The 57671-nt window shown below is 42.7% G+C and carries 62 protein-coding genes, 3 tRNA genes and 5 rRNA genes (2 of these 70 cut by a window edge); 10 read left to right on the forward strand and 60 right to left on the reverse strand.

Annotated features, from left to right (window positions below; all coding sequences use genetic code 11):
• Positions 1-325: the 3' portion of a YceB family lipoprotein gene (locus SJ2017_RS20030; RefSeq protein ID WP_244899739.1), read on the forward strand. The gene continues 179 nt to the left of window position 1, outside the view; only the last 325 of its 504 coding nucleotides appear in the window; the start codon falls outside the window, past its left edge; it ends in the stop codon at positions 323-325.
• Between the two features lie 48 nt (positions 326-373).
• Here SJ2017_RS20030 and SJ2017_RS20035 read toward each other — a convergent pair whose 3' ends face one another.
• Together SJ2017_RS20035 and SJ2017_RS20040 are read right to left on the reverse strand one after the other, a co-directional pair.
• On the reverse strand, positions 374-829 hold the full coding sequence (locus tag SJ2017_RS20035; RefSeq protein WP_080917149.1) for an LPP20 family lipoprotein: 456 nt from the start codon (positions 827-829) through the stop codon (positions 374-376).
• A 60-nt stretch (positions 830-889) separates the two neighbouring features.
• A complete protein-coding gene (locus SJ2017_RS20040) occupies positions 890-1657 on the reverse strand; it encodes a hypothetical protein (protein WP_080917151.1) in 768 nt (255 codons plus the stop codon).
• A gap of 432 nt (positions 1658-2089) precedes the next feature.
• On the opposite strand from SJ2017_RS20040, the gene SJ2017_RS20045 reads away from it, so the two are divergent.
• Both SJ2017_RS20045 and SJ2017_RS20050 read left to right on the forward strand, forming a co-directional pair.
• Positions 2090-2815, forward strand: a complete 726-nt coding sequence (locus tag SJ2017_RS20045) for a flagellar basal body L-ring protein FlgH (RefSeq protein WP_065110450.1) — start codon at positions 2090-2092, stop codon at positions 2813-2815.
• Positions 2816-2818: 3 nt separating this feature from the next.
• Complete coding sequence (locus SJ2017_RS20050) at positions 2819-4000, forward strand: flagella assembly protein FlgT middle domain-containing protein (RefSeq protein WP_065110451.1); 1182 nt, start codon at positions 2819-2821, stop codon at positions 3998-4000.
• Positions 4001-4061: 61 nt separating this feature from the next.
• Here SJ2017_RS20050 and SJ2017_RS20055 read toward each other — a convergent pair whose 3' ends face one another.
• The 8 genes from SJ2017_RS20055 to SJ2017_RS20090 all read right to left on the reverse strand — a co-directional run bounded on the left by SJ2017_RS20055 (position 4062) and on the right by SJ2017_RS20090 (position 15185).
• A complete protein-coding gene (locus tag SJ2017_RS20055) occupies positions 4062-5336 on the reverse strand; it encodes a CinA family nicotinamide mononucleotide deamidase-related protein (RefSeq protein WP_055026246.1) in 1275 nt (424 codons plus the stop codon).
• Between the two features lie 658 nt (positions 5337-5994).
• A 5S ribosomal RNA gene (rrf, locus tag SJ2017_RS20060) occupies positions 5995-6110 on the reverse strand.
• Between the two features lie 161 nt (positions 6111-6271).
• Positions 6272-9163: ribosomal RNA gene (locus SJ2017_RS20065) — 23S ribosomal RNA — on the reverse strand.
• 349 nt (positions 9164-9512) lie between these two features.
• Positions 9513-11055: ribosomal RNA gene (locus SJ2017_RS20070) — 16S ribosomal RNA — on the reverse strand.
• Together the 16S, 23S and 5S rRNA genes form the textbook arrangement of a ribosomal RNA operon.
• Before the next feature lie 541 nt (positions 11056-11596).
• Positions 11597-12151 (reverse strand): TlpA disulfide reductase family protein, encoded by a 555-nt coding sequence (locus tag SJ2017_RS20075; RefSeq protein ID WP_055026526.1) that lies wholly within the window; start codon positions 12149-12151, stop codon positions 11597-11599.
• Positions 12148-12639: a heme lyase NrfEFG subunit NrfF gene (gene nrfF, locus SJ2017_RS20080; protein ID WP_055026525.1), complete on the reverse strand. Its 492-nt coding sequence runs from the start codon at positions 12637-12639 to the stop codon at positions 12148-12150. Before nrfF ends, SJ2017_RS20075 begins: the two co-directional genes overlap by 4 nt.
• A gap of 2 nt (positions 12640-12641) precedes the next feature.
• Complete coding sequence (locus tag SJ2017_RS20085; RefSeq protein WP_055026524.1) at positions 12642-13193, reverse strand: DsbE family thiol:disulfide interchange protein; 552 nt, start codon at positions 13191-13193, stop codon at positions 12642-12644.
• Between the two features lie 15 nt (positions 13194-13208).
• Positions 13209-15185, reverse strand: coding sequence for a heme lyase CcmF/NrfE family subunit (locus SJ2017_RS20090; protein WP_080917152.1), 1977 nt, complete (start codon positions 15183-15185; stop codon positions 13209-13211).
• A gap of 429 nt (positions 15186-15614) precedes the next feature.
• Here SJ2017_RS20090 and ccmI point away from each other — a divergent pair, with 429 nt between their 5' ends.
• On the forward strand, positions 15615-16874 hold the full coding sequence (gene ccmI, locus SJ2017_RS20095; protein ID WP_080917540.1) for a c-type cytochrome biogenesis protein CcmI: 1260 nt from the start codon (positions 15615-15617) through the stop codon (positions 16872-16874).
• A gap of 81 nt (positions 16875-16955) precedes the next feature.
• Here the strand turns inward: ccmI and SJ2017_RS20100 are convergent, their stop codons facing one another.
• Positions 16956-17249, reverse strand: a complete 294-nt coding sequence (locus tag SJ2017_RS20100; RefSeq protein WP_055026522.1) for a c-type cytochrome — start codon at positions 17247-17249, stop codon at positions 16956-16958.
• A 322-nt stretch (positions 17250-17571) separates the two neighbouring features.
• Here SJ2017_RS20100 and ccmA point away from each other — a divergent pair, with 322 nt between their 5' ends.
• Genes ccmA through ccmE form a run of 5 tightly spaced genes read left to right on the forward strand, consistent with a single transcriptional unit; the run spans position 17572 to position 20360 of the window.
• A complete protein-coding gene (gene ccmA, locus SJ2017_RS20105) occupies positions 17572-18222 on the forward strand; it encodes a cytochrome c biogenesis heme-transporting ATPase CcmA (RefSeq protein WP_055026521.1) in 651 nt (216 codons plus the stop codon).
• A gap of 9 nt (positions 18223-18231) precedes the next feature.
• Complete coding sequence (gene ccmB / locus SJ2017_RS20110; RefSeq protein ID WP_055026520.1) at positions 18232-18918, forward strand: heme exporter protein CcmB; 687 nt, start codon at positions 18232-18234, stop codon at positions 18916-18918.
• 1 nt (position 18919) lies between these two features.
• Entirely contained in the window at positions 18920-19666 is a 747-nt protein-coding gene (locus tag SJ2017_RS20115) for a heme ABC transporter permease (protein ID WP_055026519.1), read from the forward strand.
• Positions 19666-19863: a heme exporter protein CcmD gene (gene ccmD / locus SJ2017_RS20120; RefSeq protein WP_055026527.1), complete on the forward strand. Its 198-nt coding sequence runs from the start codon at positions 19666-19668 to the stop codon at positions 19861-19863. Before SJ2017_RS20115 ends, ccmD begins: the two co-directional genes overlap by 1 nt.
• Entirely contained in the window at positions 19863-20360 is a 498-nt protein-coding gene (gene ccmE / locus SJ2017_RS20125) for a cytochrome c maturation protein CcmE (RefSeq protein ID WP_055026518.1), read from the forward strand. Before ccmD ends, ccmE begins: the two co-directional genes overlap by 1 nt.
• A gap of 127 nt (positions 20361-20487) precedes the next feature.
• On the opposite strand, the gene SJ2017_RS21560 is transcribed toward ccmE, so the two are convergent.
• From SJ2017_RS21560 to SJ2017_RS20355, 45 genes are all read right to left on the reverse strand, one after another.
• Complete coding sequence (locus tag SJ2017_RS21560; protein WP_156003394.1) at positions 20488-20988, reverse strand: hypothetical protein; 501 nt, start codon at positions 20986-20988, stop codon at positions 20488-20490.
• A gap of 101 nt (positions 20989-21089) precedes the next feature.
• Positions 21090-21485: a 50S ribosomal protein L17 gene (rplQ, locus tag SJ2017_RS20140; RefSeq protein WP_055026486.1), complete on the reverse strand. Its 396-nt coding sequence runs from the start codon at positions 21483-21485 to the stop codon at positions 21090-21092.
• 42 nt (positions 21486-21527) lie between these two features.
• Positions 21528-22517 carry a DNA-directed RNA polymerase subunit alpha gene (locus SJ2017_RS20145; RefSeq protein WP_055026487.1) on the reverse strand — a complete coding sequence of 330 codons (990 nt, stop codon included), beginning with the start codon at positions 22515-22517 and terminating at the stop codon, positions 21528-21530.
• A 24-nt stretch (positions 22518-22541) separates the two neighbouring features.
• Positions 22542-23162 carry a 30S ribosomal protein S4 gene (rpsD, locus tag SJ2017_RS20150; RefSeq protein ID WP_055026488.1) on the reverse strand — a complete coding sequence of 207 codons (621 nt, stop codon included), beginning with the start codon at positions 23160-23162 and terminating at the stop codon, positions 22542-22544.
• A gap of 32 nt (positions 23163-23194) precedes the next feature.
• The gene (gene rpsK / locus SJ2017_RS20155; RefSeq protein WP_011635661.1) at positions 23195-23587 is read right to left on the reverse strand and encodes a 30S ribosomal protein S11; all 393 of its coding nucleotides are present in this window, start codon (positions 23585-23587) and stop codon (positions 23195-23197) included.
• A gap of 17 nt (positions 23588-23604) precedes the next feature.
• Complete coding sequence (gene rpsM, locus SJ2017_RS20160; protein WP_055026489.1) at positions 23605-23961, reverse strand: 30S ribosomal protein S13; 357 nt, start codon at positions 23959-23961, stop codon at positions 23605-23607.
• A gap of 119 nt (positions 23962-24080) precedes the next feature.
• Complete coding sequence (gene rpmJ / locus SJ2017_RS20165) at positions 24081-24194, reverse strand: 50S ribosomal protein L36 (RefSeq protein WP_006083579.1); 114 nt, start codon at positions 24192-24194, stop codon at positions 24081-24083.
• Between the two features lie 21 nt (positions 24195-24215).
• Complete coding sequence (secY, locus tag SJ2017_RS20170; RefSeq protein WP_055026490.1) at positions 24216-25556, reverse strand: preprotein translocase subunit SecY; 1341 nt, start codon at positions 25554-25556, stop codon at positions 24216-24218.
• Positions 25557-25563: 7 nt separating this feature from the next.
• Entirely contained in the window at positions 25564-25998 is a 435-nt protein-coding gene (gene rplO, locus SJ2017_RS20175; RefSeq protein WP_055026491.1) for a 50S ribosomal protein L15, read from the reverse strand.
• Positions 25999-26000: 2 nt separating this feature from the next.
• Positions 26001-26183, reverse strand: a complete 183-nt coding sequence (gene rpmD, locus SJ2017_RS20180) for a 50S ribosomal protein L30 (protein WP_055026492.1) — start codon at positions 26181-26183, stop codon at positions 26001-26003.
• 6 nt (positions 26184-26189) lie between these two features.
• Positions 26190-26693, reverse strand: a complete 504-nt coding sequence (gene rpsE, locus SJ2017_RS20185; RefSeq protein ID WP_055026493.1) for a 30S ribosomal protein S5 — start codon at positions 26691-26693, stop codon at positions 26190-26192.
• A gap of 12 nt (positions 26694-26705) precedes the next feature.
• Positions 26706-27056, reverse strand: a complete 351-nt coding sequence (gene rplR / locus SJ2017_RS20190; protein ID WP_055026494.1) for a 50S ribosomal protein L18 — start codon at positions 27054-27056, stop codon at positions 26706-26708.
• Between the two features lie 10 nt (positions 27057-27066).
• Positions 27067-27600 carry a 50S ribosomal protein L6 gene (rplF, locus tag SJ2017_RS20195; RefSeq protein ID WP_055026495.1) on the reverse strand — a complete coding sequence of 178 codons (534 nt, stop codon included), beginning with the start codon at positions 27598-27600 and terminating at the stop codon, positions 27067-27069.
• 10 nt (positions 27601-27610) lie between these two features.
• Positions 27611-28003 (reverse strand): 30S ribosomal protein S8, encoded by a 393-nt coding sequence (gene rpsH, locus SJ2017_RS20200; RefSeq protein WP_055026496.1) that lies wholly within the window; start codon positions 28001-28003, stop codon positions 27611-27613.
• Positions 28004-28027: 24 nt separating this feature from the next.
• Positions 28028-28333, reverse strand: a complete 306-nt coding sequence (gene rpsN / locus SJ2017_RS20205) for a 30S ribosomal protein S14 (RefSeq protein WP_080917154.1) — start codon at positions 28331-28333, stop codon at positions 28028-28030.
• Positions 28334-28343: 10 nt separating this feature from the next.
• Positions 28344-28883 (reverse strand): 50S ribosomal protein L5, encoded by a 540-nt coding sequence (rplE, locus tag SJ2017_RS20210; RefSeq protein ID WP_055026498.1) that lies wholly within the window; start codon positions 28881-28883, stop codon positions 28344-28346.
• Between the two features lie 12 nt (positions 28884-28895).
• A complete protein-coding gene (rplX, locus tag SJ2017_RS20215; protein WP_055026499.1) occupies positions 28896-29210 on the reverse strand; it encodes a 50S ribosomal protein L24 in 315 nt (104 codons plus the stop codon).
• An 11-nt stretch (positions 29211-29221) separates the two neighbouring features.
• On the reverse strand, positions 29222-29590 hold the full coding sequence (gene rplN, locus SJ2017_RS20220) for a 50S ribosomal protein L14 (RefSeq protein ID WP_055026500.1): 369 nt from the start codon (positions 29588-29590) through the stop codon (positions 29222-29224).
• A gap of 217 nt (positions 29591-29807) precedes the next feature.
• Positions 29808-30056, reverse strand: coding sequence for a 30S ribosomal protein S17 (gene rpsQ / locus SJ2017_RS20225; protein ID WP_055026501.1), 249 nt, complete (start codon positions 30054-30056; stop codon positions 29808-29810).
• Positions 30056-30247 (reverse strand): 50S ribosomal protein L29, encoded by a 192-nt coding sequence (gene rpmC, locus SJ2017_RS20230; protein ID WP_006083592.1) that lies wholly within the window; start codon positions 30245-30247, stop codon positions 30056-30058. Before rpmC ends, rpsQ begins: the two co-directional genes overlap by 1 nt.
• The gene (gene rplP, locus SJ2017_RS20235) at positions 30247-30657 is read right to left on the reverse strand and encodes a 50S ribosomal protein L16 (protein ID WP_055026502.1); all 411 of its coding nucleotides are present in this window, start codon (positions 30655-30657) and stop codon (positions 30247-30249) included. Before rplP ends, rpmC begins: the two co-directional genes overlap by 1 nt.
• An 11-nt stretch (positions 30658-30668) precedes the next feature.
• Positions 30669-31358, reverse strand: a complete 690-nt coding sequence (gene rpsC / locus SJ2017_RS20240; RefSeq protein ID WP_055026503.1) for a 30S ribosomal protein S3 — start codon at positions 31356-31358, stop codon at positions 30669-30671.
• Positions 31359-31370: 12 nt separating this feature from the next.
• Positions 31371-31703 carry a 50S ribosomal protein L22 gene (gene rplV, locus SJ2017_RS20245; protein ID WP_055026504.1) on the reverse strand — a complete coding sequence of 111 codons (333 nt, stop codon included), beginning with the start codon at positions 31701-31703 and terminating at the stop codon, positions 31371-31373.
• Positions 31704-31718: 15 nt separating this feature from the next.
• On the reverse strand, positions 31719-31997 hold the full coding sequence (gene rpsS / locus SJ2017_RS20250) for a 30S ribosomal protein S19 (RefSeq protein ID WP_006083596.1): 279 nt from the start codon (positions 31995-31997) through the stop codon (positions 31719-31721).
• Between the two features lie 15 nt (positions 31998-32012).
• Complete coding sequence (rplB, locus tag SJ2017_RS20255) at positions 32013-32837, reverse strand: 50S ribosomal protein L2 (protein WP_080917155.1); 825 nt, start codon at positions 32835-32837, stop codon at positions 32013-32015.
• A gap of 16 nt (positions 32838-32853) precedes the next feature.
• Positions 32854-33156 (reverse strand): 50S ribosomal protein L23, encoded by a 303-nt coding sequence (gene rplW / locus SJ2017_RS20260; protein ID WP_055026506.1) that lies wholly within the window; start codon positions 33154-33156, stop codon positions 32854-32856.
• Complete coding sequence (gene rplD / locus SJ2017_RS20265; RefSeq protein ID WP_055026507.1) at positions 33153-33758, reverse strand: 50S ribosomal protein L4; 606 nt, start codon at positions 33756-33758, stop codon at positions 33153-33155. Before rplD ends, rplW begins: the two co-directional genes overlap by 4 nt.
• Positions 33759-33774: 16 nt before the next feature.
• A complete protein-coding gene (gene rplC, locus SJ2017_RS20270; protein WP_055026508.1) occupies positions 33775-34413 on the reverse strand; it encodes a 50S ribosomal protein L3 in 639 nt (212 codons plus the stop codon).
• Positions 34414-34440: 27 nt separating this feature from the next.
• Positions 34441-34752, reverse strand: coding sequence for a 30S ribosomal protein S10 (gene rpsJ / locus SJ2017_RS20275; RefSeq protein WP_055026509.1), 312 nt, complete (start codon positions 34750-34752; stop codon positions 34441-34443).
• Between the two features lie 331 nt (positions 34753-35083).
• Entirely contained in the window at positions 35084-36268 is a 1185-nt protein-coding gene (gene tuf, locus SJ2017_RS20280; protein WP_080917157.1) for an elongation factor Tu, read from the reverse strand.
• Between the two features lie 66 nt (positions 36269-36334).
• Positions 36335-38431: an elongation factor G gene (gene fusA, locus SJ2017_RS20285; protein WP_065108933.1), complete on the reverse strand. Its 2097-nt coding sequence runs from the start codon at positions 38429-38431 to the stop codon at positions 36335-36337.
• 79 nt (positions 38432-38510) lie between these two features.
• Positions 38511-38981: a 30S ribosomal protein S7 gene (gene rpsG / locus SJ2017_RS20290; protein ID WP_055026548.1), complete on the reverse strand. Its 471-nt coding sequence runs from the start codon at positions 38979-38981 to the stop codon at positions 38511-38513.
• Positions 38982-39058: 77 nt separating this feature from the next.
• A complete protein-coding gene (gene rpsL / locus SJ2017_RS20295) occupies positions 39059-39433 on the reverse strand; it encodes a 30S ribosomal protein S12 (RefSeq protein WP_055026549.1) in 375 nt (124 codons plus the stop codon).
• A 178-nt stretch (positions 39434-39611) separates the two neighbouring features.
• Positions 39612-43832: a DNA-directed RNA polymerase subunit beta' gene (rpoC, locus tag SJ2017_RS20300; RefSeq protein ID WP_080917158.1), complete on the reverse strand. Its 4221-nt coding sequence runs from the start codon at positions 43830-43832 to the stop codon at positions 39612-39614.
• Positions 43833-43913: 81 nt separating this feature from the next.
• Complete coding sequence (rpoB, locus tag SJ2017_RS20305) at positions 43914-47945, reverse strand: DNA-directed RNA polymerase subunit beta (protein ID WP_055026511.1); 4032 nt, start codon at positions 47943-47945, stop codon at positions 43914-43916.
• Positions 47946-48184: 239 nt separating this feature from the next.
• Positions 48185-48553 carry a 50S ribosomal protein L7/L12 gene (gene rplL / locus SJ2017_RS20310; protein WP_055026512.1) on the reverse strand — a complete coding sequence of 123 codons (369 nt, stop codon included), beginning with the start codon at positions 48551-48553 and terminating at the stop codon, positions 48185-48187.
• A gap of 54 nt (positions 48554-48607) precedes the next feature.
• Positions 48608-49105, reverse strand: coding sequence for a 50S ribosomal protein L10 (gene rplJ, locus SJ2017_RS20315; RefSeq protein WP_055026513.1), 498 nt, complete (start codon positions 49103-49105; stop codon positions 48608-48610).
• 258 nt (positions 49106-49363) lie between these two features.
• A complete protein-coding gene (rplA, locus tag SJ2017_RS20320; RefSeq protein WP_055026514.1) occupies positions 49364-50065 on the reverse strand; it encodes a 50S ribosomal protein L1 in 702 nt (233 codons plus the stop codon).
• Between the two features lie 4 nt (positions 50066-50069).
• Complete coding sequence (gene rplK, locus SJ2017_RS20325) at positions 50070-50498, reverse strand: 50S ribosomal protein L11 (protein ID WP_055026515.1); 429 nt, start codon at positions 50496-50498, stop codon at positions 50070-50072.
• Positions 50499-50626: 128 nt separating this feature from the next.
• Entirely contained in the window at positions 50627-51178 is a 552-nt protein-coding gene (gene nusG, locus SJ2017_RS20330) for a transcription termination/antitermination protein NusG (protein WP_055026516.1), read from the reverse strand.
• Between the two features lie 8 nt (positions 51179-51186).
• Positions 51187-51558, reverse strand: coding sequence for a preprotein translocase subunit SecE (gene secE, locus SJ2017_RS20335; protein WP_080917160.1), 372 nt, complete (start codon positions 51556-51558; stop codon positions 51187-51189).
• A gap of 248 nt (positions 51559-51806) precedes the next feature.
• Complete coding sequence (gene tuf / locus SJ2017_RS20340; RefSeq protein WP_080917157.1) at positions 51807-52991, reverse strand: elongation factor Tu; 1185 nt, start codon at positions 52989-52991, stop codon at positions 51807-51809.
• Positions 52992-53180: 189 nt separating this feature from the next.
• Positions 53181-53254 (reverse strand) — tRNA-Gly (locus SJ2017_RS20345).
• A 35-nt stretch (positions 53255-53289) separates the two neighbouring features.
• Positions 53290-53374 (reverse strand) — tRNA-Tyr (locus tag SJ2017_RS20350).
• Between the two features lie 7 nt (positions 53375-53381).
• Positions 53382-53457 (reverse strand) — tRNA-Thr (locus SJ2017_RS20355).
• A 220-nt stretch (positions 53458-53677) separates the two neighbouring features.
• On the opposite strand from SJ2017_RS20355, the gene coaA reads away from it, so the two are divergent.
• Positions 53678-54628: a type I pantothenate kinase gene (gene coaA / locus SJ2017_RS20360; RefSeq protein ID WP_080917161.1), complete on the forward strand. Its 951-nt coding sequence runs from the start codon at positions 53678-53680 to the stop codon at positions 54626-54628.
• A 9-nt stretch (positions 54629-54637) separates the two neighbouring features.
• Here coaA and birA read toward each other — a convergent pair whose 3' ends face one another.
• From birA to SJ2017_RS20380, 4 genes are all read right to left on the reverse strand, one after another.
• Entirely contained in the window at positions 54638-55600 is a 963-nt protein-coding gene (gene birA / locus SJ2017_RS20365) for a bifunctional biotin--[acetyl-CoA-carboxylase] ligase/biotin operon repressor BirA (RefSeq protein ID WP_080917163.1), read from the reverse strand.
• Positions 55600-56613, reverse strand: a complete 1014-nt coding sequence (gene murB / locus SJ2017_RS20370; RefSeq protein WP_156003396.1) for a UDP-N-acetylmuramate dehydrogenase — start codon at positions 56611-56613, stop codon at positions 55600-55602. The genes birA and murB overlap by 1 nt, the downstream gene beginning before the upstream one ends.
• Positions 56614-57192: 579 nt before the next feature.
• Positions 57193-57308, reverse strand: a 5S ribosomal RNA gene (rrf, locus tag SJ2017_RS20375).
• A gap of 159 nt (positions 57309-57467) precedes the next feature.
• Positions 57468-57671: ribosomal RNA gene (locus SJ2017_RS20380) — 23S ribosomal RNA — on the reverse strand (it continues 2688 nt past the right edge of the window).

Below are 57671 nucleotides of genomic sequence, written 5' to 3' on the forward strand. Positions count from 1 at the left end.
TGCAATTACCAAAATGGCGGTTAAAAACCCCTTTAAATCAATTGCTGCTGATATGGAAACCACATTTGAGGCTGAGCCTTGGTACGATGTAGAGACCAAAAGTATCTTTTTAAAGAAGCTTGACTTGGTCAGTGTGAAATCCGAACCCGCAAATATTGAGCAAATGCTAAAACCCATTACGCCACAATTGATGATGTTTCTAAGAACTTTTTTAGAGTCCCAACCTGTTTATGTGCTGGACACCAAGGATAGTAATCAAGCATTGATGGCATCGATGACTAAAGCAATTGAAGTTGAAAGAGGCAAGATAGTCATAAAATTTTAAACAAAAAAGCGCCGCAAGGCGCTTTTTTATTAGCGTTACCGATTGCCATTAAAAGTTCTTAACGGGCTCTACAATCAAGGTGTTACTATGCACTGGGTTTTCAGACTGCATATACAAATCACGCACTAACTTAAAATCTAACTCTAATTCAGTAACGTAAAATCCATCCACAGGATAGGTCTTAATGACTTTCGCACCTTTTATTACTCCAGAGACTTTGATTTTAGTCGCAATACTATTAAGGCTTGCTCCTTGCACTGACGTGTTGGAATTCAACTGTAGCCCATAGACTTGTTCAGCTAACTCTCGATAAGCCAAAATTTTTGAAGCTTCCATCGCCATTAAAATTTGTTCTGACTTTAACTCTGCTGGTTGTTGATCAATTGGGGCATAACCAACAGCGTTTAATACTGGAAATTCTGTGGGCTGATAAGGTTCATAATTACTTTGCAAGACCTCACAGCCTGCTAATAACCAGCACAACAAAACAATTAATAATTTCATTCAATACTCATTGGGTAAGATTTAAAATGGATTTGATTTTTTAACAGCCTATAAATAACGCTAAAGGGAATGACCAACCTCACTTTCAGTCAACTCGTCATTATTATTAGAAAGTAAATCTCCAACATCAGTAATATTCATTTCAGGATTACTTTCAGTAAAATATTCCATTGCTAATTTTATTGCTGTCGAACCTGCGCCAACATAATCTGAATATAATAAACTGCCTGCCAAGGTTGAAGCTGGGCTTATTTTATCGCCCGTTGTTTCTTGGTATATATAAGATAAAATTGGTGTATGATGTAGAATATTAATAGAATCTATTACATCTTTACTATCAAAACCATCCTCACCAAATGAATAGTAATACACATCATCCACAAGGCTTTCACTTTCTGATGATTGAGCACCAACAATATTATCAGTGGAAGTATTAATTGCTACTCCATCTTCAATATTAACCGAATTTGCACTGATAGCTTGTGTTAGAGCGCTTTCAACAATACTTGTTTGCAGTGATGATAATAAACCCTGTTGCATTTCGCTTACCATATCATCAGACATACTCAACGAAAGTATCGTCTCATTATCTAAACCTGTACTAGCAAGCATCTGTTGCTGAAGGGTGTCTAGTGAAAACGCTTCAGAAGCCTTTGTTAGCGAAGTTGCTGCAGCAGAGGTATCACTAATTTGGTTCGCCTCATTTAAGATACGACTAAACTGATTCTGCTCACTATTACCATTAAGCTGAAAAATGCTCGTATCGACTTTATTACCAAGCTTGTCGATAGCCTCATTAACAGTAAGAGCAGATTGACTTTCAGTCATATGTTATAATCCGAATGAATTGAGAGTAAATAATATATTTATCTGTTGAGCTTATTATAGTCCCATGGCTTATTGTAAAGTACAAATAAAAACAACCTTGAAAATATAATTAAGCATTTATTAAAACAAAGATAATGCCATTTAAAATTAACAGCATTTATTCTTCACCCTTTAATACGTAAATGAAATAAATATACCGTCCTAAAAAAAATTGACACCACCAATTAAAACAACAACAAGTTCCAAATAAAGTAATAATAAAAACAAGCTAAAAACTTTACCAATACAATATATAACAATTATTAAAAACAAATAATACGTAATTAGGTAAAATTGCGTAAAGAGAGTGAAGAAACTGTGCAGGCCATAGATCTATATAGGATATTAAAGATACAATTTAAATAACCACTAAATAAATTTAGATATTTAAAAATGAAACTTCCCCTGCTTATTGTTTTATTTTTATTCACTATTTCAGGCTGCACAACAACTGAAGTAGCTGAAATAAAAATCCCTAACAAAGAAAACACGACTGTAAATGTTGTTGAACCTTCTGATGAAGTGATGAAAGGCGATCCAAATTACCGCCCTGTTAGGAACAACAACATTCAACAAGCTCAGCAGATAACAGGTTCAATTTTTAATCCTGATAATGTCTACAATATTTATCAAAACAACAATCGTTACGAAATTGGCGACATGATTTTGATAAGGCTCAATGAAGAGCTAACGTCCAAAAAATCCATCAGCTACAAGCGTGATAGCTCTAATGAGTTTGATCTGTCACCCAATATCACTGCTGGTAATATCAATATCAATGAAGACAACCTCAGCGCGGATTATTCGCAAGATAAAAGCTTTGATAGTTCATCTGCAAGTAACCACAATAACTCACTCACTGGAACGATTACCGTTGCAGTAAGGGAGAAACTTGCCAATGGGAACTTAATCGTTGCCGGAGAAAAGTGGATTAAATTGAATAAAGGCGATGAATATGTGCGTTTTTCAGGTGAAATTAGGGTGACAGATATTGCGTCAGATCATTCAATTAACTCCAGTATGGTTGGAAACACTGTTATTGAAGTTAGCGGTAAAGGTGAGCAACAAGATAACCAAGATCCTTCTTTGATTAGCAAGCTACTTAACGTATTCGGATAGTCAATGAAACGGTTTTTATGGCTATGTTTATTGGCAGTATTCCCTTCTGTCAGTATGGCACAGTGGTACGTTGGACAAGCATCGTACCCTATAGGTAACGATGATTATAATGATGTGCGCAAATTGGTTGTTGAAAAAGCAATTGAGAATGCGTCATTACAAGCAAGTAGTTTCATCAGCATTGAAAATACCGTTAGGGATGGCATTTTAACGAGCAGTCAAAGCAACGTTCTGTCACAACACCACATTAGTGAAATTGTCATTCTTAATGAATCTATAGAAGGTGGTAAGCTCACCATCAATCTAAAAGTCAGTTTAGAGTCAAAATCTAACTGCATTGAAGATCGTTACCTCAAACAGCTCATTGTTGCTCAATTTCCATTACTCACACCTTCGCAGGCCTCAGCTGGCGATATCTCAAATCTCCCCTTTCATATTGGTTCGAGGTTTAAAAATGAATTAACCCATCAACCAAACGTATTCGTCGAAGAAATGATCCCACAAATGGTATATAAGCCAATTACAACGATGGATACAATCAATTTAGAAACCATACAAGGTATCTCTGAAGCCTTAAATAGCCAATATCAAAGCCAATATTTAGTATTTGGTTATATTCGAGATATCAGTTTATACAACGAAAAAAAATCCAGCTTACTTGTCGATACTGTTTACCCCAAGCGTAACTTCACGATAAAAGTATTTATGTATGACAGGATCAGTAACAGTATATTACTTGAAGAAGAATATCACGGTGAAGGTGGTTGGAGCTTTGACTCATACAGTCGCGTAGATTTGGCGAACAGCTTATTTTGGCGCAGTGAATATGGGAAAACAATCGTCAATACCTTGTTCAAAGTCTCACAAGAGATTAATCAAACTCTAAAATGCGAGGCGACTAAAGCCATTGTCATAAATCGAGATGATGCCTATATCACCATCAATATTGGAAAATTACATGGTGTTGCTAAAGGAGATATCTTTCAGCATATTAAGCTCAAAAATATCACCTTGGCCAACTCTGTTTTATCGACATTGATGCCACCAGATGAACCTATTCATCTGGAAGTGGTACAAGTTAGTAACAAAATTAGCTTACTAAAAGTACCTAAACATTTAGACAAAAACGGTATGAATCAACATCAAATAGATTTATATGACGTAGTGACAACAGTAGAGTTTTAGTAATTTAAATGCTACCAAAGTGAGCCAGTCGCAGTAAAACTAGCTCACTTGACTATTTTAATTACTTAGCAAATCTGGTTATCGAAGGATAATCAACGATTACAGCTTCACCTAGCAATGCTCTACGTAGCATATCATAGGCTATAGCGGCACTAAGACTTCGTACTAACTGTCTTGATCGGTTAGGGATTTTAACCATTTGACTATACACAACATGTTTAGTCGCTAATGCAATCGCTACGGTACCAACAGGCTTATCTTCAGTACCACCATCTGGACCTGCAATACCACTTGTTGAAAGTGCAAAATCACTATCTAATATTTCACGTGCGCCTCTGGCCATAGCTTCAACAGTAGCAATAGAAACCGCGCCATGATCATCGAGGATCTGTGGATTAACCCCTAATACTTTTACCTTAGATTCGTTACTATAAGTCACTAAACCATGATGTAGATACGACGAGCTACCAGGAAAATCGATTAGCTGACTTGTTAACATTCCTCCAGTGCACGACTCTGCCAAGCTTAAGCTAAAACCAGATTGGAAAAGTCGATGATGTATCTCAGCAGCAAGTGTTGGACGATCTTCAGCTACAATCGCAATCCCTAAAATTGATTTGATTGCTTTAGTCACTTCAGCTAATTGATTAATTGCCTTGTCACCGCGAGCGAATATCTTAATTTCTATGTGTGGCATTGACGAACGGTAGCCTAGGGTAATCCCTGCCGGTAATGTTAATTCTGCTAAATTATCAGCTAAAGAAGACTCCCCATGACCAATGGTCAGTAACTTCTTCAATGCTGTATTTTCACTAATTCCGAACTCAGATTTAATGAAAGGAATAAACTGCTCTTTAATCATGTGCTTTAGTTCAAAGGGCACACCAGGCGTAAAAAACAACCAAGCTTTATTAAGCTTTACACGAAAACCGCACGCTGTACCTACTGGGTTATCAACCATAACAGCCGATTCAGGTAATAAAGCTTGTTTTAAATTACTCTTAGCCATCTGACGGTTATTTTTACTAAACCAGCTAATCAATCGATCTCGCCACTCCTCGTTCTCAATCAACGACTCGCCCTTAGCTAGCGCCATCGCTTCAGCAGACATATCGTCACTTGTTGGGCCTAGCCCACCATTAACGATAATCACATCGGCATGGTGACTTCTTTCAATAAAGGCATCCCTAAGATCTTCTAAACGATCGCCCACTGTAATCCGATGATGTGTTTCAATACCTAACTCCATTAGCGTGTTGGCTACCCACGCTGCATTGGTATCAATAATCTGGCCAGATAACACTTCTTCACCAGTACATATCATTTCTAATTTCATTTGTGCCCCTAGAAGCTTTTAGTAATGTGTTGTTAAACTTTCCATTATCAATTGCCTATCAAGATAACTGACTAGCGATAAACATCAATCACTAAATGGTATTAGTCTTATCAAAGCAATCATCAATGAGCTAAATAACAAATCTCAAGCTCGAAAAACCAACAAGGTTAATCCCGATTGTGTAAACAACTCTAACTCATCTATAAAATGTAGGTCTATTTATCGCTAATGCCTTCACCGATGAATTTTTTATGGAAAAACAAACCAATTCTAATCAATTTATAAGCCTTATAGGACCAACCGCTTTATACCTGTAGATCAGTTTCGACAATCTTTTGTTATTAAATAATCATGTGGATTTCCTGTTGCACATGAACATATCGTCCACACTGTGCGCAGTTGATGTGTCTAAACATGTTTTAGCTTCGTCTCTGAACATATTTATCTTAAATTACAGACACAAAAAAACCCGTTACTTGAGTAACGGGCTATCTGCTCTCTTAAAGAGAAACTAGGCGCTTGGCGATGACCTACTTTCACATGGGCATATCGTCCACACTGTCTTTCGCTGTACTAAATTTTGATTAGCTCTATGTACGAAAAAAGCCCTGACTATTAAGTCAGGGCTTTCTCGACTCTCTTAAAAGAGAAATTAGGCGCTTGGCAATGACCTACTTTCACATGGGGAGACCCCACACTATCATCGGCGCGATTGCGTTTCACTACTGAGTTCGGGATGGGATCAGGTGGTACCACAATGCTATTGTCACCAAGCAAATTCGGGTGTTAATCGCTTATCGCAATTAACTAAATTCGGAAAGCTGTTTGAGTTTTCTACTTTACTAAGCGCTTTATATTCTTCACTAAGTCTTACCTTCAACAGTAAGTAATAAATCTAGTTACCATCAACTCAGATAAAAACTCATCTGGGTTGTATGGTTAAGCCTCACGAGTCATTAGTACAGGTTAGCTCAACGCCTCACAACGCTTACACACCCTGCCTATCAACGTCCTAGTCTCGAACGGCTCTTTAGAGGAATTAAATTCCTAGGGATGACTCATCTTAGGACTCGCTTCCCGCTTAGATGCTTTCAGCGGTTATCGATTCCGAACGTAGCTACCGGGCAATGCTATTGGCATAACAACCCGAACACCAGCGGTTCGTCCACTCCGGTCCTCTCGTACTAGGAGCAGCTTCCTTCAATCATCCAACGCCCACGGCAGATAGGGACCGAACTGTCTCACGACGTTCTGAACCCAGCTCGCGTACCACTTTAAATGGCGAACAGCCATACCCTTGGGACCGACTTCAGCCCCAGGATGTGATGAGCCGACATCGAGGTGCCAAACACCGCCGTCGATATGAACTCTTGGGCGGTATCAGCCTGTTATCCCCGGAGTACCTTTTATCCGTTGAGCGATGGCCCTTCCATACAGAACCACCGGATCACTATGACCTACTTTCGTACCTGCTCGACGTGTATGTCTCGCAGTTAAGCTGGCTTATGCCATTGCACTAACCGTACGATGTCCGACCGTACTTAGCCAACCTTCGTGCTCCTCCGTTACTCTTTGGGAGGAGACCGCCCCAGTCAAACTACCCACCAGGCACTGTCCCGAACCCCGATTAGGGGCCGCGGTTAGAACATCAAAACTACAAGGGTGGTATTTCAAGATTGACTCCACTCCATCTAGCGATTGAGCTTCAAAGTCTCCCACCTATCCTACACATGTAGGTTCAATGTTCAGTGCCAAGCTATAGTAAAGGTTCACGGGGTCTTTCCGTCTAGCCGCGGGTATACGGCATCTTCACCGCAATTTCAACTTCACTGAGTCTCGGCTGGAGACAGCGTGGCCATCATTACGCCATTCGTGCAGGTCGGAACTTACCCGACAAGGAATTTCGCTACCTTAGGACCGTTATAGTTACGGCCGCCGTTTACTTGGGCTTCGATCATGAGCTTCTCCGAAGATAACCCAATCAATTAACCTTCAAGCACCGGGCAGGCGTCATACCGTATACGTCATCTTGCGATTTTGCACAGTACTGTGTTTTTGATAAACAGTTGCAGCCACCTGGTATCTGCGACTCCCAACAGCTTAGAGAGCAAGTCTCATCACCGTCAGGAGCGTACCTTCTCCCGAAGTTACGGTACCATTTTGCCTAGTTCCTTCAGCCGAGTTCTCTCAAGCGCCTTGGTATTCTCTACCCGACCACCTGTGTCGGTTTGGGGTACGATTCCTACTAACCTGAAGCTTAGAAGATTTTCCTGGAAGCATGGCATCAACTACTTCATCACCTTAGTGACTCGTCATCAGCTCTCAGCCTAATGTTCACCCGGATTTGCCTAAGTGAACAGCCTACAACCTTAAACGCGGACAACCAACGCCGCGCTAGCCTAGCCTTCTCCGTCTCTCCATCGCAGTTAGCAAAAGTACAGGAATATTGACCTGTTTCCCATCGACTACGCCTTTCAGCCTCGCCTTAGGGGTCGACTCACCCTGCCCCGATTAACGTTGGACAGGAACCCTTGGTCTTTCGGCGTGGGGGTTTTTCACCCCCATTATCGTTACTCATGTCAGCATTCGCACTTCTGATACGTCCAGTGTGGGTTACCCCTTCACCTTCAACCGCTTACAGAACGCTCCTCTACCGCTTGCTCCTAAGAGCAAACCCATAGCTTCGGTGTATTGCTTAGCCCCGTTAAATCTTCCGCGCAGGCCGACTCGACTAGTGAGCTATTACGCTTTCTTTAAATGATGGCTGCTTCTAAGCCAACATCCTAGCTGTCTAAGCCTTCCCACATCGTTTCCCACTTAGCAATAACTTTGGGACCTTAGCTGATGGTCTGGGTTGTTTCCCTTTTGACGACGGACGTTAGCACCCGCCGTCTGTCTCCCGAGTAGTACTCACTGGTATTCGGAGTTTGCAAAGGGTTGGTAAGTCGGGATGACCCCCTAGCCTTAACAGTGCTCTACCCCCAGTGGTATTCGCTCGAGGCGCTACCTAAATAGCTTTCGAGGAGAACCAGATATCTCCGAGTTTGATTGGCCTTTCACCCCCAGCCACAAGTCATCCGCTAATTTTTCAACATTAGTCGGTTCGGTCCTCCAGTTGATGTTACTCAACCTTCAACCTGCCCATGGCTAGATCACTCGGTTTCGGGTCTACGCCTTGCAACTAAACGCGCAGTTAACACTCGGTTTCCCTACGGCTCCGCTATTCGCTTAACCTCGCTACAAAACGTAAGTCGCTGACCCATTATACAAAAGGTACGCAGTCACGGTCTCAAGAACCGCTCCCACTGCTTGTACGTATACGGTTTCAGGTTCTATTTCACTCCCCTCACAGGGGTTCTTTTCGCCTTTCCCTCACGGTACTGGTTCACTATCGGTCAGTCAGGAGTATTTAGCCTTGGAGGATGGTCCCCCCATATTCAAACAGGATGTCACGTGTCCCGCCTTACTCGATTTCATCTATGGTTAGTTTTCGTGTACGGGGCTATCACCCTGTGCCGCTGTGCTTTCCAACACATTCCACTAACACCCCATAGACTTAAGGGCTAATCCCCGTTCGCTCGCCGCTACTAGGGGAATCTCGGTTGATTTCTTTTCCTTCGGGTACTTAGATGTTTCAGTTCCCCGAGTTCGCCTCATACAGCTATGTATTCACTGTATGATGACCACTTATGTGGCCGGGTTTCCCCATTCGGACATCGTTAGCTCAAATGCTTGTTACTAGCTCGCCAACGCTTTTCGCAAGTTACTACGTCCTTCATCGCCTCTGACTGCCAAGGCATCCACCGTATACGCTTAGTCACTTAACCATACAACCCAAATAAGTTTCAAAGAAACTTAAGTTGTACCGTAACTAGCTGGTTTATTACATAATTTGCATGTGAATTAACACTACACAAATTCGCCTTAGTTTTAGAATATTCAAGACACTTAATAAAGTGTTTTGAGAACTCAATGTATTACTAAAAAGGGATTAACTTCTCAGTAATACGATTTGTAATTAATACAACGACAGACATCATCGTATTAAATACTATCAGCTTTCCAAATTGTTAAAGAACAATGCTAACCGGCTGGCGGCGCATTTCGCTCAACTCCATAAAGGAGTAACAAGCAATCTGTGTGAACACTCAACAAACATCAAGTTAGTCGTATAGGTAAGGAGGTGATCCAGCCCCAGGTTCCCCTAGGGCTACCTTGTTACGACTTCACCCCAGTCATGAACCACACCGTGGTAAACGTCCTCCCGAAGGTTAGACTATCTACTTCTGGTGCAGCCCACTCCCATGGTGTGACGGGCGGTGTGTACAAGGCCCGGGAACGTATTCACCGTAGCATTCTGATCTACGATTACTAGCGATTCCGACTTCATGGAGTCGAGTTGCAGACTCCAATCCGGACTACGACGAGCTTTATGAGATTAGCTAGACCTTGCGGCTTTGCAACCCTCTGTACTCGCCATTGTAGCACGTGTGTAGCCCTACTCGTAAGGGCCATGATGACTTGACGTCGTCCCCACCTTCCTCCGGTTTATCACCGGCAGTCTCCCTAGAGTTCCCGCCATTACGCGCTGGCAAATAAGGATAGGGGTTGCGCTCGTTGCGGGACTTAACCCAACATTTCACAACACGAGCTGACGACAGCCATGCAGCACCTGTCTCAGAGTTCCCGAAGGCACCAATCCATCTCTGGAAAGTTCTCTGGATGTCAAGAGTAGGTAAGGTTCTTCGCGTTGCATCGAATTAAACCACATGCTCCACCGCTTGTGCGGGCCCCCGTCAATTCATTTGAGTTTTAACCTTGCGGCCGTACTCCCCAGGCGGTCTACTTAATGCGTTAGCTTGGGAGCCCAGTGCTCAAGGCACCAAACTCCGAGTAGACATCGTTTACGGCGTGGACTACCAGGGTATCTAATCCTGTTTGCTCCCCACGCTTTCGTACATGAGCGTCAGTCTTTGTCCAGGGGGCCGCCTTCGCCACCGGTATTCCTTCAGATCTCTACGCATTTCACCGCTACACCTGAAATTCTACCCCCCTCTACAAGACTCTAGTTCACCAGTTCCAAATGCAATTCCCAGGTTGAGCCCGGGGATTTCACATCTGGCTTAATGAACCGCCTGCGTACGCTTTACGCCCAGTAATTCCGATTAACGCTTGGACCCCTCGTATTACCGCGGCTGCTGGCACGAAGTTAGCCGGTCCTTCTTCTGTAGGTAACGTCACAGCAACAACGTATTAAGCTGCTACCTTTCCTCCCTACTGAAAGTGCTTTACAACCCGAAGGCCTTCTTCACACACGCGGCATGGCTGCATCAGGGTTTCCCCCATTGTGCAATATTCCCCACTGCTGCCTCCCGTAGGAGTCTGGGCCGTGTCTCAGTCCCAGTGTGGCTGATCATCCTCTCAGAACAGCTAGGGATCGTCGCCTTGGTAAGCCATTACCTTACCAACTAGCTAATCCCACCTAGGTTCATCCAATCGCGAAAGGCCCGAAGGTCCCCTCCTTTCCCCCGTAGGGCGTATGCGGTATTAGCAGTCGTTTCCAACTGTTATCCCCCTCGACTGGGCAGATCCCTAGGCATTACTCACCCGTCCGCCGCTCGTCAGCAAAGTAGCAAGCTACTTTCTGTTACCGCTCGACTTGCATGTGTTAGGCCTGCCGCCAGCGTTCAATCTGAGCCATGATCAAACTCTTCAATTAAAGTTTTTTGAAACATTCGAAAATGCTTCGGCTCAATGAATTCTGATTACATTATGCAGACTCGGAAGAATCTACATCCTGTTTGTTACATATTGCTATGAACACTCATCGTTACATTGATAATAATTTTGATTGCCACCTAAGTGACAATTTCGATTAACTCAACACCTGTGAGTGTCCACACAGATTTACTTGTTTGATTGTTAAAGAGCGTTGACCGTGTTGGTCAGGGATGCGTATTCTACACTTCCCGTTGTCAGCGTCAAGTGTTTTTTCAAACTTCTTTTCGCCGTTGATTTAAGGTGGTTAAAACCGCTTCAAATCAAGCAGACTCAGTGTTGGCTAGTGCCTGTTGCCGTGTCAGTGGATGCGCATTATAGGGAGATTATGAAACCGTGCAAGGGCTTTTTGTAATAAAAACGCAAAAAAAAGATCGCTTGATGAGTTTTTCATCAAAAGCGATCTTTTTTAATCAATCCTGCGTAATTTTGCTTAATTTAAACGCAATACTTAGCTTTGTAGTTTGTCTTCTCTATATGTATTACTGAAACTGCTCTAAAAAAGCGATAGCGTTTTTATCATCCCAATCAACATAAGTTCTAACGTAAGCGACAAGCTCTCCTTCTTTATTCAAGATAAAGGTCGCTGGTATTGTGTCTAGTGGAAACACTTCACGTAGGTTTTGTCTTGGATCGTAATAAGAGTTAAACGACGCTAGACCAATTGACTCTAAGAATGGACTAACTTGTTTTGTACCTTCAGCATCGATCGAGATTGGCATAAGGACAAATTCATCTTTACTTAGGCTTTGCTCTAATCGGTCTAGAGCTGGTAGCTCTCTTACACAAGGTGGGCACCACGTCGCCCACATGTTGACGATAACGACTTTACCTTTATGCGCTTCAAAATCGACTTCTTTACCTTCTGCATCACTAAAACCTATGTGTGCAATTGGAAAAGGATTCTCAAGTACATTGATTTTATCTAAAGTTGAATTACTAACATGCTGTTGTTGCTTTTCCATTCCAGGATAAGCATTAACAATACCCGTTACGACTAATGCACTTAACACGAGTGCTTTAATCACGGCTTTCATGATTTTTCACCTTCACTTGGTTTGCTTTTTAGCAGCGCCTCGAGTTCTTCTCTTTCTGCTTCAGACATTTCCGGAGCAGCTGTTGATTTACCACGCTGTTTACGAACCACAACCAATGCAACATAAAGTGCGATCAGCATTAATACAAATGGCCCAAGCCATAAAATATAGGTCTTTGGATCTAATCTTGGCTTATATAGTACAAAGTCACCATAACGGCTTGTCATGAAATCAACGATTTCAGCATCACTTTTACCTTCATCTACCATTGTGTAGACTTCAAGTCTTAAGTCCTGAGCAACAGGAGAGTTAGAATCAATTAAGTTTTGATTCTGACACTGTGGACAACGCAATTCATGCGCTAAGCTTAATGCTCGCTTTTGATTATCCGTAGACTTAAATTCATAAGTATCTACTGGAGTTGCCATAACATTGAAAGCCAAAACTAAACTTGCCACAAACCCAGCAAGTATTTTTAATGTTTTCATTCCTATACTCCGTCTTGCTTAGCTTCAGCTTGTAATTGTTGAATCATTGGGTAAAGCGTTTCACTCCAAACATTGCGATCAATCGGACCTGCATAGCGAAAACGGATAATACCGTTATGATCAACAATAAAACTTTCTGGTGCGCCATATACGCCAAGGTCTAAACCTAAACGGCCATCTTTATCAAAAATGTTAATCGCATAAGGATCACCTTCACGGCTTAATTCTCTGATAGCTGGTCCACGCTCGTCACGATAGTTAATACCATAAATCGGTAAAATATCCTGACGGGCTAGCATCATTAAATATGGGTGTTCATATTTACAAGCTGGGCACCACGTTGCCCATACATTGATTAATGACACTTCACCTTTTAAATCCGCTTCCGTTAGTATTTCACCTGGCGTCTCGAGACGTTCAAGTTGGAAAGCCGGTACCGGCTTTCCTTCTAGTGCTGAATCCAGCTTTTGCGGATTTAAGAATAACCCTTGATATAGAAAAACTCCCATCCCCAAAAACAATACCAATGGTATAAACAGCACCAACTTTTTCATATTTTCTCCGATATATTAAGCAGTCGCTAATTTTGCTTGTTCTGCATCATCTTTAGCAGTTTTGGTTTCTTTTACACGGTAGCGTTTATCTGACGCTGCGAGGAAACCACCTACCATCATAAAGATTGAACCAAACCAAATCCAACGCACAAATGGTTTATAGTTAAGACGTACAGCAAATTGAGTCATACTTAAAGGGTCGCCCATCGTGACATATAAATCACGGAATAAGCCCCAATCAATACCCGCTTCAGTCATATCCATTGTACGTACATTATATTGACGGCGATCTGGTCGCAATAATGTGACAAACTTGTCATCTTGATAAACTTCTATCTGACCTTGTTGCGCAGTGTAGTTTGGACCAACCACATTTTTAGTTTCAATGTAGTTAAAGGTGTAACCGGCTAACTCTTCACTGATACCAGGGCCCATACGAACACTTTTCTCAATTGAGTAGTTAGATACCATAGTGGCACCCACAATTGAAACAGCAATACCTAAATGAGCAATGATCATACCCATTTCGCTACGGCCCATCTTGTTAATGGTAAATTTGCCGTTTTTATCAGTCAGTAAGTTATAAGCAGCTCTGAAGGTTGCCAATGCTACCCATGTCGCAGCACCAATACCAAATACAACCCAAAGGTTTAATTCGTTACCTGCGATAAACGGTGTTGCAAGGCCTACCACTGCAGCAACGATTGCTGGGATAAGTAACTGACGCTTAATTTCACCCGCTTTAGATTTCTTCCAGCGGATGATCGGGCCAATACCCATAAAGCCAAATAGCACTAGTACGATTGGTACGAATACTGAGTTGAAGTATGGAGGTCCTACAGAAATCTTACCCATACCTAATGCATCAATTAGCAGTGGGTATAGTGTTCCAAGTAACACGGTACCAGCAGCAACTGTCAGTAGCACGTTACACACTAATAAGAAGGTTTCTTTAGACTTTAATTCAAATCGAGCTGGGCTACTCATTTCGCTTGCTCGCAATGCGAATAAGGTTAAGGAGCCGCCAATCGCCAATCCGAGTAATAGTAAGATAAACATACCACGGCTAGGATCTGCTGCGAATGAATGTACTGAGGTCAATACACCAGAACGAACGATAAAGGTACCAAGTAAGCTTAACGAGAAAGCAAAGATAGAAAGTAATACCGTCCAGTTACGGAAGGCACCACGTTTTTCAGTCACGATAAGTGAATGAACAAGTGCGGTACCAATCAACCAAGGCATAAACGATGCATTTTCAACTGGATCCCAGAACCACCATCCGCCCCAGCCTAGTTCGTAATATGCCCACCAAGAACCAAGAGAGATACCGCCTGTTAAGAATACCCAAGCTGCTAATGTCCAAGGACGTGACCAACGAGCCCATGCAGAATCTAAACGTCCACTCATTAAGGCAGCAATAGCAAAAGCAAAGCTAACAGCAAAACCAACATAACCCAGATAAAGCATTGGAGGATGGAAAATAAGACCCACATCTTGCAACATTGGGTTTAAATCGCGACCTTCCATTGGAATTGGGAAAATACGTTCGAATGGACTAGATGTTAGAATCATAAATAATGTGAAACCAACAATCACCATTGCAAGTACTGAAAGCACCCGAGCGATGAATACTTCTTCCATGCCTTTACTAAAGGTAGCAACTGCAGCAGCCCAAACCGTTAGTGAAAATACCCAGAAAAGTAATGAACCTTCATGGCCACCCCAAACTGCTGCTATTTTAAAGAAAATAGGAAGTTGTGAGTTGGAGTGATGTGCAACGTATGCCACAGAGAAATCATCAACAGCAAAACTATAGCCTAAGCTGATGACCGAAAGAGTGATAAAAAAGAACATACCGTAACAAATAGGCCAAGCATATCTTACGAGATACTGGTCCTTACGGGCTGCACCAAATAACGGCACGGTCATTAAAAGAATGGCGAAAGCCAAACCGATAATGAGCGAGAAGTGTCCAAGTTCTGGGATCATGGGTATTCCTCAATTTTAAAAAAGTTGCCTTAACCATATAAAAGGTTAAACCAACGCATATCTAACATAATGCTTTAAAACAGTGATATTAACATTAGCTAATACGAATTTTGTGTATATTTTAGTAGTTGCTGTTGTTTATGTCTGCCACTTTCATGCAAAACTGGGTGACTTGTCTCATTCTCAAAAAAATGGAGAGTAAAAACACCTAGTTATCAACTGTTCAGCATATGACAGAAAAAGTTCACTTTAGTTTCGTAAGTTTTTTTATTGCTTAATAATCTGTGAACCAGTGCCCAACTATGACGATTCTGGCTCGGTTATATCGTATATTACTGTTCAATGAATCATCTTTACGTATAATCTAGCTCAAGTAAGGCGGCAAATCCGCCCTGTTTTTTCAGCAACCTAAAAGTGAATATTGAAACAATGACCACATTTTGGATATTTATTACTCTTGTCGTAGTAATCAGTTTAATGCTGATTTGGGTACCACATTTTCGTCAGCAAAAAATGTTATCTGCTGAAGAATCAGGCGTGCGTAAGCAAACAAACTTAGAGCTATTTAATGAACGTGCAAGCGTTCTGGAAAAAGAACTCGAAGAAGGCTTACTTGATCAAGCAGAGTTCGATGCACTAAAAAAAGAACTCGAAATTGGCCTTCTACAAGATATGAAGCAAGAAGGCGATGATTCGCTTGATACGAAAATAAAAGCGAAAGGGATCTTATGGCCATCAGTGATGACTATTTGTCTTTTAGCTATTTCTGGATATTTCTATCAACAGCTTGGTGCATATAAAGAGATAGCTAATCCACCACAAGCAGAAGCAAGCCCGCACCAAGGTATGACGAACGAGCAAATCATGGCTCAACGCGTACAGATGATGGAGCAACAAGTTCAAGCAGATCCTGAAAATAGCCAAGCTTGGTTCAGTTTAGGTCATGCATATATTTCAGCTAATCAGTTTGATCATGCTATTGCATCATTTGATAAAGTAATGGAATTAGTTGGTACAGCTGCAGAGTTGCTTGGCCCTAAAGCAACAGCAATGTACTACAAAAATGGCCAACAAATGAATCCTCAGATTCAAGCGCTAGTAGATGAATCATTGGCGTTAGATCCACAGGATCCATCAACATTACTGCTTGTCGGTATGGATTCATTCTTTACAGCTGACTACCAAGCGGCGATTACAGCTTGGCAAACTATCTTAGATAGTGGGCGTAGCGATATTGACCGCACTGCAGTAATGAATGCAATTGAATCAGCTAAAATGAGAATTTCTGCTGAAACAGGCGTTATGCCAAATGACAGTAACCATAACCCAATGTCACAAGGGACTTCAGCTAAGACTGTCGATGTTGAGATTGTTATTTCACCAGAGCTAGCTGATAAAGTCAGTTCAACTGACATGGTGTTTATCTTTGCTCGTTCAACTCAAGGTCCTAAAGTACCACTTGCAGCAACCAAAATTAGCGCAAACAGCCTACCTACTACGGTCACATTAGATGATACAACGTCTATGGGTGGTGATGTTAAGTTAAGCAATGCAGAAAATGTCGAAATCATTGCAGTCTTGTCTAAACACGGTAGCGTTAAAGCTCAAACTGGTGACTTAAAAGGTGTTGTAGCTTCTGTAGAAGTCGGTAAAGAAGCGACTCTAACTTTAGATACTGTTGTACAGTAAATTAGTAATCTACTGAATGCGTACTAATTTGTACGCATAAAAAAACCGGCTATAGGCCGGTTTTTTTGAGTCTGCTAAATATTACTTAGACATAAACTCAATTGCTTTTTGGTAATCTTCATCTGTACAGTCAGTACACATGCCACCTGGTGGCATAGCGCCTTTACCCGTTTTAACAGTACCTACTAATGCATCCATACCAGTAGCTAAACGAGGCTCCCAAGCAGCGGCATCGTGTGCTTTTGGTGCACCAGCAACTCCCATGCTGTGACATACTTGACACGCTTTGTTATAAACAGCTTCGCCATCTTGAGCGAAAACGTTCGAAGACAAAGTCAATGCAGCAACTGCAGTCATTGCTAATAATTTTTTCATGTTCATCGTTCCTAAATGCAAATAAATTCAAAGCTCAATGCCACCTTTCAAGCAGGCAGACTTATTAAATCGTCATCAGATTACTACAAACTTCAATAAAACTCACCTTTTTGTGATAAGAATCTCACCTTCTCATTCAAAATAAGACAATAAACCGATATACAGTAATATATTAGAGAATCATGAAAAAGTTCACATAAGATGTATTTTATTGGAACCACTTCAAATACCTAGCACATAGATGACTTGAATGCTAAACCCTTAATTGTGTTTATGTTAATATTCATTGTGTATTCATCCTCAACTCATTAACGAGGGCTAAGTGACAGACAGCAATCAACAGAAATCGTTAGTCAGGGCAAACGAATTAACTTGTATTCGTGAAGACCGCATTCTCTTTGATCAATTAAGTTTTGAAATTAATGCTGGTGACATTGTCCAAATCGAAGGTCCAAATGGTGCAGGTAAAACCAGTTTACTTCGTATAATTGCCGGATTGTCCCGACCTTACGCTGGCGAAATACAATACATTGATACCGACATTAACCAATGCCGTGACGAATTTAATGAAGACTTACTTTACCTTGGTCATTTAGCAGGTGTTAAAAGTGAGTTAACAGCAGATGAAAACCTTAACTTCAATTTAAGGTTAAGCGGGTATGATGACTTTGATAGTTATGATTTACTCGCAAAAGTTAATCTAGGCGGCTTCGAAGAGGCACTCGCTGGACATTTATCAGCAGGCCAACACAGAAGGACTGCACTAGCACGCCTTTGGCACACTAATTGTCGTATTTGGATTTTAGATGAACCATTTACAGCAATTGATAAAAAAGGTGTGGAAGAGTTGGAACAATTGTTTATCGAACATACTCAAAGAGGTGGCTGCGTAATCATGACCACTCACCAAGACATGAGTCTGATAACCGATGATGTCCTTCGCAAGATCAAATTAGACTATCGTTTCGTATAAGGTACAACAATGAAAAGAGGCATCAGTTACACTCAAGCATTCCTGACATTGTTGCAACGGGATTTAAAAATTGCGGTCAGGCATCGTGGCGATATTTTCAATCCGCTATTATTTTTCGTTTTAGTTGTCACCTTATTCCCATTAGGGATAGGCCCAGAACCTCAGGTTCTTTCTAGAGTTGCACCTGGCATTATCTGGGTTGCAGCGCTACTGGCTTCGATGTTATCACTAGAACGATTATTTAAAGCAGATTTTAATGACGGTAGTTTAGAGCAAATGCTGTTAAGTCCACAGCCTTTGCCTATATTAGTATTATCAAAAGTATTGGCTCACTGGATTTTAACTGGTGTACCATTGATTTTGGTAGCACCACTATTAGCAGTATTGTTGCATTTAGAAAGCAATAGCTATACTGCACTGATACTCACCTTAACAGTGGGAACCCCAGTGCTTTCGCTTCTAGGAGCTATCGGTGTTGCATTAACCGTAGGTTTGAGAAAAGGCGGTGTATTACTTAGCTTGCTAATTTTACCGCTTTATATACCCGTTTTAATCTTTGCAACTAGTGCTATAGATGCAGCAGGATTAAATTTACCTTATACCGGACAACTTGCCATTATTGGTGCAATGTTGGTCGGATCATTAATTATGGCACCATTTGCTATTGGTGCATCATTACGAGTGAGTACAAACTGATATGTGGAAATGGCTTCATTCTTACGCTGATCCAGAGCGTGCATATAAATTAGCAGGAACACTATTACCTTGGTTTGCTTTTTCAGCCATATTGCTGATCAGTGTTGGTACTATTTGGGGCATGTTGTTTGCGCCAATGGATTACCAACAAGGTGAAAGTTTCCGAATTATCTATATCCATGTACCAGCGGCTTCAATGTCAATGGCTGCATACATGGCTATGGCATCAGCTTCATTCGTTGGCATTGTATGGCAAATTAAGACTGCTGACTGGGTTGCTGCTTCAATTGCACCAATTGGTGCAGTCATTACCTTCATCGCATTATTAACGGGTGCATCATGGGGTAAACCTATGTGGGGCACTTGGTGGGTATGGGATGCGCGCTTAACTTCAGAATTAGTTCTACTATTCTTATATCTAGGTGTCATTTCACTATATGCATCTTTTGAAGATAAAGTACTAGCAGCTCGCGCAGCTGGTATTCTAGCAATTGTCGGCGTCATTAATATTCCAATTATTAAGTACTCGGTTGATTGGTGGAGTAGCTTGCATCAGCCTGCAACGATTAAAATTACTGAAAAATCTGCAATGCCGATGGAAATGCTTGCACCACTGCTAATCAATATCTTTGGTTTCGGTCTAATGATTGGTGCAATAACATTAGTGCGCTACAAAGCTGAAATTTTAGCTAGAAATGGTATGCGCCCTTGGGTAAGAGAATTAGCTAAAGCGGAGGCATCGAAATGATACAATTCGAATCTTTCTCAGAATTTTTAAACATGGGCGGCTATGCTTTTTATGTATGGCTGTCATACGGTGTTACGTTCGGCAGTTTAGGAATCTTATTATTCTTAAGCCTTCGCCAAAAAAAGAAAGTCTTACTGGAAATCGCTAAAAAGATGGAAAGAGAAGACCGCCTAAAAGAAACTAGGAGTAGTAGATAGTGAACTCAAGACGTAAAAAAAGACTCACACTTGCCGTTGCATTGATTGCTGGTGTTGCTGGTATTGCTTCATTGCTATTATATGCACTTAACTCAAACTTGAACTTATTCTTTACTCCATATGAAATCGTCAATGGTAAGAAGGATACAGGTGAGAAACCGGAAATCGGCCAACGCATTCGAGTTGGTGGCATGGTAACAGAAGGAACCATGGTTCGTGACCCAAATAGCTTACATGTAGAGTTTGAAATTCATGATGCTTTTGGTGGTGCAATTACTGTCACTTTTGATGACCTATTGCCTGACTTATTCCGTGAAGGACAAGGTATCGTTGCACAAGGTGTGTTGATTAGCGAAGACACTATTGAAGCTACAGAAGTGCTCGCTAAGCATGATGAAAACTATATGCCGCCTGAAGTCGCTGAAGCAATGGGTAAGACCCATGAAAAGCTAGACTATTCAGAACAGAAGCAAACCGAAGGTTATAAATACCAATAATCTCGTTTGAATAATAAAATGCCAATCTCATGATTGGCATTTTTTTTGGCTTAAATTTGGTACTCGATCGGTTTACTTGCACATATAGGTTCATAACTCAGAGGACTGATTATTAGAACTATCCAAGCTATAAGCCAGTGAGCCAGTGAGCCAGTGAGCCAGTGAGCCAGTGAGCCAGTGAGCCAGTGAGCCAGTGAGCCAGTGAGCCAGTGAGCCAGTGAGCCAGTGAGCCAGTGAGCCAGTGAGCCAGTGAGCCAGTGGGGAGGGGCCAGTGAGCCAGTGAGCCAGTGAGCCAGTGAGCCAGTGAGCCAGTGAGCCAGTGAGCCAGTGAGCCAGTGAGCCAGTGAGCCAGTGAGCCAGTGAGCCAGTGAGCCAGTGAGCCAGTGAGCCAGTGAGCCAGTGAGCCAGTGAGCCAGTGAGCCAGTGAGCCAGTGAGCCAGTGAGCCAGTGAGCCAGTGAGCCAGTGAGCCAGTGAGCCAGTGAGCCAGTGAGCCAGTGAGCCAGTGAGCCCAGTGAGCCAGTGAGCCAGTGAGCCAGTGAGCCAGGCCAGTGAGCCAGTGAGCCAGTGAGCCAGTGAGCCAGTGAGCCAGTGAGCCAGTGAGCAAAGCAGCTTGATTAATGTATGCAAGGAATTAATGTGTGAAATTGAAAAAATATGAAATGAAAGTTTGAATTTTAGATATAAAAAAACCGAGCCTAAGCTCGGTTTTTTAAGTGAGTAATTAATAATTACTCAGCAGCTTCAACTTCAACAGCTTCAGCAGCTTCAGGACGACCTACTAATTCGATGAAAGCCATTGGAGCTTTATCACCGGTACGTAGACCGCACTTTAGAATACGAGTGTAACCACCAGGACGTTCCTGGAAGCGTGGACCCAATTCTGTGAATAACTTACCTACAACTTCAGCGTCGCGGGTACGAGCAAAAGCTAAACGGCGATTTGCAACGCTGTCTACTTTAGCTAGTGTTATCAGAGGCTCAACTACGCGGCGCAGTTCTTTCGCTTTAGCTACAGTCGTCTTGATGATCTCATGACGGACTAATGAGCTAGCCATGTTACGAAACATAGCTTGGCGATGACTGCTGTTGCGGTTTAGTTGACGACCACTCTTACGATGGCGCATGACCTAATCCTTATAATCTTTAATCTTGTACTAACCTGGGACTTATAGGTCGTCTGCTAAACTAGCTGGAGGCCAGTTTTCTAGACGCATACCTAAAGATAGTCCGCGAGACGCTAATACATCCTTAATTTCAGTAAGAGATTTCTTACCTAAATTAGGAGTCTTGAGCAACTCAACTTCAGTGCGCTGTACGAGATCTCCGATGTAATGAATCGCTTCAGCCTTCAAACAGTTGGCTGAACGTACAGTTAGCTCTAAATCGTCGACAGGACGCAACAGAATCGGATCAAATTCCGGTTTCTCTTCGACAACGGCTGTTTCGGTAACATCACGTAATTCAACAAACGCATCTAACTGTTCAGCTAGAATTGTTGCAGAACGACGAATGGCTTCCTCAGGATCGATAGTACCATTAGTGGTCATATCAATAACGAGTTTATCCAAATCAGTACGTTGTTCAACACGTGCTGCTTCAACATTGTAAGCAATGCGAGCAACAGGTGAGAATGAAGCATCAACCAACAAACGACCGATTGGGCGATCATCGTCTTCAGTTTGTGCACGAGCCGAAGCTGGTACATAACCACGACCACGCTCAACGCGGATACGCATGCTGATATCATTGTTACCAGTCAAATGACAGATAACATGATCAGGATTCATGATGGTTACATCGCCATCATGAGTGATATCTGCTGCAGTAACAGGGCCTGTGCCTGACTTACTTAACGTAAGTAAAGCTTCATCTTTACCCTCGATGTTTACTGCTAGACCTTTAAGGTTAAGCAATATCTCTAGGATATCTTCTTGAACGCCTTCCTTACTGCTGTATTCATGCAATACACCGTCGATTTCGACTTCTGTAACTGCACAGCCAGGCATAGACGACAATAAGATTCGACGCAACGCGTTGCCTAATGTGTGACCAAAACCACGTTCTAGTGGCTCTAGCGTAACCTTGGCACGAGTTGGGTTAACCTGCTCTATGTCAACGAGACGCGGTTTAAGAAATTCTGTAACAGAACCCTGCATTGTGTCCTCTCTTGTTTGTTAGCCTTACTTAGAGTAAAGCTCGACGATCAGCTGTTCGTTAATATCCGCAGACAAGTCGCTACGTTCTGGTAGACGCTTGAAAGCACCTTCCATTTTAGCGCTGTCGACTTCTACCCATGTAGGCTTTTCGCGTTGACCAGCCACTTCTAAAGACGCTTTGATACGTGCTTGAGTGCGTGACTTTTCACGGATGCTTACAACATCATTCGCAGACACTTTGAATGACGGAATGTTAACAACACGACCGTTAACCACGATTGATTTGTGGCTTACTAATTGACGTGATTCTGCACGAGTCGCACCAAAACCCATACGATAAACAACGTTATCTAAACGAGTTTCTAAAAGACCAAGTAGGTTTTCACCTGTGTTGCCTTTTAGACGTGCGGCTTCTTTGTAGTAGTTACGGAATTGCTTTTCTAGCACACCGTACATACGACGAACTTTTTGTTTCTCGCGTAGCTGTAAACCGTACTCTGATAAACGTGGCTTACGAGCGCCATGTTGACCAGGTGCAGCTTCAAGCTTACACTTCGAATCGATTGCTCTCACACCGCTTTTTAGGAAAAGGTCTGTACCTTCTCTGCGGCTGAGCTTGAGCTTAGGACCCAAGTATCTTGCCATGATCTTTCTCCAACTATCCTATATACGCAGTGTTATACACGACGCTTTTTAGGTGGGCGACAGCCATTATGAGGGATAGGTGTCACATCGGTAATGTTGGTAATTTTGTAACCAACAGCATTCAGCGCACGGATGGCTGATTCACGACCTGGACCTGGACCCTTTACGAAAACTTCAAGGTTTTTAACACCGTAGTCTTGAGCAGCAATACCTGCACGCTCAGCAGCAACCTGCGCAGCGAATGGTGTAGATTTACGTGAACCACGGAAACCTGAACCACCTGAGGTAGCCCATGACAACGCATTACCTTGACGATCTGTAATGGTGACAATTGTGTTGTTGAAAGATGCATGGATATGAGCCATACCATCTGCAACCTGTTTACGTACGCGCTTACGCGGAGAACGTGACGGAACTTTAGCCATTTTGGTTTACCTTCCCGTTACTTTCTAATTGGTTTACGTGGACCTTTACGCGTACGCGCATTGGTCTTAGTACGTTGCCCACGAAGAGGCAGGCTACGACGATGGCGGAGACCACGATAACAACCAAGATCCATAAGACGCTTGATGTTCATTGAAATCTCACGACGTAAGTCACCCTCTACTGAGTATTTGGCAACTTCTTCGCGTAGAATATCTATTTGAGCTTCGCTCAATTCCTTGATCTTAGCATCTTCAGCGATTGAAGTAGCTGCGCAGATTGCTCTAGCGCGTGTACGTCCAATACCAAAGATAGCAGTCAATGCGATGACTGTATGCTTTTGATCAGGAATGTTAATGCCAGCGATACGGGCCACTATGCACTCCTTAAATGTTAAAGGCCAACTGCGAAAAGCCCGAAAGGATACTCGACAGTCGACAAATTTGCAAACATTATTTGCTCAGCTCAATATTGAGCTGAGCAAATATCTTTTTTTTAGCCTTGACGCTGTTTGTGTTTTGGTTCAACACAAATCACACGTACAACGCCACTACGCTTGACGATCTTGCAATTACGGCAGATCTTCTTCACGGAAGCTCGAACTTTCATTTCATCACTCCGTTAAAGCAACTAGCGTCCAAAGCGATCTAAATTCGCTTTGTTTACTAAGTTAGCTTTCTTCATCACAGACTCATATTGATGTGACATCATATGGGTCTGAACCTGAGCCATGAAGTCCATGATTACGACTACAATAATTAGTAGTGAAGTACCGCCAAAATAGAACTGTACTTTCCACGCAATTAACATGAACTCCGGAATTAAGCAGATAAAGGTAATGTAAATAGCGCCTGCTAATGTCAAGCGGGTCATTACTTTATCAATGTAACGCGAAGTCTGTTCTCCAGGACGAATCCCAGGAATGAACGCACCACTCTTCTTCAAGTTATCAGCTGTCTCACGCGGGTTAAACACCAACGCAGTATAGAAGAAACAGAAGAAAACGATAGCTGTTGCATACAATAATGAATACAGCGGTTGTCCTGGTGACACAGCTAAAGCGAAATCGCTTAACCATGACATAGACTCATTTTGTCCAAACCACTGAGCCAGTGTGCCTGGGAACAAAATTATGCTGGATGCAAAAATTGGTGGAATCACACCCGCCATATTAACTTTAAGTGGTAAATGTGTACTTTGCGCAGCAAACACCTTACGGCCTTGTTGACGCTTTGCGTAGTTAACGACGATACGACGTTGACCACGTTCTACAAATACTACCAAATAAGTTACAGCAAATACGATTACCGCTAATAACAACAGTACCAGTACATTCAAATCACCTTGACGAGCTTGTTCAGCCGTTTGGCCGATAGCAGAAGGTAATCCAGCAACAATACCTGCGAAAATTAATATCGAGATACCATTACCAATACCACGCTCGGTAATTTGTTCACCTAGCCACATTAGGAACATCGTTCCTGTTACTAAGCTGACAACTGCTACAAAGTAAAAACCAAATCCTACATTGGCAACTAGGCCAGGTACTAGGCTTGGTAAACCTGTCGCGATACCGATTGATTGGAGTGTACCCAACACAAGCGTTCCGTATCTTGTGTATTGACTAATTTTCTTTCTTCCTGACTCGCCTTCTTTTTTCAATTCAGCAAGGGCAGGATGAACTACAGTCAATAACTGCATGATAATCGATGCCGAAATATACGGCATGATACCAAGAGCAAAGATAGAAGCACGCTCTAAAGCACCACCCGAGAACATGTTAAACATGCCTAGGATGGTATCTTTTTGTTGAGCAAACAACTCTGCTAACACAGCTGCGTCAATACCAGGAATTGGCACAAACGAACCGGCTCTAAAGACGATAATCGCACCAATCACGAACAGGAGACGAGTTTTCAATTCTGATAAACCGCCTTTCGCGCTTTTTAAATCAAGTCCTGGTTTTGCCATCGACGTATTATTCCTCGATCTTACCGCCGGCAGCTTCAATAGCTGCACGAGCACCTTTGGTTACCTTCAGACCTTTTACGGTCACTGGGCGTTCAATGGTACCTGAAAGAACGATTTTCGCAAACTGTATGTTGCGAGTAATTACGTTCGCATCTTTCAGAGCGTTCAGGTCGATAACATCACCGTTAACTTTTGCTAGTTCGAGTAAACGAACTTCAGCTGAAACCAAAGCTTTGCGCGAGGTAAAACCGAATTTAGGTAAACGGATTTTAAGTGGCATTTGACCACCTTCAAAACCGATACGCACACCGCCGCCAGAACGAGACTTTTGTCCCTTGTGACCACGACCTGCAGTTTTACCTAAACCAGAACCAATACCACGACCTACACGCTTAGGAGCAGATTTAGAACCTGCTGCTGGAGATAGAGTATTTAAACGCATTATTAATCCTCCACCTTAACCATGTAGTAAACTTTATTAACCATACCGCGAACCGAAGGAGTATCTTCAAGTTCAACAGTGTGGCCAATACGTCTTAGGCCTAGACCTAATAAACAGGCACGGTGCTTTGGCAAACGACCAATGGCACTCTTTGTCTGTGTTACTTTAAACGTTTTAGTAGCCATGGTGCATTAACCTCGAATTTCATCAACATTCAGGCCACGCTTAGCTGCAATTTGTGATGGTGACTTCATGTGCACCAACGCATCTACAGTTGCGCGAACGATGTTGATCGGGTTAGTAGAACCGTATGCTTTAGACAGTACGTTATGAACGCCTGCAACTTCCAATACGGCACGCATTGCGCCACCGGCGATAATACCGGTACCTTCCGATGCTGGTTGCATGTAAACACGCGAACCAGTGTGGCGACCTTTAACTGGGTGATGCAAAGTACCACCATTCAGTTCTACAGTTACCATGTTACGGCGGGCTTTTTCCATTGCTTTTTGAATAGCAGCTGGAACTTCGCGCGCTTTACCATAGCCATAGCCAATCTTACCATTACCATCACCTACCACTGTTAGTGCGGTGAAGCTAAAGATACGACCACCTTTAACTACTTTAGAAACACGATTAACTGCAATTAATTTCTCTTGCAAATCGTCTTTCTGCTGAGCTTCTAATTTAGCCATTTTTATAACCCCTTAGAATTTCAGGCCAGCTTCACGAGCTGCGTCAGCTAGTGCTGCTACGCGTCCGTGATACTTGAAACCAGAACGGTCGAATGCAACTGTTGTTACACCTTTTTCGATCGCACGCTCAGCAACAGTTTTACCTACTGCTTTAGCCGCGTCTACGTTACCGGTACTCTTTAGTAGTTCTTTAACCGCTTTCTCAACGGTTGAAGCAACTGCCACCACCTGAGCTTCAGGATTAATAACCTGAGCATAAATGTGACGCGGTGTACGATGTACAACCAGACGGTTCACGCCCAGCTCTTGGATCTTCTTACGAGCGCGAGTAGCGCGGCGTAAGCGAGATGTTTTCTTATCCATATCGCGTTACCTACTTCTTCTTAGCCTCTTTACGGCGTACTTGTTCGTCTGCATAGCGAACACCTTTACCTTTATAAGGCTCAGGTGGACGGTATCCACGAATCTCAGCAGCGACCTGACCAACTAACTGCTTATCAACACCCGAAAGTACGATATCAGTTTGGCTAGGACACTCTGCAGTAACACCTGCGGGCAGTTTGTGAACCAATGGATGTGAGAAACCTAAAGTAAGGTCAAGGTCTTTACCAGCAACTTTTGCACGGTAACCAACACCAATTAACTTTAATTTCTTAACAAATCCTTCAGAAACACCAACAACCATGTTATTTACTAGTGCACGAGCTGTACCAGCTTGAGCCCAAGCGTTAGCAACGCCTTCAACTGGACCAAACGTTAATACGCCGTTTTCTAGAACAACACTTACCGCATTGTTGATTACTCGAGTCAAACTACCTTTAGCACCTTTTACGGTAATAGTTTGTTCGTTTAAGGTCACCTCTACGCCGGCAGGAATAGACACTGGTGCTTTTGCTACACGTGACATACCTAGCTCCTTACGCTACGTAGCAGATAACCTCACCACCCATGCCATTTAGGCGGGCAGCACGATCGGTCATCAAGCCTTTAGAAGTGGACACAATTGCGACACCCAGACCGCCCATCACCTTAGGAAGTTCGTTTTTACCTTTGTAAATACGAAGACCTGGGCGAGATACGCGCTGGATAGTCTCAACGACTGGTTTGCCTTGGAAATACTTTAAAGTGATTTCTAATTCAGGCTTGGCTTCTTCTGCTACGGCGTAGTCAGTAATATAACCTTCGTCTTTAAGTAATTTCGCAATTGCTACTTTTAACTTAGCTGAAGGCATCGTTACCGATACTTTGTTAGCAGCTTGGCCGTTACGAATACGTGTTAACATATCCGCAATAGGATCTTGCATGCTCATATTAGCTTACTCCGTGACAAGTGCTTACCAGCTGGCCTTACGCAGACCAGGAGCTTCACCACGCATAGTTGCTTCACGTAGTTTAATACGGCTAAGACCGAATTTACGTAGAACACCATGTGGGCGACCAGTTTGATTACAACGGTTACGCTGACGCGACGCGCTAGAATCACGAGGTAGAGCTTGTAACTTAAGTACAGCATCCCAACGATCTTCTTCAGAAGTATCAGGAGCGCTGATTAAAGCCTTAAGTGCTAAACGCTTTTCAGCATATTTAGCTACGAGCTGTGCACGCTTTGCTTCACGTGCTTTCATAGATGATTTTGCCATTATGCTACCCTTATTTCTTGAATGGGAAGTTAAATGCGTCTAACAAAGCACGACCTTCTTCATCATTCTTCGCAGTAGTAGTGATAACAATATCCATACCACGAATCTTATCGATTTTATCATAATCGATTTCTGGGAAGATGATTTGCTCACGCACACCCATTGCGTAGTTACCACGACCGTCAAACGCTTTTGCGCTTAGGCCACGGAAGTCACGAATACGTGGGATTGCAATGTCAACTAAACGCTCTAAAAATTCCCACATACGCTCACCGCGTAGGGTAACTTTACAGCCAATAGGGTAGCCTTCACGGATTTTAAAACCAGCAACTGATTTACGTGCAACAGTTACAACTGGTTTTTGACCAGCGATTGCAGTCATGTCACGAAGCGCATGCTCCATAACTTTTTTGTCTGCAACTGCTTCGCCTACACCCATGTTAAGGGTGATTTTTTCAATCCGAGGGACTTGCATGACACTGGTATAGCCGAACTTTTTAGAAAGTTCTGCAATAACAGTCTCTTGATATTTATCATGCAGTTTCGCCATCGTTTACTCCGTTTACTTAATGAGTTCACTATTCGATTTAAAGAAACGGACTTTTTTGCCGTCTTCGAATCGGAAACCAACACGATCTGCCTTGCCTGTGGCTTGGTTAAAGATCGCTACGTTTGATGCTTGTATCGGTGCTTCTTTCTCGATAACGCCGCCAGTTACGCCCAATTGTGGGTTTGGCTTTTGGTGTTTTTTAACAAGATTGATGCCTTCAACAATCAACTTACCAGTAGGTAGGACTTGAGAAACTTTTGCGCGTTTACCCTTGTCTTTACCTGCTAGTACAATTACTTCGTCTTCACGACGGATTTTAGCTGCCATTTTGAAGCTCCTTACAGTACTTCTGGTGCCAGAGAGACGATTTTCATAAACTGCTCGGTACGCAATTCACGTGTCACTGGTCCAAAAATACGAGTACCAATCGGTGCAAGGTTTGCGTTAAGCAAAACTGCTGCATTCCGATCGAAGCGAATGACAGAACCATCTGGACGACGTACGCCTTTCTTAGTACGGACTACCACCGCGTTATATACATCACCTTTCTTCGCTTTAGCGCGAGGAATTGCTTCTTTTACAGAAACCTTGATGACGTCGCCGATACCGGCATAACGACGATGAGAGCCACCCAAGACCTTAATACACTGAACTCTACGAGCGCCACTGTTACACGCGACGTCTAGAGTCGATTGCATTTGGATCATTTTAAGTGCTCCGCTATCGTTACTACACAAATCCCAACATTGGGATCATCATTTCGACCATTTTATAAACTATCTTGTAAATTAATTAGGTAAACCTAACTGACAACAATTTAGTCAAAAATGGCGCGCAAGTATAACACCAATATTTTGGATTGCATAGCAGAAAAAAACAAACGGCCCCAATCTTTGGAGCCGTTTACTATAACCTAATGAAAAATTAGGCCTTTGTTACTACTTCAACTAGTGTCCAAGACTTAGTCTTAGAAAGAGGACGACACTGACTAATAGTCACTACGTCACCTTCATTACACTGATTTGTTTCGTCATGTGCATGGATCTTAGTTGTACGCTTAATGTACTTCCCATAAATAGGATGTTTCACTTGGCGTGCAATAGCAACAGTAATAGACTTGTCCATTTTGTTGCTAAGTACTCGACCTTGCAAAGTACGGATTTTATCAGACATTACGCACCTGCCTTAGAAGTAATAATGGTCTTAACACGTGCAATGTTACGACGCACTAATTTCAATTGATTCGTTTGAGTCAACTGACCAGTAGCGTGTTGCATACGCAGGTTAAACTGCTCACGCAGCAGACCAAGTAGTTCAGCGTTAAGTTCTTCAACGCTCTTTTCTCTTAGTTCGCTCGCTTTCATTACATCACCGTCTTAGTTACGAAGGTAGTCTTAATAGGAAGCTTGGCAGATGCTAAAGCAAACGCTTCACGCGCTAACTCTTCAGATACACCATTCATCTCATAAAGAACCTTACCAGGTTGAATCTGACATACCCAGTATTCAACGTTACCTTTACCTTTACCCATACGCACTTCAAGAGGCTTAGAGGTAATTGGCTTGTCAGGGAAAACTCGAATCCAAATTTGTCCTTGACGTTTAATGTGACGTGTCATGGCACGACGTGCAGATTCGATTTGACGTGCAGTTAAACGGCCACGGCCGACTGCTTTCAAACCGAAAGTACCAAAGCTAACTTCAGTACCGTTCGCTAGACCACGGTTGCGGCCTTTGAACATCTTGCGAAACTTCATACGTTTAGGTTGCAGCATTAAAGTTTCTCCTATTTACCACGAGGCTTGCGCTTAGGCTGCTGCTTCGGCTCTTCTAATGCTGGGATGATACCGTCTAGAACTTCGCCTTTGAAGATCCAAACTTTAACACCAATCACACCGTATTGAGTGTGACTTTCAGAAGTAGAATAGTCGATATCAGCACGTAAGGTATGTAGAGGTACACGACCTTCACGATACCATTCAGAACGTGCGATTTCAGCACCGCCTAGACGGCCGCTCACTTCAACTTTGATACCTTGAGCACCAATGCGCATTGCGTTTTGAACTGCACGCTTCATAGCGCGACGGAACATAACGCGACGCTCTAATTGCTGTGCGATACTGTCAGCAACAAGCTTTGCGTCTAACTCAGGCTTGCGGATCTCAGCGATGTTGATTTGAGCAGTAGTGCCTGTAATTTTAGATACATATGCACGTAATACTTCAACGTCTTCACCTTTCTTACCAATCACAACACCTGGACGGGCAGTGTGAATAGTAACGCGGATGCTCTTCGCAGGACGCTCGATAACGATTTTAGATACTGATGCAGCCTTCAATTTCTCAGTGAGATATTGACGAACTTCCCAGTCGCTGTGCAGGTTATTTGCATAATCTGCTTTATCGGCGTACCAAGTAGAGATCCAAGGCTTTGTGATACCCAGACGGATACCATTAGGATGTACTTTCTGTCCCATTGCTCTCTTCTCCTAGCGATCTGATACAACCACAGTAATGTGGCTGGTACGCTTCATGATACGATCAGCGCGGCCTTTGGCACGAGGCATGATGCGCTTCATTGTTGGTGCTTCGTCAACGAAGACTTTACCAACTTTAAGCTCATCGATATCTGCACCTTCGTTGTGTTCGGCGTTTGCGATAGCTGAGTCTAGTACTTTTTTAACCAGTACGGCGGCTTTCTTAGGGCTGAAGGTCAAAATCTCAAGTGCCTTAGAAACAGGCAATCCTCGAATTTGATCAGCAACTAGACGGGCCTTCTGCGCAGACGTACGGGCGTAACGATGTTTAGCTAAAACTTCCATCTTATGTCTCCCGTATTAACGCTTCTTCGCTTTCTTATCTGCAGCATGGCCGCGATAAGTGCGAGTTGGTGAAAATTCACCAAGCTTATGACCGATCATTTCGTCAGTTACGAACACAGGTACGTGCTGACGACCATTATGGACAGCGATGGTCAACCCAATCATATTTGGGATGATCATTGAGCGACGAGACCAAGTCTTAATTGGCTTTTTGTCTCCCGCTTCCATCGCTTTCTCTACCTTCTTCAGCAAGTGTAGGTCAATGAAAGGACCTTTCTTGAGAGAACGTGGCATGGGCGAATCCTCTTACTATTTATTACGACGACGTACAATGTACTTGTCGGTGAGCTTATTACTACGAGTTTTATAACCCTTAGTTGGCACACCCCATGGACTCACTGGGTGACGTCCACCAGAAGTACGGCCTTCACCACCACCATGTGGATGGTCAACCGGGTTCATTGCAACACCACGAACTGTAGGGCGTACGCCTCTCCAGCGTTTAGCACCTGCTTTACCTAACTGGCGTAGCATGTGCTCAGCGTTACCAACTTCACCGAATGTTGCACGACAATCAACTGGTACTTTACGCATTTCGCCAGAGCGAAGACGTAGAGTTGCATATTGGTTATCACGAGCAACAACTTGAACATAAGCACCAGCTGAACGCGCGATTTGAGCACCTTTACCAGGCTTCATTTCTACTGCGTGCACAACACTACCCACTGGGATGTTGCGAAGCGGCATTGCGTTACCAGTTTTGATGTCTGCATCCAAACCAGATTGGATTGCGTCACCAGCTTGCATACCTTTAGCAGCAAGGATGTAACGACGCTCACCGTCTGCGTATAGTACTAACGCGATGTTAGCTGTACGGTTCGGATCATACTCAAGACGTTCGATTTTTGCAGGGATACCGTCTTTATTGCGTTTGAAGTCAATAATACGGTAATGCTGCTTGTGTCCACCACCTACGTGACGAACAGTGATACGACCAGTATTGTTACGGCCACCACTTTTAGATTTCTTAGCCAACAGGCCTGCAAAAGGTTTCCCTTTATGCAAGTCGCTGTTCACCACTTTAACAACGTGGCGACGACCTGGAGAGGTTGGCTTACACTTAATAACTACCATGATAATTCTCCTTTGCTTACTCAGCGCCGCCAACGAAATCGATGTCAGCACCAGCAGCTAAAGTTACATAGGCTTTTTTCCAATCGCTACGACGACCAACACGGCCACCAGTGCGCTTAGTTTTACCTTTGTTTACCAAAGTGCGGACACTATCAACTTCAACTTCAAAAAGCTTCGCTACAGCAGCTTTAATCTCTGCTTTAGTCGCATCGATTGCTACGCGGAAAACTACAGTGTTGTTTTTCTCAGCAAGCACAGTGCTCTTTTCAGAGATATGTGGAGCAAGAATAACTTTTAGCAAACGTTCTTCGGTGATCATGCTAGCATCTCCTCGATTTGCTTCACTGCATCAGCAGTAACAAGAACAGTGTTAAACGCGATTAGACTAACTGGGTCAAGACCCGCTACGTCACGTACGTCAACCTTGTATAAGTTGCGTGCTGCTAAGAATAAATTCTCATCAACATCTGCAGTAACAATTAGAACGTCTTCTAAGTTCATTTCTTTTAGTTTAGCTTTCAGCTCTTTAGTTTTAGGAGCTTCAACACCAAAAGATTCAACAACGACTAAACGCTCTTGACGTACCAATTCAGAAAGAATGCTTTTTAAAGCACCACGGTACATCTTTTTGTTAACTTTTTGGCTGTGATCTTGAGTTTTAGCAGCGAATGTTACGCCACCGCCACGCCAGATCGGGCCTTTAACACTACCGGCACGAGCACGGCCAGTGCCTTTCTGGCGCCAAGGCTTTTTGCCTGAGCCAGTTACTTCCGCACGAGTCTGTTGAGCACGAGTGCCCTGACGCGCGTTTGCAGCGTAAGCTACAACTACCTGATGAACCAATGCCTCGTTAAAGTCACGGCCGAAGGTAGTTTCGGAAACTTCAAGAGCGCTTTGCGCGTCTTTCAATACCAATTCCATTACTATCTCCTCAGACCTATGCTTTAACGGCTGGCTTGATAATCAAGTCACCATTGGTAGCGCCAGGAACAGCACCTTTTACCAATAACAAGTTACGCTCTGCATCTACACGTACAACGTCTAGATTTTGAGTAGTGACTTGCTCGGCACCCATGTGGCCAGACATTTTCTTACCTTTGAAAACGCGACCAGGTGTCTGGTTTTGACCGATAGAACCATTAGATCTATGAGCCAAAGAGTTACCATGTGTCATATCTTGAGCGTGGAAGTTCCAGCGTTTAATACCGCCTTGGAAGCCCTTACCTTTAGATTGACCAGTAACATCAACTTTCGCTGTATCAGCAAAGATATCAACGTTAAGTTCAGCACCTACTTCAATGCCTTCACACTCACCATCTGCCAAACGCAATTCCCATAAGCCACGACCAGCTTCTACGCCGCTCTTAGCAAAATGACCTGCTTCTGGTTTGGTGATGCGATTGGCTTTTTTGGTACCAGTAGTTACTTGAAGAGCACGGTATCCGTCAGTTTCTAAAGTTTTCACTTGAGTAACACGGTTACCAGCAATTTCAATTACTGTTACAGGGATTGAAGCGCCATCTTCTGTGAAGATGCGAGTCATACCCACTTTACGACCAATAAGACCGATAGCCATCTTTCAAACCTCTTCTAAGGATCTCAATTAACCTAAGCTAATTTGAACGTCGACACCAGCGGCAAGATCTAAACGCATTAATGCGTCTACAGTCTTTTCAGTTGGCTCTACGATGTCAACTAAGCGCTTGTGAGTACGAATTTCGTATTGGTCACGAGCGTCTTTGTTGACGTGCGGAGAAGTCAAAATGGTATAACGTTCTTTACGCGTAGGAAGTGGAATAGGACCACGAACCTGTGCGCCTGTACGCTTAGCAGTTTCAACGATTTCCGCTGTTGATTGATCGATCAGACGATGATCAAATCCTTTCAAGCGGATACGGATTCTTTGGTTCTGCATTGACCAGAGCTCCTAAAATGCACACATAAAAAATCACCCTCTAGCTTCTTCCCATTGGAAAAGCAGAGCGAGATGATTTAACCGTAGACTCCCAATCGGAGTCAATTATGAAAATGAATAACCCTTATGGTTAAACATTATATTACACTGTCTAGGACAGCGAAGGGGAATTATACAGATATCAGATGAGAGATCAACCCCTTCGAACAAAAACTCTTCAATCTAGTTAGTTTGTTCAAGGCGGTGGATTTTACACAGTTCAATTTAAAAAGCAACAGAAACAAAAAAGGAAGCCGAAGCTTCCTTTTTAGTGTGTTAACTAACTTCGCTATTAAGCAACGATTTTAGCTACAACACCAGCACCAACTGTACGGCCACCTTCACGGATAGCGAAACGTAAACCGTCGTCCATCGCGATTGGGTAGATTAGAGTAACAACCATCTTGATGTTGTCACCTGGCATTACCATTTCTACGCCTTCTGGAAGCTCGATAGTACCAGTTACGTCAGTTGTACGGAAGTAGAACTGTGGACGGTAGCCTTTGAAGAATGGAGTGTGACGTCCGCCTTCTTCTTTGCTTAACACGTATACTTCTGATTCGAATGTAGTGTGAGGAGTGATTGTACCTGGCTTAGCAAGTACTTGACCACGTTCAACTTCATCACGCTTAGTACCACGTAATAAAACACCACAGTTCTCACCTGCACGACCTTCGTCAAGCAGCTTACGGAACATTTCAACACCAGTACAAGTCGTTTTAGTCGTGTCTTTAACACCAACGATTTCTACTTCGTCACCTACAGTGATGATACCGCGCTCTACACGACCAGTAACAACTGTACCACGACCTGAAATTGAGAATACATCTTCAATAGGTAGTAGGAAAGGCTTATCGATGTCACGCTCTGGCTCTGGGATGTAAGTATCTAGAGCTTCAGCAAGTTCGATGATTTTTGGTTCCCAAGCTGCATCGCCTTCAAGCGCTTTAAGTGCAGAACCTTGGATAACTGGTAAGTCATCACCTGGGAAGTCATATTCAGAAAGAAGTTCACGTACTTCCATTTCTACTAATTCAAGTAGCTCTTCATCATCAACCATGTCACATTTGTTCATGAATACGATAACGAAAGGTACACCAACCTGACGTGAAAGTAGGATGTGCTCACGAGTCTGTGGCATTGGGCCATCAGTTGCTGCTACTACTAAGATAGCGCCGTCCATTTGTGCAGCACCAGTAATCATGTTTTTAACATAATCGGCGTGACCAGGACAATCTACGTGTGCGTAGTGACGTGTAGGCGTGTCATATTCGATGTGAGAAGTATTAATTGTAATACCACGCTCACGCTCTTCTGGAGCGTTATCGATTTGTGCGAAATCTTTAGTCTCACCGCCGTATGCTTTCGTCAATACTGCTGAGATAGCTGCTGTTAGAGTAGTTTTACCATGGTCAACGTGACCAATTGTACCCACGTTTACGTGTGGTTTACTACGTTCAAATTTTTCTTTAGCCACGATATATTCCTTTCTTTTCAGAAGTGCTCGATTACGAGCTATATAACATTAGTTAAACACCTAAAATTAGGTGCGTGATTCAATTATCGCATTTGCAATGTTTGATGGTGCATCAGCGTACTTAGCAAACTCCATTGAGTATGAAGCACGCCCCTGAGTTGCACTACGCAAGTCAGTTGCATAACCAAACATTTCTGATAGTGGAACCGTTGCATGAATGATTTTAACACCACCCAAGCCATCGTCCATTCCATCAATAACACCACGACGTCGGTTTAAGTCACCTACTACATCGCCCATATTACTTTCAGGAGTGGTAATTTCCACTTTCATTGTTGGTTCTAGTAACACAGGGCTTGCTTCAAGCGCACCCTTTTTAAAGCCCATTGAACCAGCTATTTTGAAAGCCATTTCATTCGAGTCCACATCATGATATGAACCATCAAATAAAGTCACTTTCACATCGAGCATAGGATAACCGGCTAAAACACCGTTTTTCATTTGCTCTTGAATACCTTTGTCTACTGATGGGATGAATTCACGAGGAACTGCACCACCAACAATTTCATTGACAAATTCATAGCCTGCACCGTCTTCTAACGGTTCAATCTTCAGCCATACGTGACCATATTGACCACGCCCGCCTGATTGACGTACGAACTTACCTTCAACTTCTACTGATGAGCGAATCGTTTCACGATAGGCAACCTGAGGTTTACCTACGTTACACTCGACATTAAATTCGCGACGCATACGGTCAACAATAATATCTAAATGTAATTCACCCATGCCAGAAATCAATGTTTGAGCTGACTCTTCATCAGTTTCCACTCTAAAAGAAGGATCTTCTGCAGCTAGCTTTTGTAGTGCAATCCCCATTTTATCTTGGTCTGCTTTAGAGCGAGGCTCAACGGCAATGGTAATAACAGGTTCTGGAAACTCCATTCGCTCTAGAATCACTTTGTGATCGTTTGCGCAAAGAGTATCGCCAGTTGTTACTTCTTTTAGACCAATCGCCGCTGCAATATCACCTGCACGAACTTCTTTAAGCTCAGTACGGTCATTTGCATGCATTTGTACAATCCGTCCAACACGTTCACGTTTCTGTTTAACAGAATTATAAACCGCTGCACCCGACTCTAGTACGCCTGAATATACACGGATAAAGGTCAAAGTTCCAACAAATGGGTCAGTCGCAATTTTAAACGCTAATGCAGCAAATGGTGCGTTATCGTCTGATGGGCGCTCTACTTCATTTTCGTTCTCGTCAACACCCTTAATAGCAGGCACTTCGATAGGAGCAGGAAGGTAGTCAACAACCGCATCCAAAACCGCTTGAACACCTTTGTTCTTAAATGCAGAACCACAAGTTGCTAATACGATTTCGTTGTTAATTGTGCGCTGACGTAATGCTTGCTTAATATCTGCTTCTGGTAATGTGCCTTCTTCAAGGTACTTTTCCATCAGTTCATCAGATGCTTCAGCAGCACTTTCCACTAGATACTCATGCATCTCTTCAGCCTTAGCTAAAAGATCTGCGGGAATTTCTTCATAAGTGAAAGTGGTTCCTTGATCTTCTTCAGACCAGTTAATCGCTTTCATCTTAATTAAATCAATAACCCCTTTGAAGTCCTCTTCTGCGCCAATATTCAATTGAATTGGAACACAAGTAGCACCTAAGCGATTACGGATTTGGTCGATAACACTATCAAAGTCAGCACCTGCACGGTCCATCTTATTGACGAACACCATACGAGGTACTTCATACTTGTTGGCTTGACGCCATACAGTCTCTGATTGAGGCTCTACGCCTGATGAACCGCAGAAAACAACTACAGCGCCATCTAGTACACGTAATGAACGCTCAACCTCAATAGTGAAGTCGACGTGACCAGGGGTATCGATGATATTAATACGATGTTCAGTGAATTGAGCTTCCATACCACGCCAAAAGGTCGTTACTGCAGCAGAAGTGATAGTAATACCACGTTCTTGCTCCTGTACCATCCAATCTGTCGTAGCAGCGCCGTCATGCACCTCACCGATTTTATGAGACAAACCGGTATAGAACAGAACACGTTCTGTTGTGGTAGTTTTACCTGCATCCACATGAGCAACAATACCAATATTACGGTAACGCTCAATTGGGGTTGTACGAGCCACTATTTATACCCTCTCAACTAAAGTTATCACTTTAGAAAATATCAACAATATGGAGCGGGCTAATGCCCGCTCCATCAAATTACCAACGGTAATGAGCAAAGGCTTTGTTAGCTTCAGCCATGCGATGCACGTCTTCACGCTTCTTAACAGCAGTACCTTTGTTTTCAGATGCATCTAGCATTTCACCTGCTAGACGTAGAGCCATAGATTTTTCACCACGCTTGCGAGCAGCTTCAACTAACCAGCGCATCGCTAGTGCGTTACGACGCACTGGACGAACTTCACATGGTACTTGATAAGTAGAACCACCAACACGACGAGATTTAACCTCGACTGAAGGGCGAACATTATCAAGAGCTGCTTCAAGGATAGTTAGATGATCTTCGCTTTTCTTTTCAGCGACAACATCTAATGCCTTGTAGATAATTTTTTCAGCAGTTGACTTTTTACCGTCAACCATAATGACGTTGATGAACTTAGCCAGCAACTCACTTTTAAACTTTGGATCTGGTAGGATTTTACGTTGTCCTACAACGCGACGTCTTGGCATAACAATTCTCCGTATGCTTCAGGTATTTCCAAAACTGGAATATTTTTAACTAGCTTGGCCTTACTTAAACGGACAAGTTATGACTTAGGACGCTTAGCACCGTACTTAGAACGGCCTTGGCGACGAGCACTAACGCCAGCACAATCTAATGCACCGCGGATAGTGTGGTAACGCACACCCGGTAAGTCTTTAACACGACCGCCACGGATTAGAATTACACTATGTTCCTGCAAGTTGTGACCTTCACCACCGATGTACGAAGTAACTTCGAAACCGTTAGTTAAGCGAACACGTGCTACTTTACGTAGAGCAGAGTTAGGTTTTTTAGGTGTTGTAGTGTACACACGAGTACAAACACCACGTTTTTGTGGACACGCATTTAACGCTGGCACATTAGTCTTTTCGACTTTTGGCGAGCGTGGCTTACGTACCAACTGGTTTACAGTTGCCATGAATAGCTCCGTTCAGTTGAATAATCTCAACAATTTTGTGTGAAAAATCTATATCCCACTATGATGGGACGCGAAAGTTTAGAAAGGTATTGGCCAACTGTCAAGAAATAGACAACTTTTCGTGCAATTCCCAATAAAAAAGGCGCCAAAGGCGCCTTTTTTTAACATAACATTTACTTTAGTCGGCACTTCCGGCCAAGTTAAGTAAGTCAGCTAAGTTCTTCTCTGCTTCACTTGCAGTGATAACCGGTGCTTCTACACCTTCATCTTTAACATTAGCACGCGCTTCGTTACGAGCATTGTGATATGCATAACCTGTACCTGCAGGGATTAGACGACCAACGATTACGTTTTCTTTCAGACCACGCAATTGGTCACTCTTACCACCTACAGCAGCTTCTGTAAGTACACGAGTCGTTTCTTGGAACGATGCCGCTGAGATGAACGATTCAGTAGCCAAAGAAGCTTTGGTAATACCTAGTAATTCACGCTCAAACTTCGCAGGTGCTTTACCTTGAGCTTCAAGCTCACGGTTAGCAATCTTCACGCGAGATACTTCAGCTTGTTCACCGACTAAGAAGTTCGAATCACCTGCATCAGTGATTAGACACTTACGAAGCATTTGGCGAATGATAACCTCAATGTGCTTATCATTGATTTTTACACCCTGTAGACGGTAAACGTCTTGGACTTCATCAACAATATAGTTAGCAACATGATGGATACCACGTAAACGTAGGATATCGTGTGCAGCTTCTGGGCCGTCAGCGATAACTTCACCACGTTCAACTTTTTCACCTTCGAACACGTTAAGGTTACGCCATTTAGGGATCATTTCTTCGTAATGATCACCGCCATCAGCTGGGCTGATAACTAAACGAACCTTACCTTTAGTCTCTTTACCAAACGAGATGGTACCTGAGATTTCAGCAAGAATAGCGGGTTCTTTAGGCTTACGTGCTTCGAATAAGTCAGCAACTCGTGGCAGACCACCGGTAATATCGCGAGTTTTAGACGATTCTTGAGGAATACGTGCTAAAGCATCACCAACATTAATTTGCGCATTATCGTCTTTAGAAACAATCGCATTACCCGGTAAGAAGTATTGCGCTGGTACGTCTGTACCAGGGATCATAAGATCGTTACCCGCCGCGTCGATTAGACGGATAGCAGGACGCATTTCTTTACCAGCGGTAGGACGTGCACCAGCATCAATAACAACAACAGAAGATAGACCGGTTAAATCGTCTGTTTGACGCGTCATAGTAACGCCTTCAATCATATCAACGAATTTAACACTACCAGCAACTTCAGAGATAATAGGATGCGTATGTGGATCCCAGTTAGCAATGATAGCGCCAGAAGTTACTTCTGAATCTTCAAGTTGTTCTAATACGGTACCGTAAGGAACACGATAGCGTTCTTTCTCACGACCTAACTCATCGATAACCGCAATTTCAGATGAACGCGATACGATAACCAGTTTATCATCGATACTCTTAACGTATTTCGCGTTATGAAGTTTCAATGTACCGTTATTCTTAACTTGTACGTTGTTTTCTGCAGAGTCACGAGATGCAGCACCACCAATGTGGAAAGTACGCATCGTAAGCTGTGTACCTGGCTCACCAATCGACTGAGCAGCAACAACACCAATCGCTTCACCGTGGTTAATAATATGACCACGTGCTAAATCACGACCGTAACAAGCAGCACAAACACCAAAGTCTGTGTCACAAGAAATTACTGAACGAACAATAACTTCATCAACACTGTGCTCTTCTAGAAGATCACACCATGACTCGTCTAGTAATGTGTTACGTGGCGCAAGTACTTTTTCAGTACCAGGTTCTAATACATCAACAGCGACAACACGACCTAGAACACGTTCACGAAGCGGCTCTTTAACATCACCACCTTCAATCAACGGCTTCATGGTCAAGCCTTCTTCTGTTCCACAGTCATCTTCAATAACAACTAAATCTTGTGCAACGTCAACAAGACGACGAGTTAGATAACCCGAGTTAGCTGTTTTCAGTGCGGTATCGGCAAGACCTTTACGCGCACCGTGAGTAGAGATGAAGTATTGTGATACGTTCAAACCTTCACGGAAGTTCGCAGTAATTGGGGTTTCGATGATTGAGCCATCTGGCTTAGCCATCAGACCACGCATACCAGCTAACTGACGAATCTGTGCAGCACTACCACGAGCGCCCGAGTCAGCCATCATATAGATGCTGTTAAACGAATCTTGCTCTTCTTCTTCACCATCACGATTAATAACAACTTCTTTTTTCAAGTTGTCCATCATCGCTTTAGAGATCTTATCGTTGGTGCTTGCCCAAATATCGATAACTTTGTTGTAGCGCTCACCAGCTGTTACAAGACCTGATTGGAACTGCTCTTGAATTTCAAGCACTTCACGTTCAGCTTCTTCAACTAAGGTATATTTCTCGTCCGGAATAACCATATCGTTGATACCAACAGAGGCACCAGAGATAGTTGCGTAACGGAAACTGGTATACATTAATTGGTCAGCAAAGATAACAGTATCTTTTAGACCTAATGCACGGTAACAAGTGTTCAGCAATTTAGAGATTTGCTTCTTACCCATGTTTTGGTTTACCAAATCAAATGGTAATCCTTCAGGTAAGATTTGCGATAACAACGCACGACCAACTGTAGTATCTACAATCTTACGTGTTTGTACTTTCTCGCCATTAGCGTCAATTGATGTTTCGATTAAGCGAACTTTTACACGTGCATGCAATTCTGCTGCACCTGTTGCATATGCTTTTTCTACTTCATCAACAGACATGAATGTCATGCCTTCACCGCGACCGTTAACACATTCACGGCTGGTGTAGTAAAGACCTAGTACCACGTCTTGAGAAGGCGTGATTACTGGCTCACCGTTAGCAGGAGAAAGAATGTTGTTGGTCGACATCATTAACGAACGAGCTTCTAATTGAGCTTCAAGCGTTAACGGCACGTGCACAGCCATTTGGTCACCATCGAAGTCGGCGTTATATGCCGCACATACTAATGGATGCAATTGGATTGCTTTACCTTCAATAAGAACTGGTTCAAATGCTTGAATACCAAGTCTATGAAGTGTTGGTGCACGGTTAAGCATGACTGGATGTTCACGAATCACTTCGTCTAATACATCCCAAACTTCAGCTTGCTCTCGCTCAACCATTTTCTTAGCAGCTTTAATCGTAGTAGCAAGACCACGACCTTCTAACTTGCCATAAATAAATGGTTTGAATAGCTCAAGTGCCATCTTCTTAGGAAGACCACATTGATGCAGGCGTAAAGTTGGACCTACGGTAATTACCGAACGACCAGAGTAATCTACACGCTTACCAAGTAAGTTCTGACGGAAACGACCTTGCTTACCTTTGATCATATCAGCCAAAGATTTAAGCGGACGCTTGTTAGAACCGGTAATAGCACGACCACGACGACCATTATCTAATAGTGCATCGACAGACTCTTGTAACATACGCTTTTCGTTACGTACGATAATGTCTGGTGCAGCTAGATCTAATAGACGCTTAAGACGGTTGTTACGGTTGATTACACGACGGTAAAGGTCGTTCAAATCAGATGTAGCAAAACGTCCGCCATCTAGTGGAACTAGAGGACGTAAATCAGGTGGCAGAACTGGTAACACTTTTAAGATCATCCACTCAGGCTTGTTGCCAGAAGTGAAGAATGCTTCCATCAGTTTAAGGCGCTTAGTGACCTTCTTACGACGGGTTTCAGAGTTAATTGATGGTAACTCTTCACGCATTTGATCAATTTGTTCTTCTAAATTGATTGCACGTAGCAAGTCTAAGACTGCTTCAGCACCCATTTTAGCTTCAAACTCGTCACCGTATTCTTCTAATGCATCAAGATATGTTTCTTCTGTCAGCATTTGACCGCGTTCAAGGCTGGTCATGCCAGGCTCGATCACTACAAATGACTCAAAGTACAATACGCGTTCAATATCACGTAATGTCATATCAAGCATCAAACCGATACGACTCGGAAGTGATTTCAAGAACCAAATATGGGCAACTGGGCTTGCAAGATCAATATGACCCATACGCTCACGACGTACTTTAGTCTGTGTAACTTCAACGCCACACTTCTCACAAATAACACCACGGTGCTTCAAACGTTTGTATTTACCACACAAACATTCGTAATCTTTTACAGGACCGAAAATACGCGCACAGAACAAACCTTCACGTTCAGGTTTGAAAGTACGGTAATTAATGGTTTCTGGCTTTTTAACTTCACCAAAAGACCAAGAACGGATTAGGTCTGGCGAAGCCAAACCAATTTTAATACCGTTAAATTCTTCAGTCTTGCTTTGCTGTTTAAGAAACTTTAATAAGTCTTTCACGTTTCTCTCCTGAAGGAGTTAAACCAGATGCTTTGCTAAGCAAAGCATCCTTGGTTACCAAACATTGCTTAAGAGCGATGCTTACTCTTGATCCAACTCGATATTAATACCAAGTGAACGAATTTCCTTCAACAATACGTTGAAAGACTCAGGCATGCCTGGGTGCATCTGATGGTTACCGTCGACGATGTTCTTATACATCTGAGTACGACCGTTAACGTCATCTGATTTAACCGTTAGCATTTCCTGTAGAGTATATGCAGCACCGTATGCTTCTAGTGCCCATACTTCCATCTCACCGAAACGCTGACCACCGAATTGAGCCTTACCGCCCAATGGCTGTTGTGTAACTAAGCTGTACGAACCAGTAGAACGGGCGTGCATCTTGTCATCAACTAAGTGGTTCAGTTTGAGCATGTACATGTAACCAACAGTTACTTTACGCTCAAATTCGTTACCGGTACGGCCGTCACATAATGTTAACTGGCCAGAATCAGGTAAGCCTGCAAGTTCAAGCATTTGCTTGATCTCTTTTTCTTTAGCACCATCGAAAGCTGGCGTAGCAACTGGTAAACCACCTTTAAGGTTTTTAGCCAGACGCAATACTTCATCGTCAGTGAATGAGTTGATGTCGACTTTCTGTAGAACTTCGTCACCTAATTCATATACCTGGCGGATGTAGTCGCGCAGTTCAGCAAGTTCACGTTGCTCTTCAAGCATAGCAGTAATACGATTACCGATACCCTTAGCAGCAGCACCTAAGTGAACTTCTAGTACCTGACCAATGTTCATACGCGATGGTACGCCCAATGGGTTTAGTACGATATCAACTGGATCACCAGTTTCATCGTATGGCATGTCTTCGATAGGACAAATCTTAGAGATTACACCTTTGTTACCGTGACGACCCGCCATCTTATCACCAGGTTGGATAGTACGTTTAACTGCAAGGTAAACCTTAACAATCTTTAGTACGCCTGGAGCTAAGTCATCACCTTGGGTGATTTTACGACGTTTAACTTCGAACTTCTTATCGAAGTCAGCTTTAAGCTCTTCATGTTGCTCGGCTAATTGCTCAAGCTCAGTTTGCTTAGCTTCATCATCAATAACTTGAATTAATACATCTTTACGTGGTAATTCAGCAAGCTTAGCTTGTGAGAAACCAGCAGATAGTAATAAGTTACGTGCACGGCTCAAAACACCTTCTTCAAGGATTTCGAACTCTTCGCCTAAATCTTTACGCGCTTGGGCAACATGCATCTCTTCAATTTCAAGAGCACGTTTATCTTTTTCGATACCGTCACGAGTGAAGACTTGTACATCGATGATAGTCCCTTTAACTGAGTTAGGAACACGTAATGAACTGTCCTTAACGTCAGAAGCTTTTTCACCGAAAATTGCACGCAATAGCTTTTCTTCTGGAGTCAGCTGAGTTTCACCTTTAGGTGTCACTTTACCAACTAGAATGTCGCCGCCTTTTACTTCTGCACCAATGTAAACAATACCTGACTCGTCTAATTTAGATAGAGCAGATTCGCCTACGTTTGGAATATCAGCAGTGATTTCTTCGCTACCTAATTTCGTATCACGAGCAATACATGAAAGCTCTTGGATATGAATAGTAGTGAAACGATCCTCTTGCGCTACGCGCTCAGAGATTAAGATCGAATCTTCGAAGTTATAACCATTCCAAGGCATGAATGCGATACGCATGTTTTGACCTAGGGCCAAGTCACCTAAATCGGTAGACGGACCATCAGCTAAAACATCACCACGAACAATTGGATCACCAACAGAACAACAAGGACGTTGGTTAATACAAGTGTTTTGGTTAGAACGAGTGTATTTAGTTAAGTTGTAGATATCGATACCAGCTTCACCTGGTGTCAATTCTGCTTCGTTAACTTTCACTACGATACGGCTAGCATCAACATAGTCGATAACACCGCCACGCTTCGCAGCGACAACAACACCTGAGTCAACAGCAAGAGTACGCTCAATACCTGTACCAACAAGCGGCTTATCAGCACGCAAAGTAGGAACGGCTTGACGTTGCATGTTTGCACCCATCAATGCACGGTTAGCATCATCGTGTTCTAAGAACGGAATAAGTGATGCCGCAACAGAAATAATCTGTTGTGGTGATACATCCATATACTGGATATCAGCAGCACGCATAAAGGTAGATTCACCTTTATGACGACATGCGATTTGTTCTTCAAGCATACGGTTTGAAGAATCAATTTCGATGTTTGCCTGTGCAATCACATAACGGCCTTCCTCGATTGCTGATAAGTATTCAACTTCATCAGTAACCACACAATCAACCACCTTACGGTAAGGTGTTTCTAGGAAGCCATAAGAGTTAGTACGAGCGAAACTTGCTAAAGAGTTAATTAGACCAATGTTTGGTCCCTCTGGCGTTTCAATCGGACATAAACGACCGTAGTGAGTTGGATGTACGTCACGTACTTCGAAACCAGCACGTTCACGTGTTAAACCACCAGGACCAAGAGCAGAAATACGACGCTTATGCGTTACTTCTGACAACGGGTTGTTTTGATCCATGAACTGTGACAACTGTGAAGAACCAAAGAATTCTTTCACTGCCGCAGAAATAGGCTTAGCGTTGATTAGATCTTGTGGCATAAGCTCATTCAGATCGCCTAGAGATAGACGTTCACGAACAGCACGCTCAACACGAACTAGACCAACACGGAATTGGTTTTCAGCCATCTCACCAACGCTACGAATACGACGGTTACCTAAGTGGTCAATATCGTCGACTTCATCGTAACCATTACGGATTTCGATGATTTTCTTCATAACGTGTACGATGTCTTCTTTAGACAGTACGCCAGCACCTTCATCTTCAGAAATCTCAAGACGACGGTTGAACTTCATACGACCTACTTTAGAAAGGTCATAACGCTCTTCACTGAAGAACAAGTTCTGGAATAAGCTTTCAGCAGCATCTTTGGTTGGTGGCTCACCAGGACGCATCATACGGTAGATTTCAACTAATGCTTCAAGGCGGTTAGTTGTAGAATCAATACGTAATGTGTCTGAGATATATGCACCATGATCAAGATCGTTGATAAATAATGTATCAACTTCTTTAATACCCGCTAAAGAAAGCTTAGCTAGGTCTTCAAGGGTGATTTCAGCATTTGCGCTAACTAATACTTCACCAGTATCTTCATCAATGTAGTCTTGTGCAGCGAACTTACCAACGATGTAATCTACTGGTACTTCAAGCTCAGTAGTGTTGGTTTTTTCAAGCTGCTTAATGTGACGTGCAGTAATACGACGGCCAGCTTCAACTAAAAGCTTACCTTCAGAATCTTTGATGTCGTAACTTGCAGTTTCGCCACGTAGACGATCTGGCACAAGTGCCATAACAAGTGAATCTTGCTTAATTTTGAACTCAATACGTTCAAAGAATAAATCCAAGATTTCTTGAGTAGAAAATTCAAGCGCACGTAAGATGATAGTCGCAGGTAATTTACGACGACGGTCAATACGTACAAATAATGAATCTTTTGGATCGAATTCAAAGTCAAGCCATGAACCACGGTAAGGAATAATACGTGCGTTATAAAGCACCTTACCAGATGAGTGGGTTTTACCACGGTCATGATCAAAGAAAACACCCGGAGAACGATGTAATTGAGAAACAATTACACGCTCAGTACCATTAATTACAAAGGTACCGTTCTCAGTCATCAATGGGATATCACCCATGTAGACTTCTTGTTCTTTAATATCTTTGACTGTGCCTGGTGCAGCTTCACGGTCATAAAGAACCATACGCAATTTAACGCGTAGTGGTGCCGAATATGTAACACCGCGGATCTGACACTCTTTCACATCAAAAACTGGCTCACCTAGCTTGTAACTGACATATTGCAGTTCAGAGTTGCCAGAAAAGCTCTTGATGGGAAAAACGCTACGGAAAGCAGCTTCAAAGCCACGTTCACCCGTAGGATCTTGATCGGTGAATTTCTTAAAAGAGTCTAATTGAATAGACAACAAATACGGAATATCCAAAACTTTTGGACGTTTTCCAAAGTCTTTACGAATACGCTTCTTTTCAGAATAGGAGTAAACCATGGGTTTCCTCTACTTACGAGATGTGACCAAGACTGAAATAATTCTAAGATTAAATCAGCACGTTTGCCCATCACCGTTAATGGCAAGAACCTAACCAGTAATCTCTGCTAGGAACTGCTAAAACTGGCGATAAACGGTGAATAAAAAATCGCCTGCGCATATAGCGCAAAAAAGGCCGACGGTTAAAAAACCGCCAGCCTCCGCCCGATTACTCGGGAGGTGGTAAGTTAGAGTATAACTTACTTAACTTCTACTTCAGCGCCAGCAGCTTCTAGATCAGCTTTAAGTGCTTCTGCTTCTTCTTTAGTGATAGCTTCTTTAACTGCAACTGGTGCAGATTCAGCCATAGCTTTAGCTTCTTTCAGGCCAAGACCTGTAGCGCCACGAAGTGCTTTAATAACAGCAACTTTGTTGCCACCGAATGAAGTCATAACAACGTCAAATTCGGTTTGCTCAGCAGCAGAAGCGCCTGCGTCGCCGCCAACAGCAACAGCAGCAGCTGCAGCAGAAACGCCGAATTTTTCTTCCATTGCTTCGATTAGTTCAACAACTTCCATTACAGACATTTCTGCGAAAGCTTCTAAGATTTGGTCTTTAGTGATAGACATAACAAAAAATTCCTATTGTACTGAATTCAATTAATTTAAGCGGCTAATGAAATATTAAGCTGCTTCTTTTTGATCGCGAAGAGCGGCCAATGTACGAACGAACTTGCCAGCAGATGCTTCTTTCATAGTCATCATTAACTGAGCTAGTGCTTCTTCGTATGTTGGTAGTTTCGCTAAACGATCAATATCTGCTGCAGGGATAACTTCCCCTTCAAAGGCTGCTGCTTTGATTTCAAACTTTTCTTGTTCAGCTGCGAAATCTTTAAGAAGACGCGCTGCAGCACCTGGGTGCTCATTAGAAAAGGCAATCAAAGTAGGACCAGTAAACGTGTCGCTTAGGCACTCAAAATCAGTACCAGCAACAGCGCGTTTAACTAATGTATTACGTACAACACGTACATAAACACCAGCTTCACGTGCTGCTTTACGCAGACCGGTCATATCACCTACAGTTACACCGCGTGAATCGGCAACAACTGCAGATAAAGCACCTTTGGCGGCTTCGCTGACTTCAGCAACAATCGCTTTTTTGTCTTCGAGTCTTAATGCCATTGGCTTTACTCCTGGATTCTACCTAGGGATGTCCCTAGTATTTACCATATTAAACACTTATGTGTTTAACGACTTACGGTGCAGATTTCCAGCAGAACAAAATCTATCTGGGGGGTCTGACACCGTCTACGTAGGAAATTAAGTTATCTTATGAAAACACCTACGGTCTTGGACGGAAATCTGCTCTCAACAATGTTGAAAAGCAGACCTCAACCCACAAAGTGCGCGGATTATATACTAATCCGCATCCTTTGTATATTACTTAAGGTCTTCCAAAGTAGCTTGGTCAACCACAACACCTGCACCCATAGTGGTAGAGATGCTGACTTTTTTCACGTAAACGCCTTTAGCAACTGCAGGCTTAGCCTTTTTCAGTGCTGCGACTAACGCTTCTAAGTTTTCTTTAATTTGAGCAGGTTCAAAATCCACTTTACCGATAGTAGTGTGGATAATACCATTCTTGTCGTTACGGTAACGAACTTGACCAGCTTTGGCATTTTTAACTGCATCAGCAACGTTTGGCGTTACAGTACCAGTTTTAGGGTTAGGCATTAAACCACGTGGGCCTAAGATTTGACCTAACATACCAACAACGCGCATTGCATCTGGAGATGCGATAACAACGTCAAAGTTCATTTCACCAGCTTTAACTTGCTCAGCTAGATCTTCCATACCAACTAACTCTGCACCAGCTTCTTTAGCTGCTTCAGCGTTTGCGCCCTGTGTGAACACAGCAACACGAACTTCACGGCCAGTACCATGTGGTAATACTGTAGCGCCACGAACGTTTTGGTCTGATTTACGAGGATCGATACCTAGGTTAACAGCAACGTCAACACTTTCTACGAATTTAGCAGTTGCTAATTCTTTTAATAAAGCAACAGCTTCATTGATATCGTAGCTTTTAGTTCCGTCGATTTTCTCGCGGATTACGCGCATGCGCTTAGTTAGCTTTGCCATTATATTAGTCCTCTACTACCAAACCCATTGAACGTGCAGTACCTTCAATTGAACGCATCATCGCTTCAACATCAGCACCAGTCATATCAGCCGCTTTAGTTTCAGCAATTTCCTGAACAGCGCTGCGCTTGATAGTACCAACTTTCTCGGTATTTGGACGGCCAGAACCAGACTTAAGACCTGCCGCTTTCAATAATAAGAAAGATGCTGGAGGAGTCTTAGTTTCGAACGTGAAAGAACGATCGTTGTATACAGTGATAACAACAGGAATCGGCATACCTTTGTCGAACTTTTCAGTACGAGCATTGAATGCTTTACAGAATTCCATGATGTTCACACCTTTTTGACCTAGAGCAGGACCAACTGGTGGAGACGGGTTTGCAGCACCGGCTGCTACTTGTAGCTTAATATAAGCTTCAATTTTCTTTGCCATGTCGACATTTCCTCAATTTGGGTTCAAACGCTACCAGCTACATGCCGATGAGCTCCCCTTGAAAACAACGGGTGCGGATTATACTAAAATCCGCACCCGCAAACAAATACTATTTGTATTTAATTTAATCAGCTCTTTTCAACTTGTTGGAAGTCTAGTTCCACAGGAGTAGAGCGACCGAAGATCATTACTGAAACCTTAACGCGGTTTTTATCGTAATCAACTTCTTCGATAGTGCCATTAAAGTCAGCAAATGGACCATCGTTAACACGAACAACTTCACCAGGCTCAAACATAACGCGATGAGTCGGTGACTCAACAGTATCTTGTAGACGCTGAAGAATGGCATTCGCTTCTTTATCAGAAATAGGTGCTGGACGATCAGATGTTCCGCCAATGAAACCCATTACACGTGGAATGCTTTTCACTAAGTGCCAGCTTTCATCATTCATTTCCATTTGGACTAATACATAGCCAGGGAAGAATTTACGTTCGCTTTTACGACGCTGACCTGCTCGCATTTCAACAACTTCTTCAGTTGGTACAAGTACCTCAGCAAAGTAGTCTTCCATGTTGTGCATTTTGATATGCTCAAGTAGTGTTTTACATACACGGCCTTCATAGCCTGAGAATGCTTGAATCACATACCATCTTTTTTTAGCTTCTGTTGCTTCAGTCATGTAAATGCCTATACGCCAGTAATGAGGTTAACAACACGCAATAGTACCCAGTCGAAACCCCAAAGGATTACGGCTACGACAGCTGTTGCAGCAAGAACAATGAATGTTGTGTTTAGCGCTTCTTGACGAGTTGGCCAAACCACTTTACGTACTTCAATGTGAGCTTCACGAGCAAAAGATAAAGCTTCTTTACCTTTCACAGTTTGCAGTGCAATAAAGCCTGCAATAACAAAGGCAACAATTACGCCTAATGTGCGTACCACAACACTGGCTTCGCCAAATGCTTGGTTGCCAATAACAGCGGCGGCAATCAATATAACTGCAATGCCCCACTTAACAATATCCAGAGAATTATTCTGGTTTTCAGTATTTGTCGTCATCGGTTGGTTCCGTTACTCACTAAGACCTGAGCTTAAATTTGATAAATATGTACCACTATCAAATAGTACTTCCGAGTTTAGCCACGAAAAGCATCAGCTCAGGGTCAAAAATCGGCCATAGATTGTATTCTTATTCTAGTCAGTTCGCAAGGTCGACACCAGAGAACATAAGCAAAACTTAAAAAAAATCTATAAAACAAAAAAAGGAAGCCGAAGCTTCCTTTTTAGTGTGTTAACTAACTTCGCTATTAAGCAACGATTTTAGCTACAACACCAGCACCAACTGTACGGCCACCTTCACGGATAGCGAAACGTAAACCGTCGTCCATCGCGATTGGGTAGATTAGAGTAACAACCATCTTGATGTTGTCACCTGGCATTACCATTTCTACGCCTTCTGGAAGCTCGATAGTACCAGTTACGTCAGTTGTACGGAAGTAGAACTGTGGACGGTAGCCTTTGAAGAATGGAGTGTGACGTCCGCCTTCTTCTTTGCTTAACACGTATACTTCTGATTCGAATGTAGTGTGAGGAGTGATTGTACCTGGCTTAGCAAGTACTTGACCACGTTCAACTTCATCACGCTTAGTACCACGTAATAAAACACCACAGTTCTCACCTGCACGACCTTCGTCAAGCAGCTTACGGAACATTTCAACACCAGTACAAGTCGTTTTAGTCGTGTCTTTAACACCAACGATTTCTACTTCGTCACCTACAGTGATGATACCGCGCTCTACACGACCAGTAACAACTGTACCACGACCTGAAATTGAGAATACATCTTCAATAGGTAGTAGGAAAGGCTTATCGATGTCACGCTCTGGCTCTGGGATGTAAGTATCTAGAGCTTCAGCAAGTTCGATGATTTTTGGTTCCCAAGCTGCATCGCCTTCAAGCGCTTTAAGTGCAGAACCTTGGATAACTGGTAAGTCATCACCTGGGAAGTCATATTCAGAAAGAAGTTCACGTACTTCCATTTCTACTAATTCAAGTAGCTCTTCATCATCAACCATGTCACATTTGTTCATGAATACGATAACGAAAGGTACACCAACCTGACGTGAAAGTAGGATGTGCTCACGAGTCTGTGGCATTGGGCCATCAGTTGCTGCTACTACTAAGATAGCACCGTCCATTTGTGCAGCACCTGTAATCATGTTTTTAACATAATCGGCGTGACCAGGACAATCTACGTGTGCGTAGTGACGTGTAGGCGTGTCATATTCGATGTGAGAAGTATTAATTGTAATACCACGCTCACGCTCTTCTGGAGCGTTATCGATTTGTGCGAAATCTTTAGTCTCACCGCCGTATGCTTTCGTCAATACTGCTGAGATAGCTGCTGTTAGAGTAGTTTTACCATGGTCAACGTGACCAATTGTACCCACGTTTACGTGTGGTTTACTACGTTCAAATTTTTCTTTAGCCATGATATTGCCTCAATCCAGACTCTTGGTAATGAAAACACATATAGAAAAAATCCGATGCATAAAATGACATCGAATCGATTAGTTATGGTGATTAAGCTTAGCATAAGACAGGAGGTGCTGATTTAAAGGATTTGACTGATCAACAATTCAGTTATCTGAACCATTAATCAATCAAGTCATTCAGCAATTTGGAGCGGATGGCGGGAATCGAACCCGCGTTATCAGCTTGGAAGGCTGGAGTAATACCATTATACGACATCCGCGCAACCTGAAAGGCTACCTAACTACCTTTAAAAAATGGTGGAGGGAGAAGGATTCGAACCTTCGAAGGCTGAGCCGTCAGATTTACAGTCTGATCCCTTTGGCCACTCGGGAACCCCTCCAGAAAAATGGTGCCGGCACCAAGAGTCGAACTCGGGACCTACTGATTACAAGTCAGTTGCTCTACCAACTGAGCTATGCCGGCTAATCATTTCGGAAACGGATATTAGGTAAATGTTGGCACAAGTGCAATAGAAAATGCATAAAAAAGCTAAAAAAAGTCTTAAATGCCGTTTTTTTGGGCTTTATTAGCTACTCACGCATAAAAATCAAGCGATTTGAAAGTTAGTGATTAACTAAGGTCAGTTTTTTATTGTTGAATATATTTTGTTGGTGTACTGTGCCTGACCTAAGGAAAGGACGTTATGACAGTAAATAAACCAATACATAAAACACTTTATCATTCATTTGGGCGTAAGCAATGGTCTGAGCTTCGTAATTCAGTCCCTCTTACACTAAGTGAAGACGAACTTGCCCGCTTACAAGGCATGAACGAGCAACTGTCTTTAGATGAAGTGACAGATATTTATTTACCGTTAAGTCGTCTTTTAAACTTGATCATCGACGCTCAGCAGCAGCGCAGTGTAGTATTAGATCAATTCCTCAATCATAAACCACGTAACTCTCCCTACATTATCAGTATTTCTGGTAGTGTCGCTGTTGGTAAAAGCACCACAGCAAGGATTCTACAAGCGCTTTTACAGCGTTGGCCCCAACACCCTAAAGTAGAGTTAGTCACTACCGATGGATTTCTGTATCCTTTGGCAGAGTTAAAAGCTAAAAACTTATTAAAGCGAAAAGGCTTTCCAGAAAGCTATGATATGAAGATGCTCATTGATTTCATTTCAGCTATCAAAGCAGGTCAACCGCATGTTAATGCGCCACTGTACTCTCATATCACCTATGACCGACTTACTGACCAAGTGCAACCGATTAACCAACCAGACATCTTAATTATCGAAGGTTTAAATGTACTTCAAACTGGCTTAGATCAATCACCTGAAAGTCGCAGCAGTTTTTTATCTGATTATGTGGATTTCTCAATTTACGTAGATGCAGATGAAGTGCTTCTAAAAGAATGGTATCAGCAACGTTTTAGAAAATTTCGTCAAGGTGCTTTTAGTGATCCGAAATCCTTTTTTCATCACTATTCAAACTTGTCAGATCAACAAGCTAATCAGACCGCAGCTAATATCTGGGATACGATTAACGGCCCAAATCTCCAGTCCAATATCAAACCAAGTCGTGAACGCGCTCACCTGATCCTTAAAAAAGGAGATAATCATTTGGTAAACCGCGTTTTACTACGAAAATAACCTCGTAGATTATAGCGTACCGCGTAGGCTAATCTCTCCACCTATATAGGCGGTTTGAACGCCATCGGTTTCCAAAATAACGCCACCTTGCGAGTCAATCCCTTTGCAAACACCTACAATTGACTTAGGTGACATGACCAACTCAATTTCTTTGTCGTAAAACAGATCATATTGTTGCCAGAGCGGAATAAACTCCGTTAAACCAAATACTTCAAACTTTGCTAGGTCTAACTTTAATTGTTTATGGAGTGCTAGGAGTAGGTTAGTTTTATCGGGCATTGTATCCAGAGAAGATAAATCACTCCAAGGCTGATCTATTTTTTCAGCCTGTTGAGCCGGCATACTCATATTAATACCAAAGCCAATGACCAAATTACATTCGTCCATAGACTGACCAGATAGCTCAATCAATATACCTGCTAGTTTTTTATTGTCTTTGTAGATATCATTTGGCCACTTCAATCCAAGGCCTTCAACACCAAATGTTCTTAGCGTTGATACAATAGAACACGCAATAACTAAGCTTAACCCCATTGCGGCATTCATTCCCTGGTTTATGCGCCAATAGAGTGACCCGTAAACATGTTGACCATAAGGTGACACCCATTGACGTCCCCTACGCCCCCTGCCTGCAGACTGATATTCCGCGATGCAAATATCACCACTATCTAGTTCATCAGAGTGCTGTAGTAAGAAAGCATTGGTACTGGCTATTTCATCAAAAAAGAAACACCTATCTTCAATCCCGTTTATAAGTAAGGATTCATCAAACAAAGGCAGAGCTTTCGATAACTTGTAACCCTTACCTTTTACGCTGTATATATCAATCCCGTAATCAGCTAACTGCGCTATGTGATTATTCACTGCAGTCCTGGATATTCCGACTTTTTGTGCAATCATTTCCCCAGAAGTATAACGACAATGATCCAGCAACTTAATGATTTGCTTCTTTTTGCTCCAATGCTCTGTCATTACAATTCCACCTCTCCGTGTGAACCTATTATTCTTGGTTCTGGCTCCAGTTTGATACCAAACTTATTATAAACAGTGTCAATAACATGATGCGCCAGTTTTCGTACATCGTCACCAGTTGCTTGATTAATATTAACTATCACCAACGCTTGCTTATTATGGACTGCCGCGCCGCCCAAGATATACCCTTTGAGGCCAGCTTCATCTATAAGCCAACCTGCAGCAACTTTAATACGCCCATCAGCTTGTGCATACCCGACCAAATCAGAAAACTTTTTCAATAAACTGATGTATTGCTCTGCTTCGATAATTGGGTTCTTAAAAAAGCTGCCAACGTTACCAAGTTTACAGGGATCAGGTAACTTGCTTGTGCGTACAGCACATACAGTCTCATAGATCTCTTTAGCACTCACTGTCTGAGTATTTAAGTGGTTAAGTGGTCCATAACTTAGATTTGCTTGCCAGTTTTTTGGGATTGCTAATTTAACTGACGTAATGACTGCAATCTCTTTTAATTGTTTTTTGAAAATTGAATCACGGTAATCAAACTTACACTCAGAACCTGCAAGTGTATGCTCGCTAAAAGTATCAGTATTAAGGTAAGTGACTTCATTACAAAACTGGTTTATTTCAACTCCATATGCACCAATATTCTGAATTGGAGCAGCGCCCACTGAACCAGGAATCAATGCTAAATTTTCTAACCCGAAATAGCCCTCATCCAAAGTAAACTGAACAAGTTCATGCCAATTTTCGCCTGCCTGCACAGTTAAATAGACATTTTCATTATCTTCGGTAATAACAATGCCTTTATTGATCAGCTTAATAATCATCCCTTCATAATCGCAGGTAAAAACGATATTGCTACCACCACCTATGATCATATACGGAGCGCCCATTTCTTTTGCTTGTTTTATATATCGAATGAGATCCGAAACAGAGTTTGCCTCAACAAGCATTAGGGAATTTTGATTCAAAGACAGGGTATTTAAAGGCTTTAAGCTTGCGGACATATAAATGACTTGTACTAATAATGGTGATGTGAATATTGTACCCTGTGAACATTCATATGACTAATCGTAAGAAAGCCAAAATAGTTAACGCCTAATAAGCCACTAATAGCCTGTTTATCAATACTGAATCTGAGGGGGCAATGAAAGAAATGAACTGTTTTTATTAGTGACACTTCCAAACAGTCGACATAAAGTCTTTTAAGCAAAATTAACCTACAAAACTGTGACATAAATAATTGGATATCCACATTCAATCAAGAGAAATTAATTACTTAGCAATAACGCATTTTCATGTAGGCATATCGTCCACACTATCTTTCAAAATACTCAGCTCATTTATCATTTAGACATAAAAAACCATTGAGTTAGTCACTGGCTATCTGCTCTCTTAAAATGAGAAATTAGGCGCTTGGCAGTGACCAACATTTACATGGGCATATCAATCACACTATCAGCAGTTGATGAGTCTAAAATTGAGCTTTAGCTTAGTTCCTGAACATGTTTATCTTAAATTACAGACACAAAAAAGCCCGTTACGTGAGTAACGGGCTATCTGCTCTCTTAAAAGAGAAATTAGGCGCTTGGCGATGACCTACTTTCACATGGGGAGACCCCACACTATCATCGGCGCGATTGCGTTTCACTACTGAGTTCGGGATGGGATCAGGTGGTACCACAATGCTATTGTCACCAAGCAAATTCGGTGTTAATCGCTTATCGCAATTAACTAAATTCGGAAAGCCGTTTGAGTTTTCTACTTTATTAAGCGCTTTAAATTCTTCACTAAGTCTTACCATCACAGTAAGTAATAAATCTAGTTACCATCAACTCAGATAAAAACTCATCTGGGTTGTATGGTTAAGCCTCACGAGTCATTAGTACAGGTTAGCTCAACGCCTCACAACGCTTACACACCCTGCCTATCAACGTCCTAGTCTCGAACGGCTCTTTAGAGGAATTAAATTCCTAGGGATGACTCATCTTAGGACTCGCTTCCCGCTTAGATGCTTTCAGCGGTTATCGATTCCGAACGTAGCTACCGGGCAATGCTATTGGCA

Source organism: Shewanella japonica, from assembly GCF_002075795.1.
In the GTDB taxonomy this organism is placed as follows: Bacteria; Pseudomonadota; Gammaproteobacteria; order Enterobacterales; family Shewanellaceae; genus Shewanella; species Shewanella japonica.

What these genes read in the sequence shown, in the direction of transcription:
- SJ2017_RS20050 (WP_065110451.1), top strand. Translation starts at nt 2,819, where the DNA reads ATGAAACGGTTTTTATGGCTATGTTTATTGGCAGTATTCCCTTCTGTC.
- rpsL (WP_055026549.1), bottom strand. Translation starts at nt 39,433, where the DNA reads ATGGCAACTGTAAACCAGTTGGTACGTAAGCCACGCTCGCCAAAAGTC.
- rplX (WP_055026499.1), bottom strand. Translation starts at nt 29,210, where the DNA reads ATGGCAGCTAAAATCCGTCGTGAAGACGAAGTAATTGTACTAGCAGGT.
- rplC (WP_055026508.1), bottom strand. Translation starts at nt 34,413, where the DNA reads ATGGCTATCGGTCTTATTGGTCGTAAAGTGGGTATGACTCGCATCTTC.
- coaA (WP_080917161.1), top strand. Translation starts at nt 53,678, where the DNA reads ATGACAGTAAATAAACCAATACATAAAACACTTTATCATTCATTTGGG.
- rplK (WP_055026515.1), bottom strand. Translation starts at nt 50,498, where the DNA reads ATGGCAAAGAAAATTGAAGCTTATATTAAGCTACAAGTAGCAGCCGGT.
- rpsD (WP_055026488.1), bottom strand. Translation starts at nt 23,162, where the DNA reads ATGGCAAGATACTTGGGTCCTAAGCTCAAGCTCAGCCGCAGAGAAGGT.
- rpsS (WP_006083596.1), bottom strand. Translation starts at nt 31,997, where the DNA reads ATGCCACGTTCTCTCAAGAAAGGTCCTTTCATTGACCTACACTTGCTG.
- rpsQ (WP_055026501.1), bottom strand. Translation starts at nt 30,056, where the DNA reads ATGTCTGATAAAATCCGTACTTTGCAAGGTCGAGTACTTAGCAACAAA.
- rpsC (WP_055026503.1), bottom strand. Translation starts at nt 31,358, where the DNA reads ATGGGACAGAAAGTACATCCTAATGGTATCCGTCTGGGTATCACAAAG.
- birA (WP_080917163.1), bottom strand. Translation starts at nt 55,600, where the DNA reads ATGACAGAGCATTGGAGCAAAAAGAAGCAAATCATTAAGTTGCTGGAT.
- SJ2017_RS20145 (WP_055026487.1), bottom strand. Translation starts at nt 22,517, where the DNA reads ATGCAGGGTTCTGTTACAGAATTTCTTAAACCGCGTCTCGTTGACATA.
- rpsG (WP_055026548.1), bottom strand. Translation starts at nt 38,981, where the DNA reads ATGCCAAGACGTCGCGTTGTAGGACAACGTAAAATCCTACCAGATCCA.
- rplE (WP_055026498.1), bottom strand. Translation starts at nt 28,883, where the DNA reads ATGGCGAAACTGCATGATAAATATCAAGAGACTGTTATTGCAGAACTT.
- rplF (WP_055026495.1), bottom strand. Translation starts at nt 27,600, where the DNA reads ATGTCACGTGTAGCAAAAGCACCAGTGTCTATTCCTGCCGGCGTAGAG.
- rplJ (WP_055026513.1), bottom strand. Translation starts at nt 49,105, where the DNA reads ATGGCATTAAGACTCGAAGACAAAAAAGCGATTGTTGCTGAAGTCAGC.
- rplD (WP_055026507.1), bottom strand. Translation starts at nt 33,758, where the DNA reads ATGGAATTGGTATTGAAAGACGCGCAAAGCGCTCTTGAAGTTTCCGAA.
- rplA (WP_055026514.1), bottom strand. Translation starts at nt 50,065, where the DNA reads ATGGCAAAGCTAACTAAGCGCATGCGCGTAATCCGCGAGAAAATCGAC.
- SJ2017_RS20100 (WP_055026522.1), bottom strand. Translation starts at nt 17,249, where the DNA reads ATGAAAAAATTATTAGCAATGACTGCAGTTGCTGCATTGACTTTGTCT.
- rplV (WP_055026504.1), bottom strand. Translation starts at nt 31,703, where the DNA reads ATGGAAGTTTTAGCTAAACATCGTTACGCCCGTACGTCTGCGCAGAAG.
- tuf (WP_080917157.1), bottom strand. Translation starts at nt 52,991, where the DNA reads ATGGCTAAAGAAAAATTTGAACGTAGTAAACCACACGTAAACGTGGGT.
- rpsJ (WP_055026509.1), bottom strand. Translation starts at nt 34,752, where the DNA reads ATGCAGAACCAAAGAATCCGTATCCGCTTGAAAGGATTTGATCATCGT.
- SJ2017_RS20035 (WP_080917149.1), bottom strand. Translation starts at nt 829, where the DNA reads ATGAAATTATTAATTGTTTTGTTGTGCTGGTTATTAGCAGGCTGTGAG.
- rplP (WP_055026502.1), bottom strand. Translation starts at nt 30,657, where the DNA reads ATGCTGCAACCTAAACGTATGAAGTTTCGCAAGATGTTCAAAGGCCGC.
- rpmC (WP_006083592.1), bottom strand. Translation starts at nt 30,247, where the DNA reads ATGAAAGCGAGCGAACTAAGAGAAAAGAGCGTTGAAGAACTTAACGCT.
- SJ2017_RS20055 (WP_055026246.1), bottom strand. Translation starts at nt 5,336, where the DNA reads ATGAAATTAGAAATGATATGTACTGGTGAAGAAGTGTTATCTGGCCAG.
- rpsE (WP_055026493.1), bottom strand. Translation starts at nt 26,693, where the DNA reads ATGGCTAAATTAGAAGCTCAGCAGAAAGACGATTTGCAAGAGAAATTA.
- secY (WP_055026490.1), bottom strand. Translation starts at nt 25,556, where the DNA reads ATGGCAAAACCAGGACTTGATTTAAAAAGCGCGAAAGGCGGTTTATCA.
- rpsN (WP_080917154.1), bottom strand. Translation starts at nt 28,333, where the DNA reads ATGGCAAAATCATCTATGAAAGCACGTGAAGCAAAGCGTGCACAGCTC.
- nusG (WP_055026516.1), bottom strand. Translation starts at nt 51,178, where the DNA reads ATGACTGAAGCAACAGAAGCTAAAAAAAGATGGTATGTGATTCAAGCA.
- ccmB (WP_055026520.1), top strand. Translation starts at nt 18,232, where the DNA reads ATGAAAAGAGGCATCAGTTACACTCAAGCATTCCTGACATTGTTGCAA.
- SJ2017_RS20045 (WP_065110450.1), top strand. Translation starts at nt 2,090, where the DNA reads ATGAAACTTCCCCTGCTTATTGTTTTATTTTTATTCACTATTTCAGGC.
- rpsH (WP_055026496.1), bottom strand. Translation starts at nt 28,003, where the DNA reads ATGAGCATGCAAGATCCTATTGCGGATATGTTAACACGTATTCGTAAC.
- rplR (WP_055026494.1), bottom strand. Translation starts at nt 27,056, where the DNA reads ATGGATAAGAAAACATCTCGCTTACGCCGCGCTACTCGCGCTCGTAAG.
- SJ2017_RS20090 (WP_080917152.1), bottom strand. Translation starts at nt 15,185, where the DNA reads ATGATCCCAGAACTTGGACACTTCTCGCTCATTATCGGTTTGGCTTTC.
- SJ2017_RS20040 (WP_080917151.1), bottom strand. Translation starts at nt 1,657, where the DNA reads ATGACTGAAAGTCAATCTGCTCTTACTGTTAATGAGGCTATCGACAAG.
- rplL (WP_055026512.1), bottom strand. Translation starts at nt 48,553, where the DNA reads ATGTCTATCACTAAAGACCAAATCTTAGAAGCTTTCGCAGAAATGTCT.
- nrfF (WP_055026525.1), bottom strand. Translation starts at nt 12,639, where the DNA reads ATGAAAACATTAAAAATACTTGCTGGGTTTGTGGCAAGTTTAGTTTTG.
- SJ2017_RS20075 (WP_055026526.1), bottom strand. Translation starts at nt 12,151, where the DNA reads ATGAAAGCCGTGATTAAAGCACTCGTGTTAAGTGCATTAGTCGTAACG.
- murB (WP_156003396.1), bottom strand. Translation starts at nt 56,613, where the DNA reads ATGTCCGCAAGCTTAAAGCCTTTAAATACCCTGTCTTTGAATCAAAAT.
- rplW (WP_055026506.1), bottom strand. Translation starts at nt 33,156, where the DNA reads ATGATCACCGAAGAACGTTTGCTAAAAGTTATTCTTGCTCCACATATC.
- rpoB (WP_055026511.1), bottom strand. Translation starts at nt 47,945, where the DNA reads ATGGTTTACTCCTATTCTGAAAAGAAGCGTATTCGTAAAGACTTTGGA.
- SJ2017_RS20085 (WP_055026524.1), bottom strand. Translation starts at nt 13,193, where the DNA reads ATGAAAAAGTTGGTGCTGTTTATACCATTGGTATTGTTTTTGGGGATG.
- rplQ (WP_055026486.1), bottom strand. Translation starts at nt 21,485, where the DNA reads ATGCGCCATCGTAAGAGTGGTCGTCAACTAAACCGCAACAGCAGTCAT.
- SJ2017_RS20115 (WP_055026519.1), top strand. Translation starts at nt 18,920, where the DNA reads ATGTGGAAATGGCTTCATTCTTACGCTGATCCAGAGCGTGCATATAAA.
- ccmI (WP_080917540.1), top strand. Translation starts at nt 15,615, where the DNA reads ATGACCACATTTTGGATATTTATTACTCTTGTCGTAGTAATCAGTTTA.
- rpsK (WP_011635661.1), bottom strand. Translation starts at nt 23,587, where the DNA reads ATGGCTAAAGTTCCGTCACGTTCTCCGCGTAAGCGCGTACGTAAACAG.
- rpmJ (WP_006083579.1), bottom strand. Translation starts at nt 24,194, where the DNA reads ATGAAAGTTCGAGCTTCCGTGAAGAAGATCTGCCGTAATTGCAAGATC.
- rplN (WP_055026500.1), bottom strand. Translation starts at nt 29,590, where the DNA reads ATGATCCAAATGCAATCGACTCTAGACGTCGCGTGTAACAGTGGCGCT.
- rpmD (WP_055026492.1), bottom strand. Translation starts at nt 26,183, where the DNA reads ATGGCTACTAAAACGTTTAAAGTAACACAGACAAAGAGTGCCATTGGT.
- rplO (WP_055026491.1), bottom strand. Translation starts at nt 25,998, where the DNA reads ATGCGTTTAAATACTCTATCTCCAGCAGCAGGTTCTAAATCTGCTCCT.
- secE (WP_080917160.1), bottom strand. Translation starts at nt 51,558, where the DNA reads ATGACGACAAATACTGAAAACCAGAATAATTCTCTGGATATTGTTAAG.
- rplB (WP_080917155.1), bottom strand. Translation starts at nt 32,837, where the DNA reads ATGGTAGTTATTAAGTGTAAGCCAACCTCTCCAGGTCGTCGCCACGTT.